The organism is Ruixingdingia sedimenti (assembly GCF_031432425.1).
Taxonomy (GTDB): Bacteria; Pseudomonadota; Alphaproteobacteria; order Rhodobacterales; family Rhodobacteraceae; genus Ruixingdingia; species Ruixingdingia sedimenti.
In genome coordinates, this window is record NZ_JAVKPH010000012.1 from 1 (window position 1) to 57,671 (window position 57,671).

At 68.9% G+C, this 57,671-nt stretch carries 47 protein-coding genes and 1 tRNA gene (1 of these 48 running past the window's edge); 12 read left to right on the forward strand and 36 right to left on the reverse strand.

Annotated features, from left to right (window positions below):
• Positions 1-88 precede the first annotated feature (88 nt).
• The 4 genes from RGD00_RS11560 to RGD00_RS11575 are packed head-to-tail and all read right to left on the reverse strand — an operon-like array spanning position 89 to position 4,036.
• Positions 89-1,228 carry a metal ABC transporter permease gene (locus RGD00_RS11560; RefSeq protein ID WP_310457486.1) on the reverse strand — a complete coding sequence of 380 codons (1,140 nt, stop codon included), beginning with the start codon at positions 1,226-1,228 and terminating at the stop codon, positions 89-91.
• On the reverse strand, positions 1,225-2,337 hold the full coding sequence (locus tag RGD00_RS11565; protein ID WP_310457487.1) for a metal ABC transporter permease: 1,113 nt from the start codon (positions 2,335-2,337) through the stop codon (positions 1,225-1,227). Before RGD00_RS11565 ends, RGD00_RS11560 begins: the two co-directional genes overlap by 4 nt.
• Positions 2,334-3,092: a metal ABC transporter ATP-binding protein gene (locus RGD00_RS11570; RefSeq protein ID WP_310457488.1), complete on the reverse strand. Its 759-nt coding sequence runs from the start codon at positions 3,090-3,092 to the stop codon at positions 2,334-2,336. The genes RGD00_RS11565 and RGD00_RS11570 overlap by 4 nt, the downstream gene beginning before the upstream one ends.
• Entirely contained in the window at positions 3,089-4,036 is a 948-nt protein-coding gene (locus RGD00_RS11575) for a metal ABC transporter solute-binding protein, Zn/Mn family (RefSeq protein ID WP_310457489.1), read from the reverse strand. Before RGD00_RS11575 ends, RGD00_RS11570 begins: the two co-directional genes overlap by 4 nt.
• Before the next feature lie 128 nt (positions 4,037-4,164).
• Between RGD00_RS11575 and RGD00_RS11580 the strand changes: the two genes are divergently transcribed.
• Together RGD00_RS11580 and RGD00_RS11585 are read left to right on the forward strand one after the other, a co-directional pair.
• Positions 4,165-5,679 carry a malonate--CoA ligase gene (locus tag RGD00_RS11580; protein WP_310457490.1) on the forward strand — a complete coding sequence of 505 codons (1,515 nt, stop codon included), beginning with the start codon at positions 4,165-4,167 and terminating at the stop codon, positions 5,677-5,679.
• Between the two features lie 8 nt (positions 5,680-5,687).
• Complete coding sequence (locus tag RGD00_RS11585) at positions 5,688-6,662, forward strand: quinone oxidoreductase family protein (protein WP_310457491.1); 975 nt, start codon at positions 5,688-5,690, stop codon at positions 6,660-6,662.
• A 168-nt stretch (positions 6,663-6,830) separates the two neighbouring features.
• Here the strand turns inward: RGD00_RS11585 and RGD00_RS11590 are convergent, their stop codons facing one another.
• From RGD00_RS11590 to dapF, 3 genes are read right to left on the reverse strand one after another with little or no spacing between them, the layout of a single operon-like run.
• On the reverse strand, positions 6,831-8,066 hold the full coding sequence (locus tag RGD00_RS11590; protein WP_310457492.1) for an MFS transporter: 1,236 nt from the start codon (positions 8,064-8,066) through the stop codon (positions 6,831-6,833).
• A gap of 29 nt (positions 8,067-8,095) precedes the next feature.
• Positions 8,096-9,358, reverse strand: a complete 1,263-nt coding sequence (mtaB, locus tag RGD00_RS11595; RefSeq protein ID WP_310457493.1) for a tRNA (N(6)-L-threonylcarbamoyladenosine(37)-C(2))-methylthiotransferase MtaB — start codon at positions 9,356-9,358, stop codon at positions 8,096-8,098.
• Positions 9,358-10,194, reverse strand: coding sequence for a diaminopimelate epimerase (gene dapF, locus RGD00_RS11600; protein ID WP_310457494.1), 837 nt, complete (start codon positions 10,192-10,194; stop codon positions 9,358-9,360). Before dapF ends, mtaB begins: the two co-directional genes overlap by 1 nt.
• A gap of 104 nt (positions 10,195-10,298) precedes the next feature.
• On the opposite strand from dapF, the gene RGD00_RS11605 reads away from it, so the two are divergent.
• A tRNA-Lys gene (locus tag RGD00_RS11605) sits at positions 10,299-10,374 on the forward strand.
• Between the two features lie 248 nt (positions 10,375-10,622).
• Here RGD00_RS11605 and RGD00_RS11610 read toward each other — a convergent pair.
• From RGD00_RS11610 to RGD00_RS11640, 7 genes are all read right to left on the reverse strand, one after another.
• Positions 10,623-15,728 carry a RecQ family ATP-dependent DNA helicase gene (locus RGD00_RS11610; protein WP_310457495.1) on the reverse strand — a complete coding sequence of 1,702 codons (5,106 nt, stop codon included), beginning with the start codon at positions 15,726-15,728 and terminating at the stop codon, positions 10,623-10,625.
• A gap of 477 nt (positions 15,729-16,205) precedes the next feature.
• Complete coding sequence (locus RGD00_RS11615) at positions 16,206-17,891, reverse strand: UGSC family (seleno)protein (protein WP_310457496.1); 1,686 nt, start codon at positions 17,889-17,891, stop codon at positions 16,206-16,208.
• Positions 17,892-18,111: 220 nt separating this feature from the next.
• Positions 18,112-18,831 (reverse strand): ABC transporter ATP-binding protein, encoded by a 720-nt coding sequence (locus tag RGD00_RS11620; RefSeq protein ID WP_310457497.1) that lies wholly within the window; start codon positions 18,829-18,831, stop codon positions 18,112-18,114.
• Positions 18,828-19,640: an ABC transporter ATP-binding protein gene (locus tag RGD00_RS11625; protein WP_310457498.1), complete on the reverse strand. Its 813-nt coding sequence runs from the start codon at positions 19,638-19,640 to the stop codon at positions 18,828-18,830. The genes RGD00_RS11620 and RGD00_RS11625 overlap by 4 nt, the downstream gene beginning before the upstream one ends.
• On the reverse strand, positions 19,640-20,524 hold the full coding sequence (locus RGD00_RS11630; RefSeq protein WP_310457499.1) for a branched-chain amino acid ABC transporter permease: 885 nt from the start codon (positions 20,522-20,524) through the stop codon (positions 19,640-19,642). Before RGD00_RS11630 ends, RGD00_RS11625 begins: the two co-directional genes overlap by 1 nt.
• A gap of 2 nt (positions 20,525-20,526) precedes the next feature.
• Positions 20,527-21,417: a branched-chain amino acid ABC transporter permease gene (locus RGD00_RS11635; RefSeq protein WP_310457500.1), complete on the reverse strand. Its 891-nt coding sequence runs from the start codon at positions 21,415-21,417 to the stop codon at positions 20,527-20,529.
• Between the two features lie 118 nt (positions 21,418-21,535).
• Entirely contained in the window at positions 21,536-22,672 is a 1,137-nt protein-coding gene (locus tag RGD00_RS11640; RefSeq protein ID WP_310457501.1) for an ABC transporter substrate-binding protein, read from the reverse strand.
• A 617-nt stretch (positions 22,673-23,289) separates the two neighbouring features.
• Between RGD00_RS11640 and RGD00_RS11645 the strand changes: the two genes are divergently transcribed.
• Positions 23,290-24,333, forward strand: coding sequence for a LysR family transcriptional regulator (locus RGD00_RS11645; RefSeq protein WP_310457502.1), 1,044 nt, complete (start codon positions 23,290-23,292; stop codon positions 24,331-24,333).
• Here RGD00_RS11645 and RGD00_RS11650 read toward each other — a convergent pair.
• From RGD00_RS11650 to RGD00_RS11685, 8 genes are read right to left on the reverse strand one after another with little or no spacing between them, the layout of a single operon-like run.
• Positions 24,296-24,850 carry a carboxymuconolactone decarboxylase family protein gene (locus RGD00_RS11650; protein WP_310457503.1) on the reverse strand — a complete coding sequence of 185 codons (555 nt, stop codon included), beginning with the start codon at positions 24,848-24,850 and terminating at the stop codon, positions 24,296-24,298. The genes RGD00_RS11645 and RGD00_RS11650 overlap by 38 nt on opposite strands.
• 24 nt (positions 24,851-24,874) lie before the next feature.
• Entirely contained in the window at positions 24,875-25,738 is an 864-nt protein-coding gene (locus tag RGD00_RS11655; protein ID WP_310457504.1) for a carbon-nitrogen hydrolase family protein, read from the reverse strand.
• Complete coding sequence (locus tag RGD00_RS11660; protein ID WP_310457505.1) at positions 25,735-27,390, reverse strand: dipeptide ABC transporter ATP-binding protein; 1,656 nt, start codon at positions 27,388-27,390, stop codon at positions 25,735-25,737. Before RGD00_RS11660 ends, RGD00_RS11655 begins: the two co-directional genes overlap by 4 nt.
• Positions 27,390-28,262 (reverse strand): ABC transporter permease, encoded by an 873-nt coding sequence (locus RGD00_RS11665; protein ID WP_425603411.1) that lies wholly within the window; start codon positions 28,260-28,262, stop codon positions 27,390-27,392. Before RGD00_RS11665 ends, RGD00_RS11660 begins: the two co-directional genes overlap by 1 nt.
• On the reverse strand, positions 28,259-29,203 hold the full coding sequence (locus tag RGD00_RS11670; RefSeq protein ID WP_310457506.1) for an ABC transporter permease: 945 nt from the start codon (positions 29,201-29,203) through the stop codon (positions 28,259-28,261). Before RGD00_RS11670 ends, RGD00_RS11665 begins: the two co-directional genes overlap by 4 nt.
• Before the next feature lie 46 nt (positions 29,204-29,249).
• Positions 29,250-30,833, reverse strand: coding sequence for an ABC transporter substrate-binding protein (locus RGD00_RS11675; protein WP_310457507.1), 1,584 nt, complete (start codon positions 30,831-30,833; stop codon positions 29,250-29,252).
• Positions 30,830-32,323, reverse strand: a complete 1,494-nt coding sequence (locus RGD00_RS11680) for a M81 family metallopeptidase (RefSeq protein WP_310457508.1) — start codon at positions 32,321-32,323, stop codon at positions 30,830-30,832. The genes RGD00_RS11675 and RGD00_RS11680 overlap by 4 nt, the downstream gene beginning before the upstream one ends.
• Positions 32,323-33,651 carry an aspartate aminotransferase family protein gene (locus RGD00_RS11685; RefSeq protein WP_310457509.1) on the reverse strand — a complete coding sequence of 443 codons (1,329 nt, stop codon included), beginning with the start codon at positions 33,649-33,651 and terminating at the stop codon, positions 32,323-32,325. Before RGD00_RS11685 ends, RGD00_RS11680 begins: the two co-directional genes overlap by 1 nt.
• A gap of 225 nt (positions 33,652-33,876) precedes the next feature.
• Between RGD00_RS11685 and RGD00_RS11690 the strand changes: the two genes are divergently transcribed.
• The gene (locus tag RGD00_RS11690) at positions 33,877-34,758 is read left to right on the forward strand and encodes a MurR/RpiR family transcriptional regulator (protein WP_310457510.1); all 882 of its coding nucleotides are present in this window, start codon (positions 33,877-33,879) and stop codon (positions 34,756-34,758) included.
• A 6-nt stretch (positions 34,759-34,764) separates the two neighbouring features.
• Here the strand turns inward: RGD00_RS11690 and RGD00_RS11695 are convergent, their stop codons facing one another.
• From RGD00_RS11695 to RGD00_RS11735, 9 genes are all read right to left on the reverse strand, one after another.
• On the reverse strand, positions 34,765-37,101 hold the full coding sequence (locus RGD00_RS11695; RefSeq protein ID WP_310457511.1) for an aldehyde dehydrogenase family protein: 2,337 nt from the start codon (positions 37,099-37,101) through the stop codon (positions 34,765-34,767).
• A gap of 4 nt (positions 37,102-37,105) precedes the next feature.
• Positions 37,106-38,065 (reverse strand): deoxyribose-phosphate aldolase, encoded by a 960-nt coding sequence (deoC, locus tag RGD00_RS11700; protein ID WP_310457512.1) that lies wholly within the window; start codon positions 38,063-38,065, stop codon positions 37,106-37,108.
• Between the two features lie 8 nt (positions 38,066-38,073).
• Positions 38,074-38,442 (reverse strand): Na+/H+ antiporter subunit G, encoded by a 369-nt coding sequence (locus RGD00_RS11705; protein WP_310457513.1) that lies wholly within the window; start codon positions 38,440-38,442, stop codon positions 38,074-38,076.
• Positions 38,443-38,452: 10 nt separating this feature from the next.
• Entirely contained in the window at positions 38,453-38,722 is a 270-nt protein-coding gene (locus RGD00_RS11710) for a K+/H+ antiporter subunit F (RefSeq protein WP_310457514.1), read from the reverse strand.
• On the reverse strand, positions 38,719-39,210 hold the full coding sequence (locus RGD00_RS11715) for a Na+/H+ antiporter subunit E (RefSeq protein ID WP_310457515.1): 492 nt from the start codon (positions 39,208-39,210) through the stop codon (positions 38,719-38,721). The genes RGD00_RS11710 and RGD00_RS11715 overlap by 4 nt, the downstream gene beginning before the upstream one ends.
• Positions 39,211-39,214: 4 nt before the next feature.
• Entirely contained in the window at positions 39,215-40,741 is a 1,527-nt protein-coding gene (locus RGD00_RS11720) for a monovalent cation/H+ antiporter subunit D (RefSeq protein ID WP_310457516.1), read from the reverse strand.
• Complete coding sequence (locus tag RGD00_RS11725; protein ID WP_310457517.1) at positions 40,738-41,079, reverse strand: Na+/H+ antiporter subunit C; 342 nt, start codon at positions 41,077-41,079, stop codon at positions 40,738-40,740. Before RGD00_RS11725 ends, RGD00_RS11720 begins: the two co-directional genes overlap by 4 nt.
• On the reverse strand, positions 41,079-43,931 hold the full coding sequence (locus tag RGD00_RS11730) for a monovalent cation/H+ antiporter subunit A (RefSeq protein ID WP_310457518.1): 2,853 nt from the start codon (positions 43,929-43,931) through the stop codon (positions 41,079-41,081). The genes RGD00_RS11725 and RGD00_RS11730 overlap by 1 nt, the downstream gene beginning before the upstream one ends.
• Positions 43,932-44,114: 183 nt before the next feature.
• Positions 44,115-45,035, reverse strand: a complete 921-nt coding sequence (locus RGD00_RS11735) for a DMT family transporter (protein ID WP_310457580.1) — start codon at positions 45,033-45,035, stop codon at positions 44,115-44,117.
• A 108-nt stretch (positions 45,036-45,143) separates the two neighbouring features.
• Between RGD00_RS11735 and RGD00_RS11740 the strand changes: the two genes are divergently transcribed.
• Entirely contained in the window at positions 45,144-45,488 is a 345-nt protein-coding gene (locus tag RGD00_RS11740; RefSeq protein WP_310457519.1) for a DUF2794 domain-containing protein, read from the forward strand.
• A 261-nt stretch (positions 45,489-45,749) separates the two neighbouring features.
• Here RGD00_RS11740 and RGD00_RS11745 read toward each other — a convergent pair whose 3' ends face one another.
• The 3 genes from RGD00_RS11745 to RGD00_RS11755 all read right to left on the reverse strand — a co-directional run bounded on the left by RGD00_RS11745 (position 45,750) and on the right by RGD00_RS11755 (position 48,558).
• Positions 45,750-46,568, reverse strand: coding sequence for a C40 family peptidase (locus RGD00_RS11745; protein WP_310457520.1), 819 nt, complete (start codon positions 46,566-46,568; stop codon positions 45,750-45,752).
• A gap of 1 nt (position 46,569) precedes the next feature.
• Entirely contained in the window at positions 46,570-47,952 is a 1,383-nt protein-coding gene (locus tag RGD00_RS11750) for a leucyl aminopeptidase family protein (protein WP_310457581.1), read from the reverse strand.
• Between the two features lie 231 nt (positions 47,953-48,183).
• Positions 48,184-48,558 carry a hypothetical protein gene (locus RGD00_RS11755; protein ID WP_310457521.1) on the reverse strand — a complete coding sequence of 125 codons (375 nt, stop codon included), beginning with the start codon at positions 48,556-48,558 and terminating at the stop codon, positions 48,184-48,186.
• A 153-nt stretch (positions 48,559-48,711) separates the two neighbouring features.
• Between RGD00_RS11755 and RGD00_RS11760 the strand changes: the two genes are divergently transcribed.
• The 3 genes from RGD00_RS11760 (at position 48,712) to RGD00_RS11770 (ending at position 51,380) form a co-directional block, all read left to right on the forward strand.
• Complete coding sequence (locus RGD00_RS11760) at positions 48,712-49,362, forward strand: carbonic anhydrase (protein WP_310457522.1); 651 nt, start codon at positions 48,712-48,714, stop codon at positions 49,360-49,362.
• Between the two features lie 107 nt (positions 49,363-49,469).
• Positions 49,470-49,910: a c-type cytochrome gene (locus RGD00_RS11765; RefSeq protein WP_310457523.1), complete on the forward strand. Its 441-nt coding sequence runs from the start codon at positions 49,470-49,472 to the stop codon at positions 49,908-49,910.
• A 453-nt stretch (positions 49,911-50,363) separates the two neighbouring features.
• A complete protein-coding gene (locus RGD00_RS11770) occupies positions 50,364-51,380 on the forward strand; it encodes a TRAP transporter substrate-binding protein (RefSeq protein WP_310457524.1) in 1,017 nt (338 codons plus the stop codon).
• Between the two features lie 282 nt (positions 51,381-51,662).
• On the opposite strand, the gene RGD00_RS11775 is transcribed toward RGD00_RS11770, so the two are convergent.
• Entirely contained in the window at positions 51,663-52,793 is a 1,131-nt protein-coding gene (locus RGD00_RS11775) for an S-(hydroxymethyl)glutathione dehydrogenase/class III alcohol dehydrogenase (protein ID WP_310457525.1), read from the reverse strand.
• Between the two features lie 167 nt (positions 52,794-52,960).
• Here RGD00_RS11775 and RGD00_RS11780 point away from each other — a divergent pair, with 167 nt between their 5' ends.
• Entirely contained in the window at positions 52,961-53,362 is a 402-nt protein-coding gene (locus RGD00_RS11780; protein WP_310457526.1) for an I78 family peptidase inhibitor, read from the forward strand.
• Positions 53,363-53,630: 268 nt separating this feature from the next.
• Positions 53,631-55,133, forward strand: coding sequence for an aldehyde dehydrogenase (locus tag RGD00_RS11785; RefSeq protein WP_310457527.1), 1,503 nt, complete (start codon positions 53,631-53,633; stop codon positions 55,131-55,133).
• Positions 55,134-55,186: 53 nt separating this feature from the next.
• Here the strand turns inward: RGD00_RS11785 and RGD00_RS11790 are convergent, their stop codons facing one another.
• Entirely contained in the window at positions 55,187-56,674 is a 1,488-nt protein-coding gene (locus RGD00_RS11790) for an aldehyde dehydrogenase family protein (RefSeq protein WP_310457528.1), read from the reverse strand.
• Positions 56,675-57,098: 424 nt separating this feature from the next.
• Between RGD00_RS11790 and RGD00_RS11795 the strand changes: the two genes are divergently transcribed.
• Positions 57,099-57,671, forward strand: the beginning of a protein-coding gene (locus RGD00_RS11795) for an MmgE/PrpD family protein (RefSeq protein ID WP_310457582.1). 864 nt of this gene lie beyond the right edge of the window; the window shows 573 of its 1,437 coding nt (coding positions 1-573); the start codon lies at positions 57,099-57,101; its stop codon lies off the right edge, out of view.

Consider the following 57,671-nt stretch of genomic DNA (forward strand, 5'->3'; position numbering starts at 1 on the left):
TGGCCGGGGGCTTGGGGCCCCCGGCCGGGGCAACTCCACCTGTTTCGCGATGGCGAAGGCACGCGCCTTCGCCAGCCAGTGCGGGGGGTCAGCCCTCCACCCGATCCCGTACCCCGACCGCCGCGGCCGCCACCGCTTCCCCCTTCGGGGTCAGTGTCAGCAACGCCCCCTCGCGCCGGATCAGCCCGCGGTCGAGCGCGTGCAGGATCACCCGCCGGATACGCGGCGCGGCCCAGTGAAGATGATCGGCGAGGCCCTCGGCGGTATTCTCCTCCGCCTCCTCCGGGGTGCCGGCGTGGCTGGCCAGATGCGCGGCAAGGGTGCGGGCGTCATGCTCGACCCGCTCGCGCCGCTGCCTCAGGGCGCGGGCGACGACCCCGTGGCGCGGCGCGGCCAGAAAGGCTGCGGCAAAGAACGCCCCCGCCACCAGCGCCATCACTCCCCCGATCGACACATCCCCCGCCACCGCCAGCGGATAGCCCAGCATCGCCGCCGCCACCGCCAGCCCCATCGCCAGCCAGACCATCACCCCCAGACGGTCGGTCAGCAGCAGCGCCGTGGCCGGGGGCACGATGGCGAAGGCCACGAACAGCACCGCCCCCACCGCATCGAAGGCCGCCACCGCCGTGGCCGAGGTCAGCGCCAGCACCAGATTGGCCATGAGCCGCGGCCGCAGGCCCAAGGCCGCCGCAAGCCCGGGGTCGAAAGTGGCAAGCTTCAGTTCCTTGAACAGCGCCAGCACCACCGCGCCGTTCAGCACCGCGATCACCGTCAGCCAGACCACCGACCGCGGCACCTCGATCCCCGCCAGCGTCAGCGTGTCCAGCCAGACGAAACCGATCTCGCCCAGCAACACGGCATGCACATCCAGATGCAGGTTGCGCGCGTTGAGATTGATCAGCAGCACCCCCGCCGCGAACAGCGCCGGGAACACCAGCCCCGTCGCCGCATCGTGGCGCAGAAGGCGCGTGGCCGCCAGCGCCTCGGTCAGCGCCACCGTCGCCAGCCCCGCCAGCACCGCGCCGAGGATCTGCCACGGCCCCGCCACCGCGCCCGTCGCCATCCAGACCAGCACGATGCCCAGAACGATGGAATGGCTGATCGCATCGGTCAGCATCGCATTGCCGCGCAGCACCAGAAACGTGCCCGGCAGGGACGCGGCGATGCCGACCAGCGCGCCGGTCAGCACGATCATCGCGGGGATGGACAGGAAAAAGGCCTCGATCATCGCCTGCCCCCGTCTGCCGCCGCCTGCCGCCCGGCCTCGGTCAGGTGCCATTGCGCGCGGCCATCGGGCGGGGCGGCGCTCGGGCGCACCAGCCCTTCGGTTTCCAGCCGCCGCAACGTCCGCCGCGCGCCCGGCCCGTGCAGCGTGGCGATCATCCCGGCCTCTGCCCCATAGGCGGGATCATCGTGGTCGTCGGCAAGCTGTTGCAGGCTGGCCAGCACCCGCCGCCCCGCCAGCCGCCGCCGGGCCGCCTGCCGCCGGGCCGCCGCCGCCAGCAGCCCCCGTTCGGGCGCCAGCAGCAGCGAACCGGCCGCCAGCGCCGTCACCGCCAGCACGATCAGCGGCCCCGTGGCCAGCCCGCGCGCCCCCGCGCTGCCCACCGCGCCCGCGACGCCCGCCACCGCACCGAACAGCGCCGACAGCACCACCATCGGCCCCAACCGGCGCACCCATTGCCGCGCCGCCGCCGCGGGCGCGACCAGCATCGCCGTCATCAGCACGACGCCCACCATCTGCACCCCGATCACCACCGCCAGCGCCACCAGCAGCGTCAGCCCCAGTTCCAGCGCCATCACCGGCAGGCCCAGAACCGCGGCATAGAGGGGATCGAAGGCCACCAGCTTGAATTCCTTCCACAGCAGCAGGATCGCCGCCGCCACCAGCACGCCCACGCCCGCCATCACCGCGATGTCCGACCGCAGCATCGCCGCCGCCTGCCCGAAGAGGAAACTTTCCAGCCCCGCCTGCGCCGCCCCGCCCGCGCCCTGGATCGCCGTCAGCATCACCACGCCCGCGGCAAAGAACAGGCTCAGCACCAGGCCGAGCGCGGCGTCGGCCTTGATCCGGCTGGTGCGCGCGATCCAGACCACCGCGCCCGCCGCGGCCATCCCCGCGACCAGCGCCCCCGCGAGCATCGTTTCCAGCTGCCGCCCGCCCGCGATCAGGAAACCCGCGCAGATCCCGGGCAGCGCGGCATGGGCCACGGCATCGCCCATCAGGCTCTGCCGCCGCAACAGCGCGAAGGCCCCCACCGCACCCGCCACCGCGCCGAGGATCGCCGCGCCGAGCGCCACGGTCTGAAGCGTATAATCCGACAGCGCCGCGATCACCGCCCCACCCCCGGCAAGGCCACCTGCCCGCCATAGGCGCGGCGCAGGTTTTCGGCCGTATAGACATCGGCCACCCGTCCTTGGGCGATGACGCGGACGTTCAGCATCACCAGCCAGTCGAAATAGCGTTCGACCGTTTGCAGGTCGTGGTGCACCACCACCACCGTGCGCCCGGCGTCGCGCAGGCGGTGCAGCAGGTCCACGATGGTGCGTTCGGTCACCGCATCGACGCCCGCCATCGGCTCGTCCAGGATCACCAGATCGGCGTCCTGCACCAGCGCGCGGGCGATGAACACCCGCTGTTGCTGGCCGCCCGACAGTTGCGCGATCTGACGGCGGGCATAGTCCTGCATCGCCACCTGTTCCAGCGCCGCCATCGCCCGGTCCCGCGCCGCCCGCCCCGGGCGGCGGAACCAGCCGAGGCGGCCGTAAAGCCCCATCATCACCACATCCAGCACCGTGGTCGGGAAATCCCAGTCCACCGAGGACCGTTGCGGCACATAGGCGACCCGGCGGCGGGCGGCGGCATAGGGCAGGCCGAAGATGCGCACATGCCCGGCGACGGGGCGCACCAGCCCCAGAACGGCCTTGAGCAGCGTCGATTTCCCCGCCCCGTTCGGCCCCACGATGGCCGCCATCACCCCCGGCGGAATGTCGAGGTCGATGTCCCACAGCACCGGGCGGTCGTGATAGCTGACCGTCAGATCCTCGACATGCAGCGCGATATGCGGCTCGTGCAGGGCGTCTTCCCTCATTCCGTCACCCCCCAATGCGCGGCCCATCCGGCCAGTTCCGCAGGCAGGGGCGCGGGCATCCCGCCAAGGGCGGTGACGATGGCGCGGGTATTGGCGTGGATCATGCCGATATAGGTCCCCTCTGCCGTGCCCTCCGCCCCCATGGCGTCGGAATAAAGGCTGCCGCCCACCGCCAGATCATGCCCCAGATCGCGGGCGGCGGCGATCATCGCCTGGATCGTGCGGGGGTTGATCGTGCTTTCGACAAAGACAGCCGGCACACCCGCCTCGGCCACCAGCCTTGCGGTGCCTGCAATATCCGCCACGCTCGCCTCGCTTTCGGTGGACAGGCCCTGGATCGCCACCAGCCGCAGCCCGTAGGCCCGCCCGTAATAGCCGAAGGCGTCATGGGCCGTGACCAGCACCCGGGCGGGTTCCGGCAGGGCGCCGATACTGTCCGCTACCCATCGGTCGAGCGCGTCGAGTTCCGCCCCGATCCGTTCGGCATTGGCCGCGATGGGCCCGGCGCAATCGGGGGTCAGGCCGGTCAGCGCACCGGCCAGTGCCGGCAGGGTCTGGCGCCACAGCCCCGGGTCCATCCAGACATGCGGGTCCACCCCGTCCCCGGCGGCCAGTTCGTCCTGCGGCAGCGCCGCGCCCACGGCGACCACCGGCTTGCGCGCGGCGAAGCGGCCCAGAACCTCGGCCAGCTGCCCCTCCAGCCCCAGACCGAGGTAGAGCACGAGGTCCGCCCGGTCCATCGCCCGCACATCCGCCGGGGTCGCGCGGTAAAGATGCGGGTCCACCCCCGGGCCCATGAGGGTCGAGACCGCTGCGCATTCCCCCGCCACGCCCGCGGCCAGATCGCCGATCATGCCGATGGTCGCCAGCACCCCGGGCCGGTCGGCGGCGGCAGCGGCGGAAGGCAGGGCAAGCAGCATCACGAGGGACAGGGCGGCGCGCATCGAAGAATCCTCTATCACGGTTGGCTCATGGAACCTTAATTGAGAACCATTCGCAAGTAAAAACATGCGCCCCCTTTACCCGCAGGCCCGCTTGGCGCAGAACCGGGGCGGAACCCAGGGGGGCAGGCATGGCCAACACGCTTTACGACGCATTGTTCGCACCGCTTTCGGGACGCAGGACGCCCTTCCTGATCCTGCCCGATGGCAGGGCGATCACGGGCGACGCCTTCCTGCGCATGGTCCACCGCGCGGCCCATGCGATGCGCGCGGCGGGCGTGGGCGTGGGCGACCGGGTGACGGTGCAGGCGGCCAAGACGCCCGAGGCGCTGGCGCTCTACGGCGCCGCCGTCGCAGCGGGGGCGGTGTTCCTGCCGCTGAACACCGCCTATACCCCGGCCGAGGTGGATTACTTCGTCGGCAATGCCACGCCGAAACTGCTGATCGCCGACCCCGCGCAGGCCGAGGCGCTGGCCCCTATCGCCGCCGCCCATGGCGCGCGGCTGATGACGCTGGACGCCACGGGCAAGGGCAGCTTCGCCGACCTTGCCGAAGGGCAGCCCGATGCCTTCACCCCCGCCGAACGGGGGCCCGGGGATCTGGCGGGCCTGCTCTATACCTCCGGCACCACGGGGCGGTCGAAGGGGGCGATGATGTCGCACCGCAACCTTCTGTCCAATGCCGAGGTGCTGGTGGACCTCTGGCGCTTTACCCGCGATGACGTGCTGCTGCATGCCCTGCCGATCTTTCACACCCACGGGCTGTTCGTGGCGACGAACACGCTCCTGCTCGGCGGCGGGGCGATGATCTTCCTGCCCGGCTTCGATCTGGACACGGTGCTGCGCCTGATGCCGCAGGCCACCGCGATGATGGGGGTGCCGACCTTCTACACCCGGTTGCTGGACGATGCCCGCTTCACCCGGGACGCAGCGGCGGGGATGCGTCTGTTCATCTCCGGCTCGGCCCCCCTGCTGGCGGAAACGCACAACGCCTTTGCCGCGCGCACGGGCCACCGCATCCTCGAACGCTACGGGATGACGGAAACGAACATGATCACCTCCAACCCGCACGACGGCGACCGCCGCGCGGGCACCGTGGGCGCGCCCCTGCCGGGGGTGGAGGTCAAGGTGACGGACCCCGCGACCGGCGCCGCCCTGCCCGCGGGCGAGGTGGGAATGGTCGAGGTGCGGGGCCCGAACGTCTTTCAAGGCTACTGGCAGATGCCCGAAAAGACGAAAGAGGAACTGCGCCCTGACGGCTTTTTCATCACCGGCGATCTGGGGCGGTTCAGCGAGGACGGATACCTGACCATCGTCGGGCGGCAGAAGGATCTGGTGATCACCGGCGGCTTCAACGTCTACCCCAAAGAGGTGGAACTGGTGCTGGACGACCAGCCCGGCGTGCTGGAATCCGCCGTCATCGGCGTGCCCCACCCCGATTTCGGCGAAGCCGTTCTGGCCGTGATCGTCCCCGAAAAGGGCGCGGCGCCCGATCTTGCCGCCATCGACGCGGCGCTGCGCGCGACCCTCGCCCGGTTCAAGCAGCCCAAGGCGATAGAGCTTGTGCCCGCGCTGCCGCGCAATACGATGGGCAAGGTGCAGAAGAACGAACTGCGGGCGCGCTACGCCGCCCGATTCACCGGATAGGGGGAACCATGGCGCGGACGGTCATCATCGAATCCCACGGCGGGCCCGAGGTCCTGAAACTGGCCGACCGCCCGGTGGGCGACCCCGGGCCGGGCGAGGTGCGCATCCGCCACCACGCCTGCGGGCTGAACTTCATCGACATCTACCAGCGCAGCGGCCTTTACCCGATGCAGCTTCCCGCCGCCCTGGGGATGGAGGCCGCGGGCGTGGTCGAGGCCGTGGGCGAAGGCGTCGCCCATCTGCGCCCCGGCGACCGCGCGGCCTATGCCGCCATGCCGCCCGGCGCCTATGCCGAGGCGCGCGTGATGCCCGCGGCCCAGGTCTGCCCCCTGCCCGACGGCATTTCCTTCGAGGAAGGTGCCGCGATGATGCTCAAGGGCATGACGGTGCAATATCTGTTCCACCGCACCGTGCCGCTGAAGGCGGGCGACACGGTGCTGTTCCACGCCGCCGCCGGGGGCGTGGGGCTGATCGCCTGCCAATGGGCCAAATCGGAAGGCATCACCCTGATCGCCACCGCCGGCACGGATGAAAAATGCGCGCTGGCGCTGGCCCATGGCGCGGCCCATGCGATCAACTATACGATCGAGGATTTCCCCGCCCGCGTGCGCGACCTGACCGGCGGGCGCGGTGTCGATGCGGTGATGGATTCGGTGGGCGCCGCGACGTTCGACCGCTCGCTCGACTGCCTGCGGCCCCTGGGGATGATGATCTCCTTCGGCAATGCCTCGGGGCCGGTGCCGCCGGTCAATCTGGGGGTGTTGTCGGCCAAGGGCTCGCTGCAACTGACGCGGCCGACGCTTTTCACCCATATCGCCCGGCGCGAGGATTGCCAGACGATGGCGCGCACCCTGTTCGGCAAGGTGACATCGGGCGCGGTGAAGATCGTGATCGACCAGCGCTTCCCGCTGGCCGAGGTCGCCGCCGCCCACCGCGCGCTGGAATCGCGGGCGACCACGGGGGCGACGGTGCTGATCCCCTGACGGCATCCCGGGTGGATAACGCAGCGCCGGGGGCCAGCCCCCGGACCCCCGGGATATTTATGGACAGAAAATGAAGTGGCGGGGCGTGAGCACGACCCCGTTCATTTTCTGTCTCTCAAATATCCCCGCCGGAGGCTCCTGCCCCCTCCACCCGCACTGCCGCCGGGATCAGGCCGCGCGCGCCTCCAGCGGCCGTTCGCGGATCGGCAGGTGGACCAGCGCCGAGAATGCGCCCACGCCCACGCCGACCCACCAGACCATCGTGTAGTCGCCGGTGATGTCGTACATCCGCCCGCCGAGCCACACGCCGAGGAAGCTGCCCAATTGGTGGCTGAGGAACACGATGCCGTAGAGCGTGCCCATGTAGCGCAGCCCGTAGATATGTGCCACCAGGCCGGAGGTCAGCGGCACCGTCGCCAGCCACAAAAGACCCATCGACAGCGAGAACAGCAGCACCGTCGCCGGCGTCATCGGCAGCATGATGAACAGCGCCGCGATCACCGTGCGCGCGGCATAGATCCCCGCCAGCAGGTATTTCTTGGTAAAGCGGTGCCCCAGCCAGCCCGCCAGCACCGTGCCCACGATATTGGCCAGCCCGATCACCGCGATGGACACCGCGCCAAGCGCCGAGGTGGTGGAAATCCCGATCCCCGCCAGCATCCCCGAGGGGTCGATGGCCGCGCACATCTCCGTCACGAAGGCGGGGAAATGGGCGGTGACGAAGGCCAGCTGATAGCCGCAGGAAAAGAAGCCGAGGAAGATCATCGTATAGGACGGGTCGCGGAAGGCGCGGACCAGCACGCTGCCGAGGCTTTCTTCCAGTTCCGCCCGGGTCGCCGCCTCGGGCGCGCGCAGCCAGGGCAGCGCCAGCAGCGGCACCAGCACCACGGCGGCAAAGATCACGAACACCATCTGCCAGCTGAAATAGGCCAGCAGGATTTCGGCCGCCGGCGCCCCGATCACCTGTCCCGCCGACCCCGCCGCCGTCGCGATGCCGAGCGCGAGCGAGCGGTGTTCGGGCGCGGCCGTCCGGCCCACCACGGCGAGGATCACGCCGAAGCCCATCCCCGCGACGCCGAAGCCCACCAGCACCTCCAGCAGCTGCATCTGCAAGGGCGTCACCGCGAAAGCCGTCAGCAGCAGCCCCGCGGCATAGGTCAGCGCCCCGAGCACGATGGCGCGCCGGTCGCCGAACCGTTCCGCCAGCGCGCCGAACAGCGGCTGCCCGATCCCCCAGGCAAGGTTCTGGATCGCGATGGCCATCGAGAATTCCGCCCGCGGCCAGCCGAATTCCGACCCGATGGGGATCTGGAACACGCCGAAGCTCGCCCTTATGGCAAAGCCGATCATCAGCACGAGGCTGCCGGCGATCAGCACCGGCGTGAACAGGGGGGCTTTGGTCATCGGGGGCTCCGGGGGGCGGAAGGGATGGGTCAGGCGGCGGTGGCGGTCAGGGCCTCGCCCGCCTGCCCGGTGATGCGGGCGGGAACGATGCGGCCCTCGGGCTGGTCGGTATCGAGATGCACTTCGGTGAACTGCGCGGTACGGCCCATGCGCGGGGATTCCATCAGCACCTGATGCAGCCGCCCCTGCTGTTCGGCCAGATGGCGGGCCAGCGCCGCCCCCCCCGCCGCCCGCAGCCGCGCCGCGCGGTCGCGGATCGCCGGGCCCGCCACCTGCGGCATGCGCGCCGCGGGCGTGCCCTTGCGGGGCGAGAAGGGAAAGACATGCAGGAAGGTCAGCCCGCAATCGGCCACCAGCCGCAGCGAGTTTTCGAACATCGCCTCGGTCTCGGTCGGGAAACCGGCGATGATGTCGGCGCCGAAGACGATATCGGGGCGCAGGCGGCGCGCATCCTCGCAGAACCGGATCGCGTCGTCGCGCAGGTGGCGGCGCTTCATCCGTTTCAGGATCATGTTGTCGCCCGCCTGCAACGACAGGTGCAGATGCGGCATCAGCCGGGGCTCGGTCGCGATCGCCTCCATCAGCCGCGGATCCGCCTCGATCGAGTCGATCGAGGAAATCCGCAGCCGCGGCAGGTCGGGCACCAGCCGCAGGATGCGCATCACCAGGTCGCCAAGGCGCGGCGCCCCCGGCAGGTCGGCGCCCCAGCTGGTCAGATCCACCCCCGTCAGCACGACCTCGTTGAAGCCGCGATCCACCAGCCGGCGGATCTGTTCCACCACCACCCCGGCGGGGACGGACCGCGAATTGCCCCGGCCATAGGGGATGATGCAGAAGGTGCAGCGGTGGTCGCAGCCGTTCTGCACCTGCACATAGGCGCGGTGGCGGCCGAAGCCGTCGATCAGGTGGCCGGCGGTTTCGCGCACCGACATGATGTCGTCCACCATAACCTTTTCCGTCGCCCCGATCAGGTCGGGGGCGGCAAGGCCGGCCCAGGTTTCGGCCTGCATCTTTTCGTGGTTGCCGATGACGCGCGTGACCTCGGGCATTTCGGCGAAGGTCTCGGGCTCGGTCTGCGCCGCGCAGCCGGTAACGATGATCGGCGCGCCGGGGTTTTCGCGCGCGAGCCGGCGGATTTCCTGCCGCGCCTTGCGCACCGCCTCTGCCGTCACCGCGCAGGTGTTGACGATCACCGCGCCCTCGATCCCGGCCTGTGCGGCAAGTTCCTTCATCGCCTCGGTTTCATAGGCGTTCAGGCGGCAGCCGAGCGTGGCGAAGACCGGCGCGCCCATCACAGCGCCGCCAGAAAGGCGGGCGTCAGCCAGCCGGTGAAGATATGGGCGGTGGGGGCCTCCATCCACACGCCATCCTCGCGCCAGTCGATGTCGAGCGTCCCGCCATCGACATGCACCGTCACCCGCCGCCCCGTAAGCCCCCGCCGCGCCGCCGCCACCGCCGCCGCGCAGGAGCAGGAGCCAGAGGCCAGCGTCACCCCTGTGCCGCGTTCCCAGATCCGCAGGCGGATCGCGTGGGGCGACAGCACCTGCACGAATTCCACGTTGGTGCGCTGCGGGAACAGCGGGTGGTGTTCGTATCGGGGCCCGAGCGTTTCCAGCGCCACCGCCGCGGCATCCGGCACGAAGAACGTGCAATGCGGGTTGCCCATGCCGGTCGCCACCGGATCGCCCTCGATGGGCAGGTGCAGCGTATCCATCGCCCGGGCCAGCGGGACATCGGCCCAGTCCGTCAGCGGCGCGCCCATGTTCACCCGCGTGCGCCCGCCCCCCGCATCCTCTGCCGCCAACACGCCGCGTTCGGTGCGCAGCCGCAGCGCGGGCTTGCCGGTTTCATCGAGGATCATCCGCGCGATGCAGCGGGTGGCGTTGCCGCAGGTGGACGATTCGCTGCCATCGGCGTTGAGGAACCGCAGGAAGGCATCCGACTGCGCGTCGGGCTCGATCACCGCCAGCTGGTCGAAGCCGACGCCCCGGTGCCGGTCCGCCAGCGCACGCGCCAGCGCGGCCGTTACCGGCGCCCCGCCCTCGCGGCGGTCGAACACTACAAAATCGTTGCCCAGGCCGTGCATCTTCATGAAGCGCAGGCCATCGCGGAAAAGCGTCTGGTCCATGACGCGGCTATACGTCCGCGCGCGGGAAAATGCCAGATCCCTCCGATTTATCCGCGCAACCCCCTTGACCACGCCCGGCGAAAACCATAGTCAGCGCCGCAGTGGGGCCGGTAGCTCAGTTGGTAGAGCAGCTGACTTTTAATCAGCGGGTCACAGGTTCGAATCCTGTCCGGCTCACCACTTCAATCCAGTGTCGGGCGACAGGGTAAGTGTCGCAAACGTCGCTGAATCTATTTCAAATGACATGCGAGATTAACTCAACCTGCTTTTGGCAGGGCTTCAAGGGTGTCTTTCCAGACGTGCGAACGCTCCGCCGACCGGGATCGGCGGGGCGCTGTTTTGCAGGTTTTCGGGATCAGATCGCGATGACCGGCGCGGCTTCGTGGCGCAGACAGCAGACCAACGGGCTTTGACACACCCTCGACCGATCATGCATTCATGCCCCCCTCCGCGAATACCAGTTCCGGCAGGATCACCTCCCATTCCGGGCGGCGGTTCAGGTGGCTCCAGGCTTCATCGCCGTCTTCGGCGCGCCAGATCATGACGGCGGCAACCTCCGCCTGTTGCAGGCTCATCCCCTCGGGCGGGGCGAAGGCGCGGGACATGCGGCCGAGCGTCCGGCCCCCGGCATCCCGGATCAGCCAGCGGTCGCCCTCGCGGGCCAGCGTCACCGGATCGCCGACCCGCGCCGCGGTGATCGCGGCCAGAGAAGGGTGACTGCCGGGCAAGCGACCGGCCCAGGACAGATCGACCAGCTTCGGATCGGGCACGACATAGCGCCGGCGCAGTTTCGGCAGGGCCGAGGTATCGGGCGCCACGCGGCGCGGCAGGACGCCCGGCGTTTCCGGGCCGACGAAGGGATGGGCGCCATCCGCCAGCACCGTCAGGCTGTGCCTGGCGCGGGTCATCGCCACATAGAACAGCCGGCGGGGGGCCTCGGCGTCCTCTCCCTTCGACGGGCGTTCCCAGCCGCCGTGCAGGATGGCGACATGATCGAATTCCAGCCCCTTGGCGCGATGCGCGGTCAAGAGAAGCAAGCCGCGCTGTTCACCCCGGACATCCCGGGCCCATTCGCCGAACCAGTCCACCAGGTCCGGCACGGGGATGGATTTGCCGCCCAACTCCCGCGCCAGCGCGCCCAAACCCTCGCCGATCAGATCGGTCCAGCGCGACTGGGGCAGCCCGTTCAGAAGCCCGATCAATTCGACTACGGACCAGAGCTTTGTGCGGTCCTTCAACAGCGCCCGGACAAGCCCCTGCATCTCGCGCAGCCGCCAGAGCGAGGGCATGGTTTCATTCGCCACCTCGACCGGCAGGCCGAGCGCCTCGGCATAGGCGCGCACGGGTTCCAGCCGGCGCCATTCGCGGGCGATGATCGCCGCATTCCGCCAGGACCAGTCGGGATCGAGGCGCGAGAGGCGAAGAAGCTCGTCCACCGCCGCCATGGCCTGCGCCTCGTCGCCCCGCGGGCAGTCCAGCCGCGTCACCCGCCCCTGCGCCACCGGATCGAGCGCCGCCATCCTGCCGCCGGGCGGGGCCTTTGCCCGGGCGCGGTCGGGCGTGATGTCATGGCCCACTTTCATCCGGTCCGGCGCGGCCCCGATCACCGCATTGGACGCGGCGATGATATGGCCGGTGGAGCGGTAGTTCTCGGTCAGGAACACGGGCTTGGCCGAATAGTCCGCCTCGAACCGGCGGATGTAGTCGATGGAGGCGCCCGCGAAGGCATAGATGTTCTGGTCGTCGTCCCCCACGGCGAACAGGCTGAGCCGCTGGTCGGTGTCCTCCAGCGTCCGGCCCGCCACGGCGGCGATCAGCGCATATTCCTCGGGGCCGATGTCCTGGTATTCGTCGACCAGAATCCAGCGAAAGCCCTGGATCAGCGTCTCGCGCAGGGCCTCGGCCTCGGCCTTGCCAAGGCCGTCGCCGCGCAGAAGGCCGACCGCCTCCATCACGATGCCGTCGAAATCGCGTGCGCCCTCGCCCATCCCGGCGAAACTGGCCCCGACCAGCCGCATCGCCAATGCGTGACAGGTGGAAATGGTGACACCGATCGCATCATTCCCGATCAGGTTGCGCAAACGCTCGCGGATCTCGGCGGCGGCATGGCGGTTGTAGGTAAGGACGAGGATGCCGCGCGGATCCTCGCGCCGGACCCGCACCAGATAGGCGATCCGGTGGACCAGCACCCGCGTCTTGCCCGAACCGGGGCCGGCCAGCACCAGCACGTTGGTCTGTTCGCGGTCATCGCGAACGATGTCCTGCTGCACCGGATTGCCCAAGGACTCGACAATGGCCTTCCACGAGGTTCCGGTGGTCTGGCGGCGCATCTCGACGCCCCGGCCGGGCATCCAGCGGCGCACGAAGGCATCGCGGTCCAGCACGAAGTAGTCTTCCGACAGGCGCAGCGCCTGATCCATCGCCGTCAGGCCCTTTTCGGCATAGGCAGCCATCACATGGGTCTGGATCGTCTGTTCGGTGTAATGCTCTTCCAGCGGCGTGAAATGCTGCACGGTGAACGGCCCGCCCCTGGGGTTCAGATGCACCGTCATCGCCGGGCGGAATACGGTCAGCCCGCGCCCCAGTGTCACCTCCTGCTGCTCGTGCAGCCACAAAAGCGCGCGGTCCATCAGGCGCGAGATATCCTGGACCGAACTGCGCAACAACGCATCCCCGTTCAGATGCGCCTGCATTTCGCCGACCGTGGTCTCGATCTGGAGATCCTTGCCGCGCGCGCCCTTCGGCAGCTTGCCCAGAAGCAGGCCCAACAGCGCCTCGGCCGCTTCGCGCCGCAGGCGGGCGGTCTGGTCCAGCACGTTCCATGACCGCTGCAACCGCAGGAACAGCGTATTGCGCGAAGGCTTGCGCAAATTGAGGTTGCCCCGCCCGCCATCCTGATCGCGCCCGTCGTGGGCCATGCCGCGCAACAGGCCCTCGACCAGATCGGGGCGGACGGCCGTGTGCCCGCGCTCGCGCAGCGCCTGACAGGTTTCGGCCAGATGCAGAGGTTGCGCATCATGTCCGTCCGCATCGGGCACGGCCTCGCGCATCAGGGCGATCAGATCGGTCTCCAGCCGGGCCGCCTGTTCAAGGCGGCGGATCGAGGCATCCTCGACCCCGGAATGGATGAAGATCGTCACCGCGGTGTCGTTGGTGGCGATGCCGAGGGTTTCAAGATCGCCAAGCGCCTTGCGCAGCGCCCCGCCTGTCAGACCGCAGGCGCCGGTCAGGTCGTCGGTCGAAATGCCCCCATCGGCCGGGGCATTCATCACGTGGCGGACGATATCCAGCAGTTCCTTGCGGCGTGTGCCGGTGATAGCCTGACGTTCAAGGATTGCTTCGGCCTCTTCCACCCTGTGGATACGCAGGGATGACGGAAAGACCTGCACCCGGTTCTCCTCGCGCGTCAGAAGATGCGCTTCCTCCAGCCAGGATACGGCGGTCTTGACGCGGGTGTCGTCGGTGGTGCTGTCGCGTTCGAACTCCTGATCACGCTCCTCGCGGACGATCTCGCCCGGGGTGGCCACGACCTCGCCGTTCTTCTTCGTGCGGGTATCGAGGCGGCGCAGCGCCTTCAGGATCGCGCCGATCTCGTGCCGCGCAAGGCGCGAACGGGCGGTCAGGCTGAACTGCCGTTCCACATCATCGGCGCTGAACAGCAGAACGCAATTCGCGGGCCCCCGGTCGCGCCCGGCCCGGCCGGCCTCTTGCAGATAGTTCTCCAATGATCCGGGAATGTCGCCATGCACCACCAGCCGGATATCGGGCTTGTCGATCCCCATGCCGAAGGCATTGGTCGCGGCGATGATGCGCAGATCGCCGACCCGGAACCTTTCCTGAATCTCGCGCTTTTCCTCGGCCGTCAGCCCGGCGTGGAAGCGTTCGGCGGCAAGGCCCTGCCCTTGCAGGAAGGCCGCGACCTTTTCCGTCGCACCCCGCGTCGCGCAATAGACCACGGCGCCCGAGGCGCCTTCGGCCGGCAGGTTCGCCTCGATGGCGTTCAGGATGTCGGTCAGCTTGGTGTTGCGCTGCGTCGGCAGCACGGCGAAGGACAGGTTCGTCCGCACCGCGCCGCCGTCCAGCAGCATCAACTCGGTGCCCAGACGCGCCTTGAAATGCGCGCGGATGTCGCGCACCACCTCGGGCTTGGCGGTCGCGGTCAGGCACAGCACCGGCGCGGGCTCGTCGCCCGAGAATTCCTTGATGAAGCGGCTGACGTAACGGTAGTCGGGCCGGAAATCATGCCCCCATTTCGAGACGCAATGCGCCTCGTCCAGCACCCAGAGCCCGACCTCGCGCTGCGCCAGCACCGACCGGACCGAAACCGAACGCAACTGTTCCGGCGCGATGAGCAGGATCGCGGCATCCCCCATGCGCACCTTTTCCAGCGCATCGTGCCGTTCGGGCAGCGAGAGCATCCCGTTCACCGTCACCGCCGAGGAAATCCCGGCACGGGCCAGCCCCTGCACCTGATCGGCCATCAGCGCCACCAGGGGCGAGATCACCACGGTCAGCGCGCCGATCCGGTCGAATTTCGACAGCGCCGGGATCTGGTAGCAGACCGATTTCCCCGTACCGGTCGGCAGGATGCCAAGCACGCTCTGCCCCGCCAGGGATTCCGCCACGATCCGTTCCTGCAACGGCCGCCCCATCTCGTCCATCGGTTCGGGCCGGAAGGCGGGAAAGCCGAACCAGCGTTCCAGCGCCTTGGCCGGGTCGTTCTTTTCGGCGCACCATGCGCAATCCGGGTCGCCGCAGGCGGCGTCGCGCAGGTGCCGCACGATCCGCCCCGCCTCGGGGAATTGCGCCCGCACCCAGGGCGGCATGACGGATTCCCCGCCCGCCACACCGATCCACGCCAGCGCATAGGCCATCGGCCAGCCGAGCCGCGGGTCGGGCAGGCGCGTCAGGGTCTGTTCCAGCCGATGGGCGCAGGCCCGCCCGGCAAGTGCGCGCCGAAGTGCGGCTTCGGCCTCCGGGGCGGTCGGGGCGGGTTTTCCCCGCAACGCGCGAAAGACCGCATCGAACCCCGCAATGCCCGCGCCCCGGGTGGTCAGATAATGATAGAGGGCCAGCGTATCGGGCGCCTCCTGCCCGATGCCGTCCAGCGCCTCGATCTGGTTGGCGAAAACCTCGAGGACCAGCCGGGCATCCAGTTCCGGGTCGTTCACATGACCCGCCTGCAACCGCCCGTCATGGTAGTGTTTGACCAGCCGGTGATAGGGATTGCGTGGAAAGGCCAACGGATTGAGCCAAAGCGTGTCGATCGCCCCCTCGGCCAGCATGGCCAATCGCGGCCGGACGGCCAGCAGGTGCGGCAGGTCGTGGCGCAGGATATTGTGGCCGATCAGATGGGACGCGCCCTGGCAGAAGTTCTCCAGCCGGTCCAGCGCGCCGGCGAGATCGCCCTTCCGGTGAAGGAGTGCCGCACCATTCCCTTTGACGGCCGCAAAGGCGAAGATCCGGGCCGTCCCGGGATCGACCTCCAGATCGATGGAAAGCAGGCTTTCCGTCAGGGCGGATGCAACGGGCAAATCGGGTATGGTCTTTCTGCTTTCTCGATCTTTTAACCGATAGCCCGTCGGCTAGTGCTGGTGAAGAGTTTCGTTCAGCGGGGCTCCTGCTACCAGTCCCCGCAGGCTTTGTCCGAACCCGACTACCGCAATCGCCCGCCCCGCCGCACTCGATGAGAGTTCCGTGCGCCGGGCTGTCCCATACTGCCTGGAATTGCTGCTCATCAAGTGACGCCAGCCCTAAGGATGAAGCTGGCGGGAAGCCGAGATAAATTCAGATGTCGTTTGAGATAGCCCCTTATGCGGCACAAGAAGTAAAGTTATTTAAAATCAATATCATGAAAATCTGCCTGAGATGCTTGCCCGTGTCGTCCGACACCCGCAGCAGCAAGCTCTTGCAGCCCCCGGCGCGGGATGGGGCCGTGCGTGGCACGGGGTTCCCATATGAAAACAGGCGCCCTTGCGGGCGCCTGTGGAGGCGGTTCCTGTCTTGCGGGGCTATTCCGAGGCGATCGCGTAGGCGTCGCTTGCCGCCGGCCGTTCGATGCGTTTCGACACGAAGCCGCCGCCATATCCGCCCCAGCCCGGCAGGAAGGCCGAAAAGAACTGCGTGTCGCCGCCGGTGATCAGCAACTGGATGTCGTCGATCGAGGCGAACAGCGGCAGGCGGGTATCGTCGCTGGCCTTTTCTGCGTCGATGCGCAGATGTTCCACGCTGTTTTCACCGTAATAGATCTGCGACACATCGGTATACGGGCCTTTCAGCACGCCGGCATCCTTCAGCCGCCGGGGCGTCAGGCTGGCATGTTCGTGGATATAGCGGCGAATGTCGTCGCGGCTGTAACCCGCTTCGGCCAGCGTCCGCGCCGGTTTCATCGACAGCGCGAACAGCGCCTGCCCGCCCGCATGGAACATCGGCACGGTGGAGGTGGCGAAACCTTCGGCAAGCTGCGCCAGAATACGCTCTGCGCTGCCGTTCGTGACCGCCGGATAGGGCCCGGGGCATTTGAACACGGTGACGATGTTTTCATCCGGCCCGAAACCGCGGTCGGCGTTGATGGAACCGAGCGGATTGCGGCTGCGGTCCTCGGCGACGCAGGCGGCGTATTTCTGCGGCCCGCCCAGGGGGTCCATGTCATTCACCGTCGCATCCGTGCCGCCGATATTGCGGGCGATCAGCCGGATGGCGCGGCCGATGGCGCCATTGGCGCGGCCAGAGCCGCCGAAAGCGCAATTGGAGGTATTGAAATCCAGCTCGTCCACGATCGGCCCGCTGACGATGACCAGCGGCGCGCCGGGATTGGTGGTGCACAAAACGCCGTGGAAATTGAATTCCGGCTCCAGCATCGCCTCCAGTGCCGTGATCACGACCGGCACATATTCGGGCCGGCAGCCCGCCATCGCGCATTGGACGGCCACCTGTTCCACCGTGGCGATGCCGTAGGTGGGCGGGATGAGGCCGATGATGTCCTCGGGATCGCGGCCGAGGTGATCCAGAATCGCCTGCACCGATTTCTCGGTCGGGATGGCGACGGGCAGGCCGTCGCTCCAGCGGTTCTGTTCGACCAGATCTTCCCATTCCTCGGCTTCGCGGATTTCGACCACGCGGCTGCGCGCGGCCTTCGCCTTTTCGGCCCCGCCCGCGGCGCGGCTGTTGTCGGTCAGGGCCGCGATGATCCGGGGCCAGTTTTCCTCCACCGTCTGTTCGACATCGTGCTGGATGCTGCCGGTGACGGGCGCCTTTTCGACCAGCAGGAACAGGTCGGGCAGGCCCAGGTTGCGGGCATGCGCGCGGGCCGCCTTTTCAAAGCGGTCCTGAACGATCGTGACCGAGGGCTTGCCAAGCGCCTCCAGTTCCACCCCGTCGAGGATGGAGCCCGCGGTGCAGGACCCGCAGAGCCCCTCGCCATTGATCACGACATCGACCTTGTTGACGAAGGACCGCATCATTTCATCGGGAACACGTTGGGAAATGCTGGGTTTCTTTTGCCAGACGGTATCCGCGACGCCGCATTCCGCCTTCAGCTTCCGCTCGATCACCGCCATCGCGGGATACATCCGGTTGCCGTTCTGATCGCCCCAGCCATCCAGAAACCCGACGCGCAGGCCCTTCAGGGATGCCGGCCGGGGCGCAAAGCCGCCGGACAGATGTTGTTTGGTGATTTCCGGCAATCTGACTTTCATGGGGTTCCTCCTTCAGATCCAATGATTCTTGCGAATGTCCGCATGTTTCCGGCGCCCGAATTTCCGATGAATGGCGGGTCTTCATATCCGGCAGGGGATCGGGCCGGATTTCCTGAATGCGGATCCGATCCCCTGTTTTTACCAATCCGGCAATGGCCTGCACAACGTACCGGAAACCTATGCCCCCGACAGGAACCGGGCCGGTCCCGCCCGGGGCCGCCTATACGGCGGCGCCCAGATAGACCTCGCGCACGAGGTCGTTTTCCCGCAGGTCCGCGGTCGCGCCGCTGGTCACGCAGCGCCCCGATTCGAAGACATAGCCGCGCTGCGCGACCTCCAGCGCCATGTTGGCGTTCTGTTCAACCAGCAGGATCGTCGTGCCCGCCTCGGCCAGTTCGCGGATGGTGCGGAAGATCTGCGCCACGATCAGCGGCGCCACGCCGAACGAGGGTTCATCGAGGATCAGCAGCTTCGGCCGGCTCATCAGCCCGCGCGCGATGACCAGTTGCTGCTGTTCGCCCCCGCTCAGCGTGCTGGCGGTCTGCGACCGGCGTTCGGCCAGCACCGGGAAAAGGCGCATCATCCGGTCCATCTCTGCGGCGATGTCGATCTCGCGCCGGCGGACATAACCGCCGAGCATCAGGTTTTCCTCGACCGTCATGGTGGGCAGCACGCCGCGCCCCTCGGGGACCAGCGCGATGCCCGCCTCCACCCGGCGGGGCGGCGGGGCGGCGGTGATGTCCTGCCCGGCAAAGCGGATGCGGCCCGCGCCCGGCCTGATCAAGCCGGTGATGGCTTTGATCAGCGTGGATTTGCCCGCCCCGTTCGGGCCGATCAGGCAGACCGTTTCGCCCTGCCGCACCTCCATGCCGACCTCATGGATCACTTCCGAGCGGCCATAGCCGCAGCTGACGTTTTCCACCTGCAACAGCGCGGTCATGCCCCGGCCTCCTCATGGCTGGTCCCCAGATAGGCCTCGCGGACCTGACTGTCGGCCTGCACCTCGGCCGGGGTGCCGTCGGCCAGCAGGCGGCCGAAGTTCAGCACCCGGACGCGGCTGGCGATGGACATGACAAAGCTCATGTCATGCTCGACCACCACCAGATGGCAGTCCAGATCCCCGGCCAGACGGGCCAGCAGGTCGCGCAGCCGGGCCTTTTCCGCCGTGTTCAGGCCGGCCGCCGGTTCGTCCAGCAGCAGGACCGCGGGTTCGGAACTGATCGCCCGCGCGATCTCGACCATGCGGCGTTCCCACAGCGTCAGTTGCGAGGGCAGCCGGCGCCGCGACGCGGCGGGCAGGCCCACGCGGTCCAGCGCGGCAAGCGTGCGGTCGCGGCCCTGCCCGCCCTCGAACCAGCCGGGCGCGAACCGCCCCTGCGCCCGCGCGGCCCGGCCGGTGACGGACCGCGCGGCGATGGCCACGTTCTGTTCGGCGGTCAGATGCGCGAAAAGCCGCACCCCCTGAAAGGTGCGCGAGATGCCGCGGCGGAAGATGTGGTCCTGCCGCCGGCCCGTCATGTCCTGACCGTCGATCATGAGCCGCCCGCCGGTCGGCGCGACGACGCCGGTCAGCACGTTGAACAGCGTCGTCTTGCCCGCGCCGTTCGGGCCGATGATCGCCTCTATCCCCCGGCCCGCGTGGATGCCGAGCGACACATCCGACAGCGCCCTGACGCCGCCGAAGACCACCGACAGGTTTTCCAGCGCCAGCGCATGGGCCTGACCGTCGTGCAGATGGGTATGGGTCATCACGGCCTCCCGGTGTCGGTGGCGTCGCGCCTGTGCGCGTCGCGGGAACGGAACAGGCCCTTGGCCCGTTCGATGGTGCCATCGGTGATCAGCCCGCCCGGGCGCAGGACCAGCAGCAGGATGGTCGCGGCGGCGGTCAAGAGCAGCCGGTATTCGCCAAGGCCGCGGAACAGTTCGGGGATGATGCCCAGGATCCAGGTGCCCAGGATCGCGCCATAGAAACGGTCCAGCCCGCCAAAGACGATCGGCAGCATGATCGCCACCAGCAGCAGAAAGCCGAAGTCGTCCGGCCGGATGAACAGCACGTAATGGGCATAAAGCCCCCCCGCCATCCCGCCGAGGCCGCCGCCGATGGCAAAGATCACCAGCTTGGTCGCCAGAAGCGGCACGCCCAGTTGCGGCACGATGAACGCGTCATCGCGGATCGCGGTGCGCAGATGGCCCAGGCGGCTGCGGTCCAGCGCCCAGAAGCCCAGGATCACGATGGCCAGCACCACCGCCACCCCGGTCAGCGTGGTGTGGTGCCGGATGCCCACGAAGCCCAGTGTGCCGCCCACCCGGTCGCTGTTGTTCAGGATGATGCGCAGCGATTCCGCAAAGCTGAGCGCGAAAATCGCATAGGTGAAGCCCGACAGGCGCACCCGTGCGGCAAGGATATCGACGACCAGCGCGGCAGCGGCGGCGGCGATGGTGCCCGCGGCGATGGCCAGCGGAAAGGCCAGGCCGAAATCGCGGGTCAGGATCGCGCTTGCATAGGCGCCGATGGCCATATAGCCGGCGATGCCCACATCCAGCTGTTTCATCGACAGCGGCAGGTAATGGCCCAGTGCGGCGATGGTCATGATGCACTGGATGGTCAGGAAAGCCTCGAATGCGGAACCCATGGTCAGACCCTCTGCGCGACCTTGCGCCCCAGCAGGCCCTGCGGCCACACCATGAGGATCGCGATCATGACAAGGAAGGCGAACAGATCGCGGTAGGACGGATCGAGATAACCGACCGCGAACGCCTCGATGAAGCCCAGAAGAAAGCCGCCGATCACCGCACCCGGAATGCTGCCCATGCCGGCGAACAGCGCGATGGCCAGCGCCTTGAACTGCAACGGCGCGGCGAAATGCGGGTCGATGGCGGTCACCGACATGGCGATCAGCACGCCCCCCGCCCCCGCCAGCATCGAGGCCAGCGCGACCGTGCTGGCCGAGACGACATTGACCCGCACCCCCAGAAGGGCCGCGATGTCCTCTGAATCCGCGACGGCGCGGATGGCGCGGCCCGCCCAGGTGCGCCGGACGATCCAGGTCAGCACCAGGACCAGCACCACCGCCATCACCACGATCAGCGCCTGCGACAGTGTGAAATAGGGCGTCGTGCCGAAAACGTTCAGCCGGATCACGGTCGAACCGAAGGTGTCGGGGTAGGAAATCGGCTGCCCGCGCTCGACCGTCAGGCGCAGCAGTTCCTCGATGATGATCGCGGCGGAAATCGTCGTGACCATCGGGATCAGGTGGTCCTGCCCGCGCACCGGGCGGATGGCCACGAATTCTACGATCAGGCCGAGCACGCCCCCCGTCACGATCCCCAGCCCCAAGGCGACCACGACGCTGCCCGTCATCGACAGCGCCAGATAGCCGGCATAGGCGCTGGCGGCCAGAACCGCCGCATGGGCCAGATAGACGACGCGGAGCACGCCGAAGATCAGCGTGAAGCCGACCGCGACAAGGGTATAGCTGCTGCCGATCGCCAGCGCATTGATCAGTATCTGCGGAAGTCCTTGCATGCCTTTGCTTTCACCGTCTGGCCCGCGGCGCCCATCGGCGCCCGGCGGCAGGGTTGACCTGTCCGCCCGGCCGGTCGTCGCCGGCCGGACGGAAGATGCGATCCGTCACCCGGCGGGGTCACTCGTTGACGGGTTTCCAGGTGCCGTTGTCATAGACCAGCAGCATCGGCACCTTGGTCATGAAGCCCTGTTCGGACATCGCGAAGATGCCGCCCAGCCCCTGCCAGTCGCGGGTCTGCGCCAGCGTGTCGATGAAGGCCTGGCGTTCCTCGGCACGTTTCGCGGGATCGCCCGCGATACCCGCCTTTTCCACCGTGTCCTTGGTCAGCATCAGCAGGTCATAGGTCAGCGTCGAGACGATCGAGGGCATGCGGCCCGCGCGTTCCCTGAAGGCGGCGACGAATTCCTGCGTCGCGGGATCGGTCGAGGCGCCGGGGTCGGATTGGGTGAAGCGGTAGACGTTGTTCAGCACCTCGGGCGGCAGCGCACCGACGGTCGCGTTGTAGGCCGACTGGGTAAGCATGCGGGTGGTGCCGATCTGCGACTTGTGCAGTTCCTTCAGCAGCCCCGCCGCCGCGCGGTCCAGCACCGAGATGACGATCAGGTCCGGGTTGCCGGATGCGGTGCGCGTCACCGCGGGGCCGAAATCCACATCGTTGCTGGAAACCGAGATCTCATCGACCGCCGCACCGGCATCCGCCAGCGCCTTGGCGGCCTGCACCCCGTAGCTGTTCGCGGCCGGGTCGGATTTCTCGACCAGCACCACCGCCCTGGCGGGGTTCACGACCTTGACCATCTCCTGCACCGCGGCGGGCGTCAGGATGTTCGAGGGCGTCAGCATCGCAAAGGTCCAGGGCCGGTTGTCGGCCGTCAAACCCTCTGCCCCCGCGGCGGCGGCCAGCGCCGGGCAACCCATGCCGTTGGCGACCGGAAAGGCCACCCGTGCCTCGTTCGACAGCGCCGGGCCCAGCACCACCAGCGATTCCGCGCAGGCCTGCCGGATGAGGGTTGCGACCTGCGCCGGGTTGCTCTGGGTATCCATCAGCTTCAGCTGCACGGGCCGGCCGGCGATCCCGCCCGAGGCGTTGATCTTTTCCTGCGCCATCTCGAAGCCGAGCTTCAGTTCCTCGCTGTAACCCGCGGCATTGCCGGTCAGCGACATCATGGTGGCGAACTGCCACGGCTCCTCTGCATGGGCCGCCCCGGCGATCAGGGCCGCTGCCGCAAATCCGGCAAGTCCGGTCAGTCGTTTCATGTGATCTCCCCCCGATTGTTGTGGTTTCATTCGACTGGCAACAGTTCCACGATCCCGGAAACCGCATCCCCGGGGCCGCGCGAACTGGATTTCGGCTGTGCCGCCGCCCGTGCCCTGGGGTCACGGCGACGGGATATGCGTTCAGGTCCTGCGCTTCATTCTCATCGGCCCCTCCCGACCTGTCCGACGACATTCCTGCCGGCATGACTGCCCGGCCGGACCGGCCAAAGGCGTCCCGGTCCCGGCTGCCGGCAGGACGCGGCAACCGCACATGATCTGGTATTCCGCCACCCGCGCAACCGGCGATCACGGCCCCCGGCGTCCTCTTCGCCGCTGGCCGCATGGCGGGGGCCCGCCGCCCCCGTTTTCCGCCGCCGCGCCCATTGCCCGCGCATGGATCGCGGCAATGGCGTGACTTTCCTCCCGCTCCTGCCCGGCAGTCTGTGTTTGGCGGCCCGGGCTGTCAATTGGAACAGACCTATCGGATTCCTATGCGACTCATAGGTTCTGCTCACAGGCGGCATGGGCCCGGTTTTCTTGCATTACGCCCCGGCGGTGCCAAAAAGGACCGGCGCCGCCGCGCGCGGGCCCGCGACCTGCGGGCCGGGGGGAAACCGATGCTGCTTGCGAACCTCAGGACCCTGAAGATCGACCTGCGCCAGCTTGGCTATTTCACCGCCATCGCCGAATGCGGCAGCATCACCAAGGCGGCGGCGCTGATGGGCATCGCCCAGCCCTCGCTGTCAGAGGCGGTGGCGCGGCTGGAACGCGAACTGGACGTGGCCCTTGTCGTGCGGACCGGCCGGGGCATCGTGCTGACCGATGCGGGCGCGGCGCTGGCAGAACACGGGCAGAGCATCCTCGCCGCCGTCGATGCCGCCATGTTCGACGTGCGCCAGCGCGGGCAGAACCTGCGCGGGCGGATCGCGCTCGGCCTGCCGGCGATCATCACCAGCCTTCTGGGTGTGCCCGTGGCCGAAACCGTCGCGCACCAGAACCCCGACATCAAGCTGCGCATCAACGAGGGCACCTCGCTGGTGATCCTCGACTGGCTGGCGCAGCGGCGCATCGACCTTGCCGTCAGCTACGAGGGCTATGATTTCGGCGGCATGGACGTGCAGCCCTTCATGGCGGAAGACCTGTACCTGCTTGCCGCGCCGGACGACTGGCCGGGCGGCGCCGACGAAAACGGCATCGCCCGCCGCCCGGTCCGGTTCGAGGAACTGGCGGACCTGCCCCTGATCCTGCCCAACCGCCCCAACGGGCTGCGCAACCTGCTGGATCAGGCCGCACGGTCGCGCAAGATCGAACTGGACAGTTCGATCGAATTCGACGCGCTGCACAACCTCGTCTCGATGGTGATGCGCGAGCTATTACACCATCCTGTCCCATGCCGCCGTGGTGCCCGATGTACAGAGCGGCAAGATCATCCTCGTCCCCATCGTCGCGCCCCGCGTCTGCCATCGCTCCTTCGTCGTGCGGCGCAGCGGCGTGCCGGTTTCCCCCTCCAGCCAGCTGGTGGAAAGCCTGCTGGTCAGCATCGGCACCGAGATGATCGCACGCTACGGCCTTTGCGCAAGGATGGAACATCCGGCGGCGCTGGCCGCCCGATCCTGACCGCGGTCAGGATTCCAGCGGACGCGCGGCCAGTTCGGCGGTGATGTTGGCGTCGATCGGGGTGTCGTAGGTCATCAGGATGAAGCCCAGCACCGAATAGAACCCCACCGTCGCCAGCAGGTCGAACACCGCCTTGCGGCCGAAGGCTTCGGCCAGTTCGGCTTCCAGCGCGGGCGGCAGGCGGCGGAGGTCGAACAGCGCATCGACCGCGCGGACCAGCAGGCCATCCTGCCCATCCGGCATGCCGCGCACGGCGGCGATGCGCGCGTCGCCCATCCCCAATGCCCGCGAGCGGCTGACATGGTGGCTCCATTCATAGTCGGATCCCATCCGGTGCGCCGCGCGCAGGATGACGATTTCCAGCAGGTCGTCGGCCAGCGCGCTTTCCTTGACGATATGCTGGCGCAGCGGCGCCCAGGCGTTCAGCAGCGCGGGATTGTGCGCCATCACGCGATAGACGTTCAGCGCCCCGGCAAAGCCGGATTGCAGCGCGGCGGCCTCGGCCGGCCAGTCGGCGGCGGAAAGGGGCGGACAGACGGTGGCACGGGGGGATGCGGTCATGGCGTTCCTCGGCTGGTCGCCCTCTCAGGGGCACAGATACCTTGCGTAAAGCATCGGGTCGCGGTCCGTCCAGATGCCGGTGGCGGCGCGGTAGCGGGTGATGGCGGAAAGGTCGAGCCCCACGCGCAGCACGCCCTCGCCGTCATGGTCCAGCGCGCCCAGCACCGTGCCGTCGGGCCCGACCGCGCAGGACCGGCCGAAGAACCGCTGCCCGCCATGCACGCCCGCGCGGTTGCAGCTGAGAAAGAACACCCCGTTTTCCACCGCCCGCGTATAGGCGCGGTGGATGAACAGCGCCGGATCCGCCACCGGCGCGCCCTTTGCCCCGAAAGAGGCCCAGACCGAGGTCACGATCCCCGCCCCCTGCAAGGCGAGGATCCGCGTGATTTCGGGAAAGCGGATGTCATAGCAGATCTGCATGCCGATCCGGGTGCCCAATGCGGCGAAGGTCTCGATCCGGTCGCCCCTGGTGAACCACAGCTTTTCGTTCTGCCACTGGTGGACCTTGACATAGGTCCCCGTCACGCCCCCCGGCCCGATCAGCAGCGAGGCGTTGCGCATCACCCCCGCGCGCAGACCGTCGCGCAGGCCGAGGCCGATGACGACATGCACCCCCAGATCGCCCGCAAGCGCCGCCAGCGCCGCGATCTCTTCGCCGTCCGGGGCGGCGCAGGCGTTCCACAGCGCCGCGCCGTAATGCGGCACATCGGACACCATCGGCCCGCCGGGGACCAGCGGCTCGACATAACCGGTGTTCGACAGTTCGGGAAACAGGATCAGCCCCGCGCCCTGCCCGGCCTCTGCCCGGATATGGGCGTGGATGCGGGCAAGGTTGCGCGCGGGGGCAAGCGGTTCGGCGTCGAACTGCACAAGGCTGGCGGCGATCATGGCGATACCCTTCTGCCGGCCGCGAAATCCCAGTCCCGCCCCGGGGCGGCGGCGATCAGGTCGCGGGTGTATTGTTCGCGCGGATGCGCCAGAACCTCGGCCGCGGGGCCGTATTCCACCACCCGGCCCCGCTGCATCACCATCACGTCGTCGCAGATCTGCGCCGCCACCCGCAGGTCATGGGTGATGAACAGCACCGCGAGGTTCCGTTCCTGCTGGATCTTCGCCAGCAGGTCGAGCACCTGTGCCTGCACCGACACGTCCAGCGCCGACACCGCCTCGTCCGCGACGATCACATCGGGATGCATCATCAGCGCGCGGGCGATGGCCAGCCGCTGCCGCTGGCCGCCGGAAAACTGGTGGGGAAATCGGTTCAGGCTTTCGCGCGGCAGCCCCACCACCTCGATCAGTTCCGCCGCGCGGGCCAGCGCCGCCTGCCGCCCCTCGCCCGCGTTCACCGCGCCCTCGATCAGGCTTTCCCCGATCCGCAGCCGGGGGTTGAGCGAACGGTTCGGGTCCTGGAACACCATCTGCATCGCGCGGCGCGCAGGCGCCAGCGCCCGGCGACCCTGCAACATCGCGGTATCCTGCCCGTTGACCAGCACCGCGCCCCCGGTCGGATCCTCCAGCCGCACCAGACAGCGCGCGACGGTGGACTTGCCCGACCCGCTTTCCCCGACGATGCCGAGCGTCCGGCCCTTGGTCAGCCGGAAACTCACGTCATTGACCGCATGCACCCGGTGCCCCGGCCGGCCCAGCATCCGCGCCAGAAGGGACTGGAAACTGAACACCTTGTCCAGCCCGTCGACCTCTATCACCGCCGCCCCGCCCGCATCCGCCCGCGGCGCGCGCGGGGTCAGCGAGGGCACGGCGGCCAGCAGGTCGCGCGTATACTGCGCCCTGGGGGCCGACAGCACCTCGGCCACGGTGCCGGTTTCCACCACCTCGCCCCGGCGCATGACGCAGACGCGATCGGCGATATCCACCACCACGCCCATGTCGTGGGTGATGAACAGCACGGCGGTATTCTGTTCCTCCTGCAACTGGCGGATCAGCGACAGGATCTGTTTCTGCGTCGTCACGTCCAGCGCGGTGGTGGGTTCGTCCGCGATCAGCAGCCTGGGCTTCAGCGCCAGCGCCATGGCGATCATCACCCGCTGCCGCTGCCCGCCCGAAAGCTGATGGGGATAGCTGTCCCAGATGCGCGGCGGGTCCGGCAGATGGACAGAGGCAAAGGCCGCCAGCGCCGCCGCCCGGCGTTCGGCCGCGGTCATCGCGGTATGGGCGCGGTAGACCTCGTCCATCTGGAGGCCGATCTTCAGCACCGGGTTCAGCGCCGTCATCGGTTCCTGAAAGATCATCGCCATCGCCGCCCCGCGCAGGGCGCGGGTGCGGGCGGGGGTGGCAGTCAGGATGTCCTCGCCCTGCAACAGCACCGCGCCGGCGGTGGCGCGCAGTTCATCCCGCGGCAGCAGGTCCATCGCCACCAGCGAGGTGACGGACTTGCCCGACCCGGATTCGCCCACCAGACACAGCGTTTCCCCCGGATGGATGTCGAAACCGATGCCCTTGAGGATCTCCGCCGGCTGCCGCCCGCAGGTCGCCACGCGCAGGTCCCGCACCGACAGGACGGGGGTTGTCTTGTCACCCATCACGCGCCCCTTCCCTTCATCTTCGGGTCCAGCCGGTCGCGCAGCGCATCGCCCAGAAGGTTGATCGACAGGATACAGGCCGACAGCACGATGGCGGGCCAGAACACCAGCCAGGGGTTCATCGCGAAGTAAAGCCGCCCCTCGGCCATGATATTGCCCCAGGTGGGGATTTCCGTCCCGATGCCGACGCCGAGAAAGGACAGCGCCGCCTCTGTCAGGATCGCAGAGGCATAGATGTAGGTGCCCTGCACGATCAGCGGCGCGATGGTCGAGGGGAACAGGTGCCGGGTGATGATCCGCCGCGTGGGCGTGCCCAGCAACACCGCGGCATCGACATAGGTTTCCGACCGCGCCGCCAGCACGCGCGACCGCACCAGCCGCACCACCTGCGGGATCTCTGGCAGCATGATGGCGATGATGACGGTCGTCAGCCCCGCCTTGGTCAGCGCCACCACCGCGATGGCCAGCAGGATGCCGGGGATCGCCATCAACCCGTCCATCATCCGCATCACCACCGCGTCGAAGCCGCGGAACCAGCCCGCCAGCAACCCGACGGGCAGCCCGATCGCGATCGAGCCCGCCGCCACACCGGCCCCCACCAGCAGCGACACGCGCGCGCCATGGACCACGCGGGAATAAAGATCGCGCCCGAAACTGTCGGTGCCGAGCCAGTAGGTTTCCGACGCCGGTTTCAGCCGCATCGCGGCGTTGAGCCGCGTCGGCTCGAAATTCGCCAGAAGGGGGGCGAACACCGCCATGCCCACCACCGCGATCAGGATCACCAGCGCGAGGACGGTCGTCCAGTGCGGCGGCCGGTCCGGCAGGCGGCGGCGCATGAGGGGGGCGCCGGGAGTATCGGGTTCAACGCTCATTGATAGCGGATCCTCGGATCGGTCAGGGCATAGGACAGGTCGATCAGCAGGTTGATCACGACATAGGCCGCCGCGGTCAGCAGGATGATGGCCTGGATCAGCGGGTAATCCCGCGCCAGCACCGCATCCACCACCAGCCGCCCCAGCCCGGGGATGTTGAACACCGTTTCCGTCACCACCACGCCGGACACCATCATGGCGAACCCGGTTCCCACCACCGTCAGGATCGGGATGGCGGCGTTGCGCAGCGCGTGGCGGAACAGCACCAGCGCCTCGGGCAGGCCCTTGGCGCGGGCGGTGCGCACGTAATCCTCGCGCAGCACCTCGAGCATCGAGGCCCGCGTCATCCGCGACACCAGCGCGATATAGATCGAGGCCAGCGCCAGCCCCGGCAGGATGATGCGGTAAAGGAAGGGGCCCAGCCCTTCGGCCAGGGGTTTGTAGCCCTGCACCGGCAGCCATTTTAGGTTCACCGCAAAGACCCCGATCAGCACATAGCCGGTGACGAAGATCGGCACCGAAAAGCCCAGGACGGAAAACGCCATCACCGCCCGGTCGATCAGCCCGCCGTGCCGCCACGCCGCCAGAATGCCCAGAGGCACCGAGATCACCACCGTCAGCGCCATCGCCACCACCGCCAGCGCCAGCGTCGGCCCGATGCGCTGGCCGATCATTTCCAGCACCGGGCGCTGCGAGATCAGCGAATTGCCGAAATCCCCCGTCAGCATGTTGCCGATCCAGGCGACGAACTGCCCCGCCAGCGGCCGGTCCAGCCCCAGGCTGTCGCGGATGGCGGCGATCTGTTCGGGCGTCGCATGGTCGCCCGCAATGGCCTGCGCCGGATCGCCCGGTGTCAGCCGCAGCAGCAGAAAGACGAACAGCGCCACGAACAGCATGACCGGAACCGCCAGCAAGAGCCTGCGGATGAAATAATAGATCATCGGAACCTCCCCAGCCGGGGGCGCCCCGCAGGGCGCCCGCCAGAGGTTACTTGTGCATGCCCCAGAAGAGCGTGATCGGACCGGGCTCGATATCCTGCAACTCCGTCCGCCATGCCGCGACCGACTTGAACTCGCCGGCATTGTAGTAGAAGCCCTGGTCCCAGGCGATCTGCTGGATCGCCGCCGCGATGCGTTTCTGGTCGTCCAGCGTGGGCGAGGTCAGGTATTCGGCCCGCAGCGATTCTATCTCGGGGCTGACCGGCCAGCCGGACCACGCGGTATCGGCGCCCGAGCCATCCAGCAGCGCATGCACCAGCGGGTTCCAGATCCCGGTGACGCCCCAGTAGGTGAACAGCATGTTCCACCCGCCCTCGGCCACCGGCTGCCAGCCGTTCTTGCGCGATTGCAGCGTCGCCCAGTCCATCGAGACGACATCGACATCGAACCCCGCCTCGCGCAGCCGTTCGGCGGCGACGATGGGCTGGGTGGACAGGATCGTCAGGTCGGTGGGCTGCATCATCATCACCGGCGTGCCGTCATAGCCCGCGGCCTTCAGCAGCTCCTGCGCCTTGGCCATCCGTTCTTCCGCGCTGCCCGCCAGGTATTCGGCCCCCGCATCGGACGCCAGGGGCACCTCGCAGCCATAGGCCGAGGCGCAGAGCGTGTAATAATCGGGGTTGCCGATGGCGGTCTGCATCAGGGTGTCCTGATCCAGCGCATACATCGCCGCCCGGCGCAGATCCGCGTTGTCGAAGGGCGGCAGGCGGTGGTTGAACCGGCCCGTGACCTGCGCGCCGAGCGGGTTCTTGATGCCGTATTCCACGCCCTCGGCCATATCCAGCAGCGGCAGCAGGTCGATCGTCACCTGTTCGATCAGGTCCACGTCGCCCGACTGGATGGCGTTGATGGTGGTCTGCATGTCCGGCATCGCCTTCCACACCACCTTGTCCACGTTCACCACCTTGCCGCCGGCGGTCCAGCTCATCGGTTCTGCCCGCGGCACGTAGTCGGTGTTCCTGACGTAAACGGCCTGATCGCCCGGCCGGTATTCCTCGGCCACAAAGCGGAAGGGGCCCGACCCGATCATCTCGGCCACCTGTTCGCCCTTCGGCGTCTCGGCCAGCCGTTTCGGCATCATGAACGGCGGCACGGGCGAGGGCTTGGCCAGAAGTTCCAGCACCTGCCCGAAGGGTTTCGCCAGCGTGATGACGATTTCCCGATCCGACGTCGCCGCGATCGAGGCGACATGCGTCATCATCGTCCGGCCCGGGCCGTCGTTTTCCCCCCAGCGGCGCAGCGAGGCCACGCAATCCTCTGCCGTCACCGGGGTGCCGTCATGCCATTTCAGCCCCTCGCGCAGGGTCAGCGTATAGGTCATCCGGTCGTCCGACACCGCGTAATCGGCCATCTGCGGCTGCGGGTTGTAGTCGGCATCCATGCCCAGAAGCGTGTCGAACACCATGAAACCATGCGTCCGCACGATCTGCGCCGTGCTCAGATGCGGGTCGAGCGTGCGCAAGGGCGCCTGCATCACCGCCGTCACCACCTGTTCGGCGGATACCGGCGCAGACCAGAACGCACCGGCCGCCAGCGCGGCAAGGCCCAACGTGCCATAGCGAAGGAATGTCATGTTACCTCTCCTGAAGTTTTGTTGTCGTTGAAGGGCGGCGGGTCGCACCACGGGAAGGCGCGGGCGGTGTCGAGTTGCCGGTAGGGGATCAGCCGCACATCGGCGGGGCCCAGATCGGGCGTATCGACCACGAGGATGCGGTCGGCCATGGGTTCATAGAAGTCGCGGAAATGGGTTTTCGACCGCAGCAGGATCACGTCGTAATCCTCGGGCCGCTCGCCGAAGATGGTGAAGGGGTCGCCGTCGACGGCAAAGGCGAAATGCGACACGATGGAAATGCGGATGCGTCCCACCTCGACCAGCGCGGTCAGGCCCAGATCCACCTGCGATCCGCGCTGGTAGCGGCCCGAGACGGTATAGGCCTTCGGCCCCGCCCAGATCACCCGCGCGCGCACCGCCACCGGCCCGCCGGTTTCCGGCGCGGTATGGCCTCCAAGGGACAGGTCCACCTCTGCCCCCGCACCCGCGGCATGGGCGGCCGCGGCGCTGGCCGGGTCCAGCAGGAAGGGCACGGCGACGCGGCCGAGGTCGCGGTCCAGCAGCGCGCGCAGCAGATGGGTGGAATCGTTCATCCGGTCGGCATGTTCCAGCAGCACCACGGGCCGCCCCCGCCCCGGATTCGCGGCCACATCCGCCAGCGCGTCCTCTACCCCCCAAACGGGGATCGCCTGCGCGATGGCATGCCGCGCCGCATGCAGCCGCGCGGCGAAATCCTGCGCCTTCGCCTCTGCCGCCGCCTGCCCCGCCCAGTCTAGCGCGATCACCGACATGCCGGTATTCGCGCTGTCGGCATAGGCAAAGCCCGCCATGACGGAAATGTCGCAATCCCCCGCCGCCCGCGCCTCTGCCATGATCGCGGCCAGCGGCTCCAGCGCCGTCGCAGACATGATGGACGGGATCACCACCCCCGGCCGCGCCACGGCCAGCCCGGGGCGGCGGCCCGTCCGCAGCAGGCGGATCAGGGCGCTTGTCGCCCTTTCCCCCGTCTCGCCCATGTCGATATGCGGCGAATGGCGATAGCCCACCGCGATGTCGGCCCCCGCCAGCGTGCGCGCGTCGATATTGCCGTGATAGTCCAGCGCCACCGCCAGCGGCAGCCCCGGCGCCGCCGCGCGCACGCGGTCGATCACATGGCGTTCCACATCCGCATATCCGGGCGCCCAGCAGGCCCCGTGCAGGAACAGCACGAACCCGTCGAACGGCCCCTGCGCCGCGATACCGTCCACGATTTCCTGCGTGAACCGTTCCACCGCCGCATCCGATGCCGGGCCGAGCGCGCCCAGAAGCGTGTGGAACAGCGGCACGAATTCCGCCCCTTCGGCGGCGCAGACGGCCATGCAGCCGCCGGGGACGGTGTTGGTGCCGGCGAACCGGGCCGTCACTTCGGCCCCGCGGGTGCACAGCCGCTCGAATTCCTCCACCTCCGCCACCTGCGGCACGGCGGTGACGGATTCGAGGTTGAAGCCCGCAAAGCCGATCCGATACGCCATCAGACCCCCTTCACCGCAGCGCCGATGGCGTCGCGCAGACGTTCGACGATCATGTCGATTTCTCCGGGCGCGACGATATAGGGCGGGGCCAGCAACACATGGTCGCCCCGCCGCCCGTCGATGGTGCCCCCGGCGGGATAGCACAGCAGGCCGCGCGCCATCGCCTCGGCCTTGACCCGCGCATGGATCTTCAGCGCCGGGTCGAAGGGGGTCTTGCTGTCCTTGTCGGCCACCAGCTCGATCCCGCGGAACAGGCCCCGGCCCCGGATGTCGCCCACATGGGGCGACTGGCCCAGCGCCGCATCGAGCCCGGCCTGAAGCCGGTCGCCCATCGCGCGGACATGATCCATCATCCCCGGGCGGCTGATGATCTCCACCACCTTGTCGGCCGCCGCCGCCGCCACCGGATGGCCGATATAGGTATGCCCATGCTGGAACAGGCCCGAGCCTTCGGCGAAGGCGCGGTAGATGCAATCCGACAGCATCACCGCCCCGATGGGCTGATACCCCCCGCCCAGACCCTTGGCGATGGTCACGAGGTCGGGCACGATCCCTTCCTGTTCGAAGGCGAAAAGACTGCCGGTGCGCCCCATGCCGCACATCACCTCGTCGAGGATCAAGAGCACGCCATACCTGTCGCAGACCGCCCGGATGCGGCGGAAGTAATCCGCCACCGGCCCCACCGCACCCAGCGTCGCGCCCACCACGGGTTCCGCCACGAAGGCCATCACCCGGTCCTCGCCCAGGTCGCGGATCTTCGCATCCAGCTCGTCCGCCAGCCTTGCGGCATAGGCCTCGGGGGTCTCGCCCACCTGCTGGTCGCGGTAGGCATAGCAGGGCGACACATGATGCGTTTCCGGCAATATCGGCTGGAACTGCGCCCGGCGCAGCGCATTGCCCCCCGTCGCCAGCGCGCCGATGGTATTGCCGTGATAGCTCTGCCGCCGGGCGATGATGTGGCGGCGCTGCGGCTGGCCGATTTCCACGAAATACTGCCGCGCCATCTTCAGCGCCGCCTCCACCGCCTCCGACCCGCCGGAGACGGGGTAGACGTAATCCAGCCCCGGCGGCGTCAGCGCCACCAGCCGGTCGGCAAGCGATTCCAGCGCCGGGGTGGTGAAGAAAGAGGTATGGGCATAGGCGATGGCATCCATCTGCGCCCGCATCGCCTCCAGCACCTCGGCATGGCCATGGCCCAGACAGCTGACCGCCGCCCCCCCGGACCCGTCGATGAAGCTGCGCCCCCCGGCATCGGTGATGTAGACGCCCTGCCCCGCCACAGCCCTGGGCAGGTCGGCGCCGATCGTGCGGTGGAGGATTCTGGTCATCTGTCCGGCCTTCGGTGGAATCGCGGCACGCGCCGCCCTGCCCTCGTGCATAGCGCCGCCGCGGCAAAATGCAACACTTGTTTCATCACAACACAAATAGAAACGTTTGCAGCCATTCACGGCATTCACGAAACGATGAAATCATGTGCAGATGCACGAAATCCGTTGAATCTGGTGCGAATCGGCGGGATAGCTAGGGCCACGCCCCAACCGAAGGCGAAACATATGTTGCAAGACGATCCCCTGCGGGACCATATCATCGCCCGGTTCGAGGACATGCCGCCCCAGTTGCAGGCCGCCGCGCGCTATATCCTCGAACATCCGCAGGAGGTGGCGCTGGTGTCGATGCGGGAACTCGCGCGCAATGCGGGCGTGCAGCCGGCGACGATGACGCGGCTGGCCAAGTTCCTCGGCCTGCCCGGCTATGACGACATCCGCGCCCATCACGCCGAGGCGATCCGCCTGCGCGCCGACGGTTTCGCCGCCCGCGCGATCCGGCAGGACGATGCGGCGGGGGCCGACGGGCTGGCGCGGCAGATGTTGCAGGGGCTGGCGGCGCAGATCGCGCGGCTGTGCGAACCCGCCGCGCTGGCGCGGATAGAGGCGGTGGCCGACCGGCTGGCAGGCGCGCGGCGGATCTATGTTCTGGGGCTGCGGTCCTGCCATTCGGTGGCCTGGCATTTCCACTATGTCATGACGCTGTTGGGCGAACGCACGGTGCATCTGGACGGCCCCGCGGGCACGGCGGGCGATGCGCTGATCCGGGCGCGGGCGGGGGATGTGCTGCTGGTGGTCTCGATCAACCCCTATGCGCTGCACAGCCTGGAACTGGCGGAAATCGCCCGCGAAAAGGGAATGGTGCTGCTGGCGATCACCGACAGCGAGGTTTCGCCCCTGGTCGGGATCTGCGAACACGCCATCCTCTGTTCGACCGACAGCCAGAGCTTTTTCCACACCCTCGCGCCGGCGCTCGCGGTGTCCGAGGTGCTGTGCGCGGCGCTGGCCAGCCGCGACCGGGCGGCGGCGCTGGAAGGGCTGCGCGCGGCGGACCGGCAATTGCTGGCGCTCAACACCTACGCCAATGCGATCCCGCGCCGCAGGCTCTGACCCGCCCTACATCCCCGCGGGCAGCCAGAGCGTCTTGGTGTCGGTCGCCGCTTCCAGAAACGGCCGCACGCCCCCGGCGGCCCAGTCCACGGCCTGCCCGTGGTCCACCCATGTCCGCTTGAGGTTCGCGACCGATTCCCGTTCGACCAATGCCGACACCTCCGCCCCCGCAAAGGCCCAGACGGCATCGACATCCCTATGGCCGGCCAGCGTCCGCGCCAGTTCCGCCGCATCGCCGGTGACGATATTCGCCACACCCCCCGGCACGTCCGAGGTATCGAGCAACTGATAGAAATCCGTCGCCGCCAGGGGGTAAGCGCGCGAAGGCACCAGCACGCAGGCATTCCCCACCGCCATCGCAGGCGCCAGCAGCGAGACCAGCCCCAGCAACGGCGCCTCGTCGGGGCAGATCATGCCGATGACGCCCTGCGGTTCGCGCAGGGCCGCCACCATGCCGCGCAGGGGCACGGGCTTGACCGCGCCTTCCCATTTGTCGGCCCAGGCGGCGCAGGCGAACAGGCGCTGGATGGCGGCCTCCACCTCTGCCCCGCCGGGCCTGCCGGTCAGGTCTTGCAGGCGGGCGGCGAATTCACCGGCGCGGGCGGACAGGTTTTCGGCGAGGTAGTAGATCACCTGCGCCCGGTTCCACGCGCTGGCCCGCGCCCATCCCGGTGCGGCGGCGCGCGCGGATTCCACCGCATTGCGGATGTCCTTGCGGGTGCCGAGACCCACATGGCCCAACAGCCGCCCCTGCCGCGACCAGACCGCGCGCGACAGGCCGGAATCGGGCCGCGCCTGCTTGCCCCCGATATAAAGCTTTGCCGTCCTGTCGATCCCCTCGACCATCGGCGCGGCGGGCGGGGCGACGGGGGCGATGGCGCGCAGGGGGCGGGGCCTTCCGGCCGGGCGCAGCCATGCCCGCAGCCCCTCCCACCCGCCCTCGCGGCCGAACCCGCTTTCGCGCACCCCGCCGAACCCGGCGGCGGCATCGAACAGGTTCGCCGCATTGACCCAGACGACCCCGGCCCGCAGCCGCCCCGCGACCTCGTGGGCCATATTCACATTCTCGGTCCAGACCGAGGCGGCAAGGCCGTAGCGGGTGTTGTTGGCGATCTCCACCGCCTCTGTATGGGTGCGGAAGGTGGTGGCGGCGAGGACGGGGCCGAACACCTCTTCCTGCATCAGCGGGTCGGCGGGCGACAGGCCCGTGACCAGCATGGGGGCGCAGAAACAGCCCGGGGGGATGGGGGTATCGGGCCGGAACACCTCGCCCTGCGTGGCGGCGACCATCGCATTGACGCGGGCCAGATGCGCTGGATCGGCCAGCGCCCCGATGTCGATGCATTTGTCCAGCGGGTCGCCCACGCGCAGGCGCGCCATCCGGCGCTTGAGCCGCGCAAGGAAATCCCCCGCCACCCCTTCCTGCACCAGCAGGCGCGATCCGGCGCAGCAGACCTGCCCGCCGTTGAACCAGATCCCTTCGACCAGTCCCTCGACGGCGCTGTCGAGATCCGCATCCTCGAACACGATGAACGGCCCCTTGCCGCCCAGTTCCAGCGTCAGCCCCTTGCCCGTCCCGGCGGTGGCGGTACGGATGGCGCGGCCGGTGGCGGTCGATCCGGTGAAGGCGACCTTGGCGACATCGGGGTGGGCGACCAGCGCCGCACCCGTTTCCCCGTCGCCCGTGACCACGTTCAGCACGCCCTTCGGCACCCCCGCCTCGCGCGACAGTTCCGCGAACAGCAGCGCCGACAGCGGCGTCCATTCGGCGGGCTTCAGCACCACGGCATTCCCCGCCGCCAGCGCGGGCGCCACCTTCCATGCCAGCATCAGCAGCGGAAAGTTCCACGGCACCACCGCCGCGCAGACGCCCACGGGGGCCATGCCCGGCAGTTCGTCCGCCACCAGTTGCGCCAGCCCGGCGTGATAGCCGAAATGCCGCGCCACCAGCGGAATATCCGCATCGCGGGCCTCGCGGATCGGCTTGCCGGTATCCAGCACCTCCATCACCGCGAACAGCCGCGCATGTTTCTGCACCAGCCGCCCGAGGGCATAAAGCACCCGCGCCCGTTCATGCCCCGGGGTGCGGCCCCATTTCGCCTGCGCCCGCCGCGCCGCCGCCACCGCCGCCGCCACATCCGCCGCGGCCCCCTGCGTCACCTCGGCCAGCAGGCCGCCGGTGGCCGGGTTGCGGGTGACGAAGGTATCCCCCGCCGCCGTGAACCGCCCGTCGATCCAGTGCCCGAACCGCCCGCCATGCGCGGCGATCCAGTCCAGCGCCGGGGCGGCGGATTCGGGCGCGGGGCCGTAGGAAAGGCTATCGAAAATGTCCTTGACGCTCATGTCCCTAGCCCATCGGATGGCGGTTGGCGGCGGAATAGCGGCCGGTGACATGGTGGTCCAGCTGCCGTTCTATATCCCCCAGAAGGCTGGAGGCGCCGAAGCGGAACAGGTCGGGCTGGCACCACTCCCGCCCCAGTTCCTCGCGCATCAGCGCCAGATAGACCAGCGCGTCCTTGGCCTTCGATATGCCCCCGGCGGGCTTGAACCCGACGCGGAACCCGGTGCGGTCGTGGTAATCGCGGATCGCGCGGGCCATCACCAGCGCCACCGGCAGGGTGGCATTCACCGCCTCTTTCCCCGTCGAGGTCTTGATGAAATCCGCCCCCGCCATCATGCACACGAGGCTGGCGCGCGCAACATTGGTGAGGGAACCCAGTTCGCCCGTCGCAAGGATCGCCTTCACATGCGCCGCCCCGCCGGCCGCGCGCATCTGCGCCATTTCATCGTAAAGCGCCTGCCAGTCGCCGGTCAGCACATGGCGGCGGGAAATCACGATGTCGATTTCCTGTGCGCCCGCCGCGACGCTTTCCCCGATTTCCGCCAGCCGCAGGGCAAAGGGCGACAGCCCGGCGGGAAAGCCGGTGGACACGGCGGCGACCGGGATGCCGGATCCCGCCAGCGCCGCCACCGCGGGGGCCACCATCCCGTGGTAGACGCAGACCGCGCCGACATGCAGGCCGGTCATTCCCAACGCCTCCAGCAGGTCGGGGCGCACCGGCTGGCGCGCCTTGGCGCAGAGGCGCCGCACCCGGCCCGGGGTATCGTCGCCGGCCAGCGTCGTCAGGTCGATCAGGCTGACGGCCTTGCACAGCCATGCCGCCTGCCAGTCCTTCTTGACCGTGCGCCGCCCCGGCAGCGCCGCCACCCGCCGGTCCACCGCAGGCGCATTCGCCTTGGCGCGCATCACCCAGTCCAGATCCAGCGCCATGCCGGGATTGCGTGGAAATGCGAAAAGGGGCGGCATCGGCGCGCTCAGTCGCGCGCCTCGGCCTTGCCGTCCAGCACCGCCCATTCCGCCCCCGTGCCGGTGGGCGGCAGGTCGGCGGGCGGCACGGCCCGGTGGATCTGCGCCTTGGCGATGAACAGCGCCGATACCGGCGCGGTCAGGAACAGGAACAGCGTGATGAGGAATTCATGCCACGACAGCCCGCCCCCGAGGAAAGCGAAATAGACCATCGAGGCGATCAGCACCCCGCCCACGCCCAGGGTGGTCGCCTTGGTCGGCGCGTGCAGGCGGGTCATCGTGTCGGGCAGTTTCAACAGCCCGAAGGACCCCACCAGCCCGAAGAACCCGGCCCCCACCAGCAACAGCGACACCACCACTTCCGCGATCAGTTCCATTCCCGGCCCCTCACTCGATGATGTCGCCGCGCAGCATGAACTTGGCATAGGCGATGGTGGACACGAAGCCGGTCATGGCGAACAGCAGCGCGGCCTCGAAATAGATCGTCGTGCCGGCATAGATGCCGTAAAGCACCATCAGCGCGATCACGTTCACCACCATCGTGTCCAGCGCCAGCACCCTGTCCGGCACGCCGTCGGACCGCGCGACACGGTAGAGCGTGAACAAAAGCCCGACAGCGAAACAGCCGAAGGCGAAGGTCAGCGCGGCCTCGATCATTCGAACATCTCCTTCAGTCGGCTTTCATAACGGGCCTTGATGTCGGCCACCACGGCATCGGGGTCGGGCGCATGCAGGCAATGCACCAGGATCGCGCGCCCGTCCGCCGACAGATCGGCGCTGACGGTGCCCGGGGTCATGGTGATCGTCCCGGCCAGAAGCGAGATCGCCTCGGGCTTGCGCAGGTCGAGCGGCACCGACACCCAGGCCGGGCGCAGGCTGGCGCGCGGCATGAACAGCACGATCTTCGCCACCGCGATATTGGCCACCACGATGTCATAGATCACCAGCAGGATATAGGCGGTGAATTTCACCGGATGGCGCATCGCCGGCCGGTCGGGCCAGTAGGCCGCCGTCAGCAGCGGGATCCCCACGCCGAGGATCACCGCAAAGACCAGCGATCCCCAGGCGAAGCCGTTGACCAGCAGCAGCCAGGTCAGGATCAGCAGCAGGCTCAGCCAGGGATGGGGGAAAAACCGGCGCAGCATCGGATCACTCCTCTTCCTGCGGCAGGGCATGGGCGTCGATCCAGGGCCGCGGGTCGTGCACCTGCGCGGCCGTTTCTTCCATCCAGCCCATGATCGGCCCGGCCAGCACCGTCATCGCCACCAGCCCCGCCAGCAACAGCCCCACCGCGACGAAGGGCAGCGCGCGGGCGGGCGGCGGGATGTCGTGGGGAACGGGTTCGGGCGGGCTTTCATACGCTTTCCAGAACAGCAGGCTGCCGGCCCGCGCCAGCCCCGCCACCGCGATCAGCGAGGTGATCAGGATCGCCGACCACGCCAGCACATAGGGCCCGGTGTTGCGCAGCGCGTCGAGGATCAGCAGCTTGCCCACGAAACCCGACAGCGGCGGCAGCCCGGCGATGGCGATGGCACCGGCAAAGAACAGCGCCGCGATCAGCCCGTTCTGCGGGATCGGCGGGCGCGGCGCGGCCAGCGTGTCGGTCCCGCGCCGTTCCAGCACCATGTCGGCGATCAGGAACAGCGCCGCCGTGGCCAGCGTCGAATGCACCAGATAGTAAAGCACCGCCGCCGTGGTCTGCGGCGAAAACGGCGCCATGCCCAGGAACAGCGTGCCCATGGACCCGATGGCGGCGAAGGCCACCAGCCGCGCCAGCCCCTTCGCCCCGAGGATACCCACCATCCCCACCACCAGCGTCAGGAGCGCGGCGGGATAGAGGATTTCGGCATAGAACGTGCCGGTCGCGGGCACGTCGGGGCCGAACATCAGCGTGAAAAACCGCAGGATCGCATAGGCGCCCACCTTGGTCATCACCGCGAACAGCGCCGCCACCGGCCCCGGGGCCAGCGCATAGGTGTTGGGCAGCCAGAACTGCATCGGCACCAGCGCGCCCTTGACCGCGAACACGATCAGGAACAGCACCCCCGCCACCCGGATCAGCGCCGCGTCGCCCTCCGGCAGGGCGGCGATCTTGACCGACAGATCGGCCATGTTCAGCGTGCCGGTGACGGAATAGACGGTCGCCAGCGCGAACAGGAACAGCGTGGACCCGGCAAGGTTGTAGGCGATGTACTGCACCCCCGCGCGCAGCCGCGCACCGCCCCCGGCATGGATCATCAACCCGTAAGACGCGATCAGCAGCACCTCGAAGAACACGAACAGGTTGAAGGCATCCCCCGTCAGGAAGGCCCCGCAGATCCCCATCAGCTGAAACTGGAACAGCGCATGGAAATGCCGCCCCCGCGCATCCCAGCCCGTGCCGATGACATAAAGCAGCACCGCCACCGCCAGCATCGCCGTCAGCAGCACCAGAAGCGCCGACAGCCGGTCGAGCACCAGCACGATCCCGAAGGGCGCGGGCCAGTTGCCCAGCAGATAGACCTCTGGCCCCGCGCTGGACGCGGCGGCGAGCAGCGCGACAGAGATCGCCAGCAACGCCAGCGTCCCGGCCAGCGAGAACACCCGCTGCAACGTCAGGTCGTTGCGCATCAGCAGAACGATCAACGGGCCCAGAACCGCCGGCAGGACGACGGGGGCAATGATCCAGTGACTCACTGCTCGTCCTCCTGCGGTCCGGTCATGTCGATGCGGTCATGCCCCGTTTCCAGGAACGCGCCGAGCGCCATCATCACCATCACCGCCGTCATCCCGAAGGAAATCACGATCGAGGTCAGCACCAGCGCCTGGGGCAGCGGGTCGACATAGGCCGCGCCGTCGGGCGACAGGATCGGCGGCATGTCGATCGACAGCCGGCCCGAGGCGAAGATGAACAGGTTCACCGCATAGGTCAGCAGCGACATTCCCAGCACCATCGGAAAGGCGCGCAGCCGCAGCACCAGATAGATGCCCGTCATCGTGATCACCCCGATCGCGCTTGCGACAAGGATCTCCATCAGCGCCCCTCCGTCCCGTGCGAGGGCGCCGAGGGGTCGACGTCCATCGGTTCGATATTCACCGTCTCGCCGGCGCGGATCGCGATCCGCGTCAGGCTCGCCAGCATCAGCATCACCGCCCCCACCACGGTCAGGAACACGCCCAGATCGAAGATGGCGGCGGTGGCCAGTTCGAATTCCTCCAGCGGCGGGATGCGGACATAGCCGTAATCCGAGGTCAGGAAGGGCCGCCCCGCGAACCAGGCGCCGATGCCGGTCAGCCCGGCGACGAACACCCCCGCGCCGATCAGCGCGTGATAGTCCAGCCGCTGGCGCGCATCCGCCCAGGCAAAGCCCGAGGCCATGTATTGCATCAACAGCGCGATGGCGACGACCAGCCCGGCGATGAAGCCGCCGCCGGGGTCGTTATGGCCGCGCAGGAAGATGTAGACCCCGACGACCAGCGCCACCGGCAGGATCATCCGGGTGGCGATCACCGCCATCATCGGATGCCGGTCGCCCGCCCGCCGCTGGTCGGGCACCCAGGCCAGCAGCCGCCGGTTCGCCCGCCCGCCGCGCAACAGGGTTTCCGTCAGCGCGAACACCAGCAGCGCGGCGATGCCGACCACCGTGATCTCGCCGAAGGTGTCGTAGCCGCGGAAGTCCACCAGGATCACGTTGACCACGTTGGTCCCCCCGCCCCCGGACTTGGAATGCGCGAGGTGATAGTCGGAAATCGTCGGAAAGGCGAAATCGCGCGTCATCAGCGCATAGGCCAGCGCCGCCACCCCCACGCCCGCCGCGCCCGCGACGATCAGGTCGCGCAGCCGCTTGGACGCGCCGCTTTCCACCGGGGTGCGCTTGGGCAGGAAGTTCAGCGCCAGCAACATCAGCACCACCGTCACCACCTCGACCGAGATCTGGGTCAGCGCGAGGTCGGGCGCGGACAGGTAGATGAAGGTGATCGACACCATCAGCCCCACCACCGCGATCAGCACCAGCGCCAGCAGCCGGTCGCGGTGCAGCACCATCAGCAGCACCGAACAGATCACCAGCGCGACCCAGGCCACCACCGGCACCGGCGCGATTTCCGTCAGCAGCCGGTCGCCCGGGGCATGGGTGCCGGTGCGGAAGGCCCAGACCCCGGCCACCACCACGCCCAGGGTGAAGATCGCCAGATACCGTGTCAGCGCCCCGTTGTGCAGCCCGTCGGTAAAGCCCCGCGCGACGGCGGCGCAGGCATCGACGATGGCGTCGAAGATCCGCTTGGCCTCCGGCCGGGGCACGGCGGTCCAGATCGCATCCAGCCGCCTGTGGCCGCCCACCAGCACCAGCCCCGTGCCCACGGCGACGATGGACAGGAACAGCGCCGGCACCAGCCCGTGCCAGTGATGGATGTTCACCGTCACCGCGCCACCCGTCACCGCCCCCGCCGCGGCCGCCACGATCCCGCCCGCCAGCGTCATCGGCCAGAGCCCGATCAGCACCACCAGCACCGCCAGCAGCGCCGGCGCCGCCCACATGCCGAAGCCGGGGTCGTGCGGGTGGTGCGGATAATCGCTGCGCACCGGGCCCAGGAACACATGCGCGATCAGCCGGAAGGAATAGGCGACCGAGAACGCCGCCCCCACCGTGGCCAGCACGACCAGCAGCCAGCCCCCGCCGGCGCCCGCGTGCAGCACCTCTTCCAGCATCATTTCCTTCGACAGGAAACCGTTCAGCGGCGGGATCCCCGCCATCGACAGCGCCGCGACGGCAACGATGGCGAAGGTCACGGGCATCAACGTCCGCAAGCCCCCCAGCCGCTTGATGTCGCGGGTCCCGGCCTCGTGGTCCACGATCCCGGCGGCCATGAACAGCGCGGCCTTGAAGCTCGCATGCGCGATGATGTGGAACACCGCCGCCACCGCCGCCGCCTTGGTGCCGAAACCCAGAAGCATGGTGATCAGCCCCAGATGGCTGACGGTGGAAAAGGCCAGCAGCGCCTTCAGGTCGTCCTTGAACAGGCCGATCACCGCGCCGATCACCATCGTGATCAACCCCGCCCCCGCGACCAGCCAGAACCATTCCGCCGTCCCCGACAGCACCGGCCACAGCCGCGCCATCAGGAACAGACCCGCCTTCACCATCGTCGCCGAATGCAGATAGGCCGACACCGGCGTGGGCGCGGCCATCGCATGCGGCAGCCAGAAGTGGAACGGGAACTGCGCCGACTTGGTGAAACAGCCCAGAAGGATCAGCAGCAGCGCCGGCAGATACCATTCGCTCGCCTGGATCGCGCCCGCCTGGGTCAGGATCACGCTCAGGTCATGGCTGCCCGCGACATGGCCGAGGATCAGCATCCCCGCGATCATCGCGAGCCCGCCGGAGGCCGTCACGATCAGCGCCATCCGCGCGCCCTGCCGCCCCTCGGGCAGGTGTTTCCAATAGCCGATCAGCAGGAAGGACGACAGCGAGGTCAGTTCCCAGAACACCAGCAGCACCAGGATGTTGTCCGACAGCACGATCCCCACCATCGCACCCTGGAACAGCATCAGATAGGTATAGAACTGCCCCATCGGGTCGGATTTCGACAGGTAGTAGCGCGCATAGAGGATGATCAGCAGCCCGATCCCGAGGATCAGCCCCGCGAACAGCAGCCCCAGCCCGTCGAGAAAGAAATTCGCATCCATCCCCAGCCCGGGCAGCCATTCGATGCGGGTATGGATCACCTCGCCCCGCAGCACCGCGGGCGCATGGATCAGCAGCCCCAGCAGGGCCAGCGCATTGGCGGCGGCAGCGGCAAGGGCGCTCGGCCCCCGGCCCGCGCGGATCATCAGGCCGGGAAACAGCGCGCCGAGGAACGGCAGCGCGGCGATCAGGGCTAGGGACATCGGCGGTTCCGTCCTCGTCTGCGTGCGTGGGTGCCGGTTCGGGCCGGCATTCGTCGTCGCGCGGCCTTAACTGCCTGCTCGCCCTACGGCTAGTCAAGGAAAACCCGCCGCGCCATCCCCCCTTGCGGGGGACAGGCACAGGTTTTTCCCCAATGCGGCGGCCCGTTTGCCCCTTCGCGGCGGTCAGCTCTGCGGCGTCATCGCCTTGCGTTGCCTGGCGCGCGACAGGCCCAGACGGCGTTCGCGCCAGATGATGAGGATCCCGGCCAGCACCACCAGCGCCGCCCCCGCCAGCATGGTCAGCGTCGGCAGATCACCGAACACCCAGTACCCGATGCCGAGCGCGAAGACGATCGACACATATTCGAAAGGTGCCACGACAGAAGCGTCGGCATGCTTGTAGCTCGATGTCAGCAGGATCTGCCCGACCCCGCCCAGAAGCCCGGCGCAGACCAGCATGGCGAATTCGGGCCCCGTGGGCACCACCCAGCCGAAGGGCGCCGTCAGCAGCGACAGCCCCGCCGCCGTCAGCGAGAACCAGAAGACGATGGTCGCCGTCGGCTCGGTCGCCACCAGCCGGCGCACCTGCACCTGCGCCATCGCCGCCAATGTCGCCCCGGTCAGCGCCAGCGCCCCGCCGATGGCCCGCTGCGTACCGCCGTCGCTGTGCAGCCCCGTCAGTTGCGGCGACAGCACGATCAGCACGCCCACCATCCCCAGCATGACCGCCGAAATGCGGAACCCCCGCACCACCTCGCCCAGGAACAGCGCGGCAAAGACCACCGTCAGCAGCGGCGCGGCATAGCCGATCGCCGTCGCCTCGGGCAGCGGCAGATAGGCGAGCGCGGCGAAGGAACAGCCCATCGAGGCCGTCCCCGCCAGCCCGCGCCAGACATGGCCCAGGGGCCGCGCGGTGCGCCAGCCGGTGCGCAGTTCGCCCCGCCAAGTCAGCCAGGCAAGGATCACCGGCAGCGCGAAGAACGACCGGAAGAACACCGCCTGCCCCGCCGGCACCCGTTCCGTGGCGGCCTTGACCAGTGCGGCCATGACGATCAGCAGCAGGACAGAGGCGATCTTGAAGGATATTCCGCGCAGGGGCTGCATGTCGTGGCTTTCGGCGATCCCTTCGCTTGTCGCCCGCCCGGGGGGCGGATGCAAGGGCGGAACGCGGGCCTTGCCTTGTGCCGGCTTCACGGCCATCATTCCGTTACAATGAGGCAGGTTCCGACACCCTTTCCGCTTTCGCAACGCATCCCCGAAGAGACCGCCTTCGACCGGCGCGAGCTGGCGGCGATCCTGTCGCTCTATGGCCGGATGGTCGCGGCGGGGGAATGGCGCGACTATGCCATTTCGCACCTGCGCGAGGTGGCGGTGTTCTCGATCTTCCGCCGCACGGCGGAAAACCCGATCTACCGCGTGGAAAAGCGCCCGCGCCTGCGGCAGAAACAGGGGATGTACGCGGTGATCGGCCCCGAGGGCCAGGTGCTGCGCCGCGGCCACGACCTGCCGATGGTGCTGCGGGTGCTGGAACGCCGGCTGATCCGCAGCGTGGATTAGGGCGGGCCGACAGTCGTCCGTGCCGCTATGACTGGCGAAGGCGCGTGCCTTCGCCACCGCGATGTCTGTCGAGTTGCCCCGGCCGGGGGCCCAAGCCCCCGGCCAGCGCCCGCCCCGCCCATGGCGGGCGCTTCTCGCCCGCCGGGGCAGGCGCCGGCCTTTCCATTATTCCCGGCATCACCGTCCCTGATGGCACCGCCGCGCGACGGGCGGGGAAACGCGGTGCGTTTCCTTGTCCCGCCCGGCCCGGCCTTTGCCGCCCTACCCCGCCCGCCGCCGCGCCGTGATCCCGCCGCCCCCGGCGGCGGCGATCCTCGCCACGGCGTCGGACAGAGGTTCCGCCGCCACCGCCATGTGATGGCCGTTGGCATGCACGATCCGGTCTGGCCCGGCCACCAGCGCGACATGGCCCTTCCAGAACACCAGATCGCCCCGGCGCAGGTCGTCGGGGCCGATCTCTGCCCCCATGCCCGCCTGCATGTCGCTGTCGCCCGGGCAGGCCCGCCCGCAGGCGTGGAAGGCCAGTTGCACCAGCCCCGAACAATCCACCCCCGCCCGGCTGTTTCCGCCCCACAGATAGGGCGTGCCCGTCAGGCTTTCGGCCACCGCCACCGGATCGTCGGCCCAATCCCCGATGGCGCGCAGATGGCAGGCGGGCACCCAGCCCTGCGGCACCGCGGCAAAGGCCCCCTGCGCCCCGGTTACGGCCAGCCGCGCACCAAGGCTCAGCCCCGCGACCTCATGCGCCTGCACCCGGGGTTCGGGGTAAAGATGGCTGCCGGGCGCGCAGATCCAATGCGTCACCATCGTGTCGGGGCCCAGTGCCGCTTCGGCCAGCCAGCCGACATAGCCGTCCTTTTCCGCCTGCCCGAAGGCATGGCCGCCATCGCGGTCCAGCACCAGAAAACGGTCGCCCATCAGCACCTGCCGGTCCCGCGCCCGGCCCGGTGCGCGGTTCAGATCCGCCAGCGGCGCCACCACCCGCGCCCATTCGCCCGCGACATAGGCCGGCGCCTCCACCCGCCCGCGCAGGGATACATGCGCGACGCGCCCGTTCGCCGGGGTCAGCCGCCGGTCCATCTCAGACCCCCAGCACGGCGGGCAGCGCCTCCAGCAGCGCCCGCGCCCCCTGCCCCACGCCCCCCCTGGGCCGGGCGGGGGCATCGGTGGGCTGATGGGCGTAGATGTCGAAATGGACATAGCGCGCGCGGTCCACGAACCGGCGCAGGAACAGTGCCGCGGTGATCGACCCGGCCATGCCGCCCGCGGGCGCATTGTCCAGATCGGCGATGCCGGGTTCGATCATCGGCTCGTAGGGCGCCCAGAGGGGCATCCGCCACAAGGGATCGCGCACCTTCGCCGCCGCCCCTGCCAGCGCCGCGGCGATGTCGTCATGGTCGGTGTAGAACGGCACCAGATCGGGGCCGAGCGCCACCCGCGCCGCCCCGGTCAGCGTGGCCATGGACACGATCGCGCCCGTCTCCTCCTCATCCGCCAGTGCCAGCGCATCGGCCAGCACCAGCCGCCCCTCGGCATCGGTGTTGTTGATCTCGACCGTCAGCCCCTTGCGGCTGGTCAGGATGTCGCGCGGGCGCATCGCATCGCCGGAAATCGCGTTCTCCACCGCCGGGATCAGCACCCGCAGCCGGATCGGCAGATCCAGCGCCATGATCATCCGCGCCAGCCCCATGACGGTCGCCGCCCCGCCCATGTCCTTCTTCATCAGCAACATCCCCGAGGACGGCTTGAGGTCGAGCCCCCCGGTATCGAAACAGACCCCCTTGCCGACCAGCGTCAGCTGCGGCCCCGCCGTGCCCCACCGCATGTCCAGCAACCGCGGCGCACGGGCCGAGGCGCGGCCCACCGCATGGATCATCGGCAGGTTCCGCGCCAGCAGATCCGCACCCCGGACCGCCGCCGCCGCCGCCCCGAACCGCGCGGCAAGGTCGAAGAACGCGGCCTCGAGTTCATCCGGCCCCATGTCGGCGGCAGGTGTGTTGACCAGATCGCGCGTCAGCGCCTCGCCCGCCGCGATGGCCTCGATCCGCCGCACATCCACGCCAGCGGGGGCCTTGAGCAGCGCCCCGGGTGCCGCGGCCTTGCGGTAGCGGTCGAAGCGGTACTGCGCGAGCAGCCAGCCGAGCGCGGCCTCGTCCCGGTCCTCGGGCGACAACCGGGCTTCCAGATGCCAGACGCCCGCAGGCAGCCGCGCCGCAGCACGGGCCACCCCGAACCGCCCGCGCGCGCGCGCGGCGGCATCGCCCATGCCCAGCACCGCCCCCGCGATCCCGCCCCCGGCGTCGGGCAGGACCACCACCTCGCCCGCCCCGGCCCCGAACCCCGCGGCATCGAGCCAGCGGCGGTGCGGCTCCGCCAGGGTATCGCGGAAGCCCGCCAGATCCTCGGCCGCAACGACATGCAGCGGCCAGGAAGCGGCGGCGGGATCGGCAAAGCAAAGGGACATCGGCATTCTCCGGCAAAGATGGCGCGAGCCTATCCGTTCGCGCGCCCGCCGCAAGGGCCGCGCCACGACCCGGCGCAGCACCCGGCCCGGACGGCGCAGGGGGCATTCTGCCCCCTCTTGGCTGCGCCAATTCACCCCCTGAGGATATTTTCAGACAGAAAATGAGGAAGGGCGCGCCCGATGAAGGCGCGCCGCCGACCCCTCGCCCGGCACCAGCGCCGGGCAAAGGGCCTATCCGGCCGTATCCCAGCCCCCGGCGATCGCCTGCGCCGCGCTGCGGTTCAGCCGCGCCCAGGTCGCGGCCAGCGCGGTCGCGTCCCCGCGGTCGAGGCAGGCGCCCACATCCTCTGCCACGCGCGCGAGCGTCGTCAGCCCCAGATGGTCGGCGATCCGGCGCATCCGGCGCAGGTTGCGCGCGAATCCCTCCAGTTCCCGCCCGGCGTACTGCCGCGTCAGATCGTGGCGCACGTTCGCCAGTTCGATCATCGCGCGGTCCAGCAGCGCCTGCACCTCCGCCCCGCCGAACTGCGCATAAAGCGCGCCGATCCGCGCGGGATCGAGCCAGATCCGCTCTCGCGGACATAGATCCAGGACCACGGCCGGCATGGTTCCCTCCACCCTCGTTTCATTCACCCGCCGCGATCCTGCCGCCGGCCTGCTGAAGAAAAGGTTGCGGCGGGTGCGAAAAACCCCTCGAATTTCGCTCGAATGCGCCCTACTCAGGGCGCGGTCGAACAGCATCGCACAAGGGGAACAGGAATGGACAAGGCCCGCCCACTGCCCGCGTATCTGATCCAGCGGTTTCACGGCTGGCGCGCAACCGCCTGGCAGGAAAACAAGGCCTGGTACCGCCGCCTGGCCAGCGACGGGCAGCACCCGCGCGCGATGGTGATTTCCTGCTGCGACAGCCGCGTGCATGTCACCTCGATCTTCGGCGCGGACGAGGGCGAGTTCTTCATCCACCGCAACATCGCCAACCTGGTGCCCCCCTACACGCCCGACGGCGAGAACCACGGCACCTCGGCGGCGGTGGAATATGCGGTGACGGTGCTCAAGGTCGCGCATCTGGTGGTGCTGGGGCATGCCAATTGCGGCGGCGTCAAGGGCTGCCACGACATGTGTTCGGGCCACGCCCCGGCGCTGGAGGAAAAGACGAGCTTCATCGGCCGCTGGATGGATATCCTGCGCCCGGGCTACGAAAAGCTCGATCCCGCCGCGGCCGAGACCGAAAGGCTGACCGCGCTGGAAAAGGAGGCGGTGCTGGTCTCGCTCGAGAACCTGATGACCTTCCCCTTTGTGCGCGCCGCGGTCGAGGCCGAGGAGATGACGCTCCACGGTCTGTGGACCTCGACGGGCGAGGGCGCGCTGGAACACTACGACCCGGCGCAGCACGGTTTCGTGCCCGTCTGATCTGACAAACGCGTGAGCAGCGCGCAGGGCCGTAGGCAGACGGCGCGTGGCGGGTATAGTCGGGGCGCAAAGTCCAGTCCCAGCAACCCGCCACAAGGGAGCCAAACGTGAAGCCCATCCACATGACCCTCGCCCTGAGCCTTGCGCTGTCCGCGGGCACCGCCCTTTTCGCGAAAGAGGGGGTGACGAACCCCACCGTCAAGGCGCGGCAGGACACGATGCAGACCATCCGCCGCAACACCGCGGTCCTGGGCGACATGGCGGGCGGCAAGACCGCCTTCGACCCGGCGGCGGCGGCGGCGGCCAAGGCGGAACTGGCCGCCGCGGCGGCAGAGATCCCGGTGAAGTTCGAACCCCAGGAGGGCGACCCCAAATCCGAGGCGAAGCCGGAGATCTGGACCGGATGGGACGACTACGTGCAGAAGGCCGAGGCGCTGGTGGCCGCGGCCGAGGCGGTGGATACCGCCTCGCTCGACGGGGTGCGCGCCGGCATGGGCGCCATCGGCGGCGCCTGCAAGAGCTGCCACGAAACCTACCGCCTCGACTGATGCGACCTGCCGCGCGGCCGCCGGGCCGCGCCCCCAATGAAGCCCGGCCCTTGCGGCCGGGCTTTCCGATGACGCGGTCAGGGCCGGGGCGCCACCCGCGCAGGCCGGTTCCCGAACCGGCGTCGCGCCCCTCCGCCCCCGCAAACCGGAAGGCGCAACCGCCTTTTCAGGCTGGATCCGAATATCCCCGCCGGAGGCCGCCGCCCCTTCCGCCCGCGGCACGGCCGGGCGGGCCCCGGCGCCCGCGCATCCGTAGGCCGGCGCTCGCCCCGGCGGCCTTTCCTGCGCGCCTACGGGCCCGCAGCCATAGGCTCAGCGTGGGGGTGCTACAGGCGTTCGCCCTGCCTTCGGGCATTTTTCTTGAAATGAGGCGGCTTCCCTTCACCTTGGGCGGCGGCCCGGCCCCCCTGACCCCGGCCGGCGGCCCCACATAACGATTGACGCGGAGGAACCATGTCGCCCAAGCTTTCCACCCTGCTCGCCTCGGCGGCGCTCGCGCTGGCCCTGCCGGCGGCGGCCCAGGAAACCACCTACAAATTCGCGCATTTCCTGCCCGCGACGCACCCTCTCTGGGTCGATGGCGGTCAGGTCTTCACCGATGCCGTGACCGAGGCCACCGGCGGCAACACCAAATGGGAAGTGTTCCCCGCCGGCCAGTTGGGCAAGGACAACCTCGCCGTCGTGACCTCTGGTCTTGCCGATATCTCGATCATCGCCACCTCCTACGCGCCCGAGAAATTCCCCGTCAGTTCGGTGTCGGAACTGCCGGGCCTCTATGCCAGCGCCTGCGAGGGCACGGGCCGGTTCTGGCATCTGGCGAAAGAGGGCGGGCCGATCGACGTGGCGGAATACGACCCGCTCGGCATCCGGGTGCTCTATGTGCTGACGCTGCCGCCCTACACGCTGATGACCACCCGCAAGGCCGTCGGCACCAAGGCCGAACTCGAGGGGCTCAAGATCCGCGCCAACGGCCCGGCGATGGACAAGACGATCCGCGCGCTCGGCGCGGTGCCGGTGCGCGTACCGTCGAGCGAGATGTACGACGCCTCCAGCCGCGGCACCATCGACGGCGCGGTCTACCCCTATGGCGGCGTCACGCCCTACAAGCTGGAAGAGGTGCTGCACTACGGCACCCAGGGCGCGATGCTCGGTTCCGGCAGCATCCTGATCGCGATGAGCCAGAAGGGCTGGGACAGCCTGTCCGACGACATGAAGACGGTGTTCGACGCGGCCGCCGCCAAGGCGCAGCGCAACCTCTGCGAGGCGCAGGACCGGCAGGAAGCCATGTTCCGCGACGAGATCGTGGCCAAGGCCGGGTTCACGGTGGTCGAACTGTCGCAGGAAGAACGCGACCTGTGGCAGACGGCGCTGTCCTCGGTGGCCGAGGACTGGGCAAAGGAAATGGACGCCCAGGGCAAGAACGGCAGCGCGCTGCTCGACGCCTATCGCGCGGCGGACCCGGCGTTCTGATCCGCCCCCGCATGACAAAAGGCGCGGGTCCCGCCCGCGCCTTTTCCCCTGGCCCGTCCGGGGCAGGCCCCGCCCCGCATCGTCGGGCGCACCCGACCTTCGCGCGCGGTACGGCCGCGGAAACCGGCCCTGCCGGCCCGCCGCACGCATGAAACGGCGTGCGTCACTTTCTGTCCCGAAATATCCCCACGCGGCGCGGCCCCGCCCCTTCCGCCCGCACCGCCGCCGGGCGGATGCCCCACCGATGACGCAGGCTGTAGGCCGGGGCGCGCCCCGGCCCGATCAGAACACCACCACCGCGCGGATCGACTTGCCCGCATGCATCAGATCGAAGCCCTTGTTGATCTCGTCCAGCGTCAGGGTGTGGGTGATCATCGGGTCGATCTCGATCTTGCCCGACATGTACCAGTCGACGATCTTCGGCACATCCGTCCGCCCCCGCGCGCCGCCGAAGGCGGTGCCCTTCCATACCCGGCCCGTCACCAGCTGGAAGGGCCGCGTCTGGATTTCCGCCCCCGCGGGCGCGACGCCGATCACCACCGACACGCCCCAGCCCCGGTGCGTGCATTCCAGCGCATCGCGCATCACCTTGACGTTGCCGGTGCAGTCGAACGAATAATCCGCGCCCCCGATCCGGTCGAAGGGGGTCTTGGTCATCTCGACGATATGGTTGACGACGGACCCCTCGATCTCTTTCGGGTTGACGAAATGGGTCATGCCGAACCGCTCGCCCCATTCCTTCTTGTCGTTGTTCAGGTCGACGCCGATGATCATGTCGGCCCCGGCCATCTTCAGCCCCTGGATCACGTTGAGCCCGATCCCGCCGAGCCCGAACACCACCGCCTTCGCCCCGATTTCCACCTGCGCGGTGTTGAGCACCGCACCGATGCCGGTGGTCACGCCGCAGCCGATGTAGCAGATCTTGTCGAAGGGCGCCGAGGGATCCACCTTGGCCAGCGCGATTTCCGGCAGCACGGTGTGGTTGGCGAAGGTGGAACAGCCCATGTAGTGATAGATCGGCGTGCCGTCGAGCATGGAAAACCGCGTCGTCCCGTCCGGCATCAGCCCCTGCCCCTGCGTCGCGCGGATCGCGGTGCAGAGGTTGGTCTTGCGGCTGAGGCAGCTCGGGCATTCGCGGCATTCGGGGGTATAGAGCGGGATCACATGATCGCCCGGCTTCAGCGTGGTCACGCCCTCGCCCACCTCGATCACCACGCCCGCGCCCTCATGGCCGAGGATGGCGGGAAAGATCCCCTCGGGGTCGGCGCCCGACAGGGTGAATTCGTCGGTATGGCAGATCCCGGTCGCCTTGATCTCGACCAGCACCTCGCCCGCCTTGGGGCCGTCGAGGTTCACCTCCATGATCTCGAGCGGTTTGCCGGGGGCGACGGCGACGGCGGCACGGGTGCGCATGGGTTCGGTTCCTCCTTGGACTGCGGGCGGCAGGCTGGGGCAAATCGGCACGGATTGCAACCACGGGGCTGCGATCCGGGGCGGTGCGGTCGCGCGATGGTGAGGGTAGGGGGATTGCCGCCGCGCGCCCGATGGCCCAAGCTGGCACGGACCAGACCGGAGCCCCGATGCACGCCCCCCGCCGCGCCCCCGCCCTGATCTTCGCCGCCGCCATCGCGGCGCTGGCCGCCTGCGTGGCCGCCCCCCCGGCCGGCGGCGCGGCGGAAACGCCCCGCCCGGGGGCCGCTGTCGAGGCCCCCATCCCGGAAGGACGCCCCGCGATGAAACCCCCGCAAGGATTCGGCGCCATGAAGCCCCCCGCCCCCCCGCCGGACGAGGCCGACGCCTGCGGCGCGGCGGCGCTCCAGCCGCTGGTGGGCCAGCCGCTGTCGGCCTTCGATCCCCGCACCGCCAAGGGCCGCGTCCGCATCATCCGCCCCGGCACGATGGTGACGATGGACTACAGCGCCACGCGGCTGAACGTCAGCCTGGACGGGGCAGAGATCATCACCCGCATCCACTGCGGCTAGGGCCGCCACCCCGGCGGGCCTGCCGGTGGAAAGAACGGGGCGCCTCCGGCGGGAGTATTTGGGAAAAGGCGAAGCGGCAGGCGCCGCCCTCTTCATTTTCTGTCCTTAAATATCCCGGGGTCCGGGGCAGCGCCCCGGCGCCGCGCCCGCCATTGCATCCCCGGCAACAGGAAAACCCTATGTCCCCTCGCGGACGCCCGATGGCCGGCGCCGTTGCGGCCATGGCCGGGCGGCGCGATCCTGCCCCGGACTGACCGAGGAGGGCATCATGGCACAGGCCACGCAGGCCGCGGGCGCGCCGCTGGAACGGTTCGAGCATCTCTATATCAACGGCCAATGGGTCAAGCCCATCGACGGCGGGATGATCGAAAGCATCGACCCCGCCACGGGCCGCCCTTGGGCGCTGGTGGCGATGGGCGGCCGGGGGGACATCGACCTCGCGGTCGAGGCCGCGCGGGCGGCCTTCCGCGGCCCGTGGCGGCGCATGCCGGGGCACGAACGCGCCGCCGTCCTGCGCCGCTTCGCCGATGCCTATCAGGCGGCGATTCCGGAAATGGCGGTGCTGGAATCGCGCGACAGCGGGCGGATCATCGTGGACTGCCGCGCCGATCTGGGCGCGCATGTGCAATGGTACCAGTGGTTCGCCTCGCTGGCCGACAAGGCGCAGGGCGCCACGATCCCGATCGACGACAGCGTGCATTGCTTCACCACCCGGGTGCCGGTGGGGGTCGTCGGCGCGATCACACCGTGGAACGCACCGCTGCTGACGATCTGCCTCAAGCTCGGCGCGGCGCTGGCGGCGGGCTGCACGCTGGTGGTCAAGCCGTCTGACAACACGCCGGTGACGACGCTGTTGCTGGGCCGGATCGCGCAACAGGCGGGGCTGCCGCCCGGCGTGCTGAACATCGTGCCCGGCAACGGGCGCGCGGTGGGCGAGCATCTGGTGGCCCATCCGGGGGTCGACAAGATTTCCTTCACCGGCGCGGGGGCGACGGCGAAACAGATGCTGCGCACCGGGGCCGACACGCTGAAACGCTTCACCTTCGAGCTTGGCGGCAAGGCGCCCCATATCATCTTTGCCGATGCCGATCTGGAACAGGCGCTGAATTCGGCCACCTCTTCGGCCTGGACGAACTGCGGGCAAAGCTGCGCGCTCGGCGCGCGGGTGCTGGTGGAACGGCCCGTCTATGACCGCGTGGTCGAGATGTTCCGCGCCCGGGCGGCGACGGTGAAGGTGGGCATGCCGCTGGACGAGGCGACCCGGATGGGGCCGCAGAACAGCCGCCAGCAGCTGGAAAAGACGCTGTCCTATTTCGACATCGGCCGGGCCGAGGGCGCCGAACTGATCGCCGGCGGCCGCCGCATCGACGCACCGGGGCTGGCAGAGGGCTATTTCGTCGAACCCACCGTCTATGCCGGGGCCGACAACCGGATGCGCATCGCGCGCGAGGAAATCTTTGGCCCCGTGGCCACCATCATCCCCTTCGAGGGCGAGGACGAGGCGGTCGAGATCGCCAACGACACGCCCTATGGCCTGACCTCGGGCCTGTGGACGAACGATCTGGGCCGCGCGCACCGGGTGGCGAACCGGATCGAGGCGGGCATCGTCTGGGTCAACACCTACCGCTTTCTGCGCTGGTCCACCCCCTACGGCGGGTTCCGCCAAAGCGGATGGGGCCGCGAAAACGGCATCGACGCGCTGGACCCCTATCTGGAAACCCGCACCACGGTGATTTCCACCACCGGGCAGGCCGCAAACCCCTATGCCTGAACGCGAAAGGCCCCGTGGCATCCCACGGGGCCTTTCCTGTCCCGCACCAAGCCTCAGTCGAGGTTCATGTAGATCGCTTTCGGGTAGAGGAAGCTTTCCACATGGTCCCGCGCGCCCTTCCAGCCATAGCCGCTCATCTTCGTGCCGCCGAAGCCGACGGCGGGGTCGATGACGCCATAGCAGTTGACCCAGACCGTCCCGGCCTGGATGCGCTGCGCGACCTTGTGGGCGGTGGACACGTTCTGCGTCCAGACCCCGCCGGCAAGGCCGTAGGGCGTATCGTTGGCCAGCCGCAGCGCATCTTCGGCATCGTCGAAGGGGATGACCGAGGCGACGGGGCCGAAGATTTCCTCGCGCGCGATGGTCATCGTGTTGTCGGCGCCGGCAAAGACGGTCGGTTCCACGAAGAACCCGCCCGCCAGATCGCCGCCGAGCCGCCGCCCGCCCGCGGCCAGCGTCGCCTCGCCCCCGCCGACGCCGATGTAATGCATCACCCGGTCGAGTTGCCGCTGAGAGATCAGCGGCCCGATCTGCGTCGCAGGGTCGAGCCCGTTACCGACGCGGATCGACCCGGCGAAGGTCTTGAGCCGTTCCACGAATTCGTCATGGATCGACCGCTGGACGAAGATCCGGCTGCCGGCGACGCAGATCTGCCCGCTGTTGGTATAGACCCCCATCGCCGCGCCCGGCACCGCCTTGTCCAGATCGGCATCGGCGAACACGATGTCGGGCGACTTGCCGCCCAGTTCCAGCTGCAGCCGCTTGAGGTTGCCGGCGGAGGCCCGCACGATCGCCTGCGCCGTGGGGACGGACCCGGTAAAGGCGATCCGGTCCACATCCATATGTTCGGCCAGCGCCTGCCCCGCGTCACGGCCGAGGCCCGTCACCACGTTGATGACACCCTCCGGCACCCCCGCCTCCAGCATCAGTTCCGACACGCGCAGCACCGACAGCGAGGCATCCTCGGCCGGTTTCAGCACCGCGGTGCAGCCGGTCGCCAGCGCGGGGCCATAGACCCACCACATGCCCATCAAGGGCCCGTTCCACGGGATGATCCCGCCGACGACCCCCACCGGCGCCATCTGCCGCAGCGTCAGGAAGTTCCCGGGCAGCGAATTGCGCGACGGCGCGATGCCACCCGACTCGCACTGGCCGGCGAAGAACAGCAGCAGTTGCGAGATCCAGTCGCGATAGGCCCGGGTGCGCAGCAGCGGCGCACCCATGTCCATCGTCTCGATCATCGCCAGTTCGTCGAAATTGTCCATCAGCGCGTCATGGACCCGGTGCATCAGCTTGCGCCGCTGATGCGGGGTGAAGCGGCTCCACTCGCCCTCGAACGCCTTGCGGGCGGCGGCGACGGCGCGGTCGATGTCTTCCTTGCCGCCCTTGGCGATGCGGCACAGATGTTCGCCCGTGGCCGGGTTGATCGCGTCCAGCACCTCGCCAGAGGCGGCATCCACCCAGTTGCCGCCGATCAGCATCTTCTTGGTGCCGCCGATGAATGCCGGAACCTCGACCGGCGTTGCCCCTTGAACCGTCATGCGCGCCCCTCCTCCTCGCGTGCTGCCGCGCGCATCAAAGCGGCTGGGAAGGGGTTTGAACAGGGGCGGCGGGGGCAGGAAATTCCTGCCGCAGCCATAGGGAAACCCTATCCAGACCGCCCGCCGCGGCCGCCCGATACGGCGCGAACGCACGATGATACCACCTTCGCGCCGCCCCCGCAGTCCGGGGCGGCCAGCGGGGGCGAACCACAGGTTCCGCCTATGACCAGTCAAAGAAAAACGGGATGGTCGCGCCCCCGAGCTGTGGGTAGCAACGGTGCAGGGACCAGCCGGCCCTGTCCCGCACGGGGGCATGCCTCGGATCGGTGTTCGTGCCATGATCGGCGCGTCACCGGGCGGGGCCCTGCCCCGTTCCGCTGCGGCCCGCAGCCCGGCATGAAGGGGAGGACCTGCCGTGACGACAATGGTTCAGAAATTCGCCCGTCTGGCGAAATCCACCACCCTGACGGATCTGCCGGCAGAGGCGGTGAACGAATCCTGCCGCATCCTGCTCGATTCCATCGGCGTCGCGGTGGCGGGGATCTACGAACTCAAGGGCAAGGCGGGCATCGAATACGGCCGCCTGACCGGCGGGCCGGTGGGCGCGGGCGATGCGACGATCATGGGCACCGGCGACCGGGTGTCGGTCTTCGGCGCGGCCTTCGCGAACGGCGAGTTGATCAACACCCTCGACATGGACGCGGTGATGCCGCCCGGCCATGTCACCCCCTATGTGCTGCCCGGCATCATGGCGGTCGGGGAATCGCTGGCGAAGGACGGCCGGTCGGTGATCGAGGCCATCGCCGTCGGGCACGAGATTTCCTGCCGCATCGGCATGGGGATGGACTATCTGCGCGACACCAAGGACGGCAAGGTCGACCCGCCGCCGGTCTTCGGCTATGCCGAGACGATCTTCGGCGCCGCCGCCGCCATCGGCATGCTGCGCGGCCATTCCGAGGAGGTGCTGGCCAACGGCCTCGGCGTCGCGGGCTCGATC

Coding starts and splice junctions, on each gene's coding strand:
- RGD00_RS11560 (WP_310457486.1), bottom strand. CDS start 1,228: ATGATCGAGGCCTTTTTCCTGTCCATCCCCGCGATGATCGTGCTGACC.
- RGD00_RS11570 (WP_310457488.1), bottom strand. CDS start 3,092: ATGAGGGAAGACGCCCTGCACGAGCCGCATATCGCGCTGCATGTCGAG.
- RGD00_RS11575 (WP_310457489.1), bottom strand. CDS start 4,036: ATGCGCGCCGCCCTGTCCCTCGTGATGCTGCTTGCCCTGCCTTCCGCC.
- RGD00_RS11580 (WP_310457490.1), top strand. CDS start 4,165: ATGGCCAACACGCTTTACGACGCATTGTTCGCACCGCTTTCGGGACGC.
- RGD00_RS11585 (WP_310457491.1), top strand. CDS start 5,688: ATGGCGCGGACGGTCATCATCGAATCCCACGGCGGGCCCGAGGTCCTG.
- RGD00_RS11590 (WP_310457492.1), bottom strand. CDS start 8,066: ATGACCAAAGCCCCCCTGTTCACGCCGGTGCTGATCGCCGGCAGCCTC.
- mtaB (WP_310457493.1), bottom strand. CDS start 9,358: ATGGGCGCGCCGGTCTTCGCCACGCTCGGCTGCCGCCTGAACGCCTAT.
- dapF (WP_310457494.1), bottom strand. CDS start 10,194: ATGGACCAGACGCTTTTCCGCGATGGCCTGCGCTTCATGAAGATGCAC.
- RGD00_RS11615 (WP_310457496.1), bottom strand. CDS start 17,891: ATGAAAGTCAGATTGCCGGAAATCACCAAACAACATCTGTCCGGCGGC.
- RGD00_RS11620 (WP_310457497.1), bottom strand. CDS start 18,831: ATGACCGCGCTGTTGCAGGTGGAAAACGTCAGCTGCGGCTATGGCCGC.
- RGD00_RS11625 (WP_310457498.1), bottom strand. CDS start 19,640: ATGACCCATACCCATCTGCACGACGGTCAGGCCCATGCGCTGGCGCTG.
- RGD00_RS11630 (WP_310457499.1), bottom strand. CDS start 20,524: ATGGGTTCCGCATTCGAGGCTTTCCTGACCATCCAGTGCATCATGACC.
- RGD00_RS11635 (WP_310457500.1), bottom strand. CDS start 21,417: ATGCAAGGACTTCCGCAGATACTGATCAATGCGCTGGCGATCGGCAGC.
- RGD00_RS11640 (WP_310457501.1), bottom strand. CDS start 22,672: ATGAAACGACTGACCGGACTTGCCGGATTTGCGGCAGCGGCCCTGATC.
- RGD00_RS11645 (WP_310457502.1), top strand. CDS start 23,290: ATGCTGCTTGCGAACCTCAGGACCCTGAAGATCGACCTGCGCCAGCTT.
- RGD00_RS11650 (WP_310457503.1), bottom strand. CDS start 24,850: ATGACCGCATCCCCCCGTGCCACCGTCTGTCCGCCCCTTTCCGCCGCC.
- RGD00_RS11655 (WP_310457504.1), bottom strand. CDS start 25,738: ATGATCGCCGCCAGCCTTGTGCAGTTCGACGCCGAACCGCTTGCCCCC.
- RGD00_RS11660 (WP_310457505.1), bottom strand. CDS start 27,390: ATGGGTGACAAGACAACCCCCGTCCTGTCGGTGCGGGACCTGCGCGTG.
- RGD00_RS11665 (WP_425603411.1), bottom strand. CDS start 28,262: ATGAGCGTTGAACCCGATACTCCCGGCGCCCCCCTCATGCGCCGCCGC.
- RGD00_RS11670 (WP_310457506.1), bottom strand. CDS start 29,203: ATGATCTATTATTTCATCCGCAGGCTCTTGCTGGCGGTTCCGGTCATG.
- RGD00_RS11675 (WP_310457507.1), bottom strand. CDS start 30,833: ATGACATTCCTTCGCTATGGCACGTTGGGCCTTGCCGCGCTGGCGGCC.
- RGD00_RS11680 (WP_310457508.1), bottom strand. CDS start 32,323: ATGGCGTATCGGATCGGCTTTGCGGGCTTCAACCTCGAATCCGTCACC.
- RGD00_RS11685 (WP_310457509.1), bottom strand. CDS start 33,651: ATGACCAGAATCCTCCACCGCACGATCGGCGCCGACCTGCCCAGGGCT.
- RGD00_RS11690 (WP_310457510.1), top strand. CDS start 33,877: ATGTTGCAAGACGATCCCCTGCGGGACCATATCATCGCCCGGTTCGAG.
- RGD00_RS11695 (WP_310457511.1), bottom strand. CDS start 37,101: ATGAGCGTCAAGGACATTTTCGATAGCCTTTCCTACGGCCCCGCGCCC.
- deoC (WP_310457512.1), bottom strand. CDS start 38,065: ATGCCGCCCCTTTTCGCATTTCCACGCAATCCCGGCATGGCGCTGGAT.
- RGD00_RS11705 (WP_310457513.1), bottom strand. CDS start 38,442: ATGGAACTGATCGCGGAAGTGGTGGTGTCGCTGTTGCTGGTGGGGGCC.
- RGD00_RS11710 (WP_310457514.1), bottom strand. CDS start 38,722: ATGATCGAGGCCGCGCTGACCTTCGCCTTCGGCTGTTTCGCTGTCGGG.
- RGD00_RS11715 (WP_310457515.1), bottom strand. CDS start 39,210: ATGCTGCGCCGGTTTTTCCCCCATCCCTGGCTGAGCCTGCTGCTGATC.
- RGD00_RS11725 (WP_310457517.1), bottom strand. CDS start 41,079: ATGGAGATCCTTGTCGCAAGCGCGATCGGGGTGATCACGATGACGGGC.
- RGD00_RS11730 (WP_310457518.1), bottom strand. CDS start 43,931: ATGTCCCTAGCCCTGATCGCCGCGCTGCCGTTCCTCGGCGCGCTGTTT.
- RGD00_RS11735 (WP_310457580.1), bottom strand. CDS start 45,035: ATGCAGCCCCTGCGCGGAATATCCTTCAAGATCGCCTCTGTCCTGCTG.
- RGD00_RS11740 (WP_310457519.1), top strand. CDS start 45,144: ATGAGGCAGGTTCCGACACCCTTTCCGCTTTCGCAACGCATCCCCGAA.
- RGD00_RS11745 (WP_310457520.1), bottom strand. CDS start 46,568: ATGGACCGGCGGCTGACCCCGGCGAACGGGCGCGTCGCGCATGTATCC.
- RGD00_RS11750 (WP_310457581.1), bottom strand. CDS start 47,952: ATGTCCCTTTGCTTTGCCGATCCCGCCGCCGCTTCCTGGCCGCTGCAT.
- RGD00_RS11755 (WP_310457521.1), bottom strand. CDS start 48,558: ATGCCGGCCGTGGTCCTGGATCTATGTCCGCGAGAGCGGATCTGGCTC.
- RGD00_RS11760 (WP_310457522.1), top strand. CDS start 48,712: ATGGACAAGGCCCGCCCACTGCCCGCGTATCTGATCCAGCGGTTTCAC.
- RGD00_RS11770 (WP_310457524.1), top strand. CDS start 50,364: ATGTCGCCCAAGCTTTCCACCCTGCTCGCCTCGGCGGCGCTCGCGCTG.
- RGD00_RS11775 (WP_310457525.1), bottom strand. CDS start 52,793: ATGCGCACCCGTGCCGCCGTCGCCGTCGCCCCCGGCAAACCGCTCGAG.
- RGD00_RS11780 (WP_310457526.1), top strand. CDS start 52,961: ATGCACGCCCCCCGCCGCGCCCCCGCCCTGATCTTCGCCGCCGCCATC.
- RGD00_RS11785 (WP_310457527.1), top strand. CDS start 53,631: ATGGCACAGGCCACGCAGGCCGCGGGCGCGCCGCTGGAACGGTTCGAG.
- RGD00_RS11790 (WP_310457528.1), bottom strand. CDS start 56,674: ATGACGGTTCAAGGGGCAACGCCGGTCGAGGTTCCGGCATTCATCGGC.